Origin of the sequence: Oceanobacillus jordanicus, from assembly GCF_022095695.1 — a bacterium.
GTDB lineage: Bacteria > Bacillota > Bacilli > Bacillales > Amphibacillaceae > Oceanobacillus_B > Oceanobacillus_B jordanicus.
Genome location: NZ_JAIFZM010000003.1, coordinates 1 through 57,671 on the forward strand (window position 1 = coordinate 1; position 57,671 = coordinate 57,671).

Annotated in this window: 57 protein-coding genes, 1 pseudogene and 1 other annotated feature (1 of these 59 running past the window's edge); of the genes and pseudogenes, 13 read left to right on the plus strand and 45 right to left on the minus strand. The window is 38.0% G+C overall.

Annotated elements, in window-relative coordinates; all coding sequences use genetic code 11:
* Positions 1–19 precede the first annotated feature (19 nt).
* From K3T81_RS04000 to K3T81_RS04020, 5 genes are all read right to left on the minus strand, one after another.
* Complete coding sequence (locus tag K3T81_RS04000; RefSeq protein ID WP_238018411.1) at positions 20–1,369, minus strand: M20/M25/M40 family metallo-hydrolase; 1,350 nt, start codon at positions 1,367–1,369, stop codon at positions 20–22.
* Between the two features lie 111 nt (positions 1,370–1,480).
* Positions 1,481–2,200, minus strand: coding sequence for a GntR family transcriptional regulator (locus tag K3T81_RS04005; RefSeq protein ID WP_238018413.1), 720 nt, complete (start codon positions 2,198–2,200; stop codon positions 1,481–1,483).
* 472 nt (positions 2,201–2,672) lie between these two features.
* Positions 2,673–3,686, minus strand: a complete 1,014-nt coding sequence (locus K3T81_RS04010) for an NADP-dependent oxidoreductase (protein WP_238018415.1) — start codon at positions 3,684–3,686, stop codon at positions 2,673–2,675.
* Between the two features lie 165 nt (positions 3,687–3,851).
* Positions 3,852–4,448 carry a lysophospholipid acyltransferase family protein gene (locus K3T81_RS04015; RefSeq protein ID WP_106898500.1) on the minus strand — a complete coding sequence of 199 codons (597 nt, stop codon included), beginning with the start codon at positions 4,446–4,448 and terminating at the stop codon, positions 3,852–3,854.
* A gap of 180 nt (positions 4,449–4,628) precedes the next feature.
* Entirely contained in the window at positions 4,629–6,134 is a 1,506-nt protein-coding gene (locus tag K3T81_RS04020; protein WP_238018417.1) for a DHA2 family efflux MFS transporter permease subunit, read from the minus strand.
* 174 nt (positions 6,135–6,308) lie between these two features.
* Between K3T81_RS04020 and K3T81_RS04025 the strand changes: the two genes are divergently transcribed.
* The gene (locus K3T81_RS04025; RefSeq protein WP_238018419.1) at positions 6,309–7,199 is read left to right on the plus strand and encodes a TetR/AcrR family transcriptional regulator; all 891 of its coding nucleotides are present in this window, start codon (positions 6,309–6,311) and stop codon (positions 7,197–7,199) included.
* 587 nt (positions 7,200–7,786) lie between these two features.
* Here K3T81_RS04025 and ytvA read toward each other — a convergent pair.
* From ytvA to K3T81_RS04040, 3 genes are all read right to left on the minus strand, one after another.
* Positions 7,787–8,578, minus strand: a complete 792-nt coding sequence (gene ytvA / locus K3T81_RS04030; RefSeq protein ID WP_238018421.1) for a YtvA family blue-light photoreceptor — start codon at positions 8,576–8,578, stop codon at positions 7,787–7,789.
* Between the two features lie 99 nt (positions 8,579–8,677).
* Positions 8,678–9,115, minus strand: a complete 438-nt coding sequence (locus K3T81_RS04035; protein WP_238018423.1) for an antibiotic biosynthesis monooxygenase family protein — start codon at positions 9,113–9,115, stop codon at positions 8,678–8,680.
* 2 nt (positions 9,116–9,117) lie between these two features.
* Complete coding sequence (locus K3T81_RS04040) at positions 9,118–9,786, minus strand: sirohydrochlorin chelatase (protein ID WP_238018425.1); 669 nt, start codon at positions 9,784–9,786, stop codon at positions 9,118–9,120.
* Between the two features lie 113 nt (positions 9,787–9,899).
* Here K3T81_RS04040 and K3T81_RS04045 point away from each other — a divergent pair, with 113 nt between their 5' ends.
* Positions 9,900–10,526, plus strand: a complete 627-nt coding sequence (locus K3T81_RS04045) for a metal-dependent hydrolase (protein WP_238018427.1) — start codon at positions 9,900–9,902, stop codon at positions 10,524–10,526.
* A gap of 36 nt (positions 10,527–10,562) precedes the next feature.
* Here the strand turns inward: K3T81_RS04045 and K3T81_RS04050 are convergent, their stop codons facing one another.
* Both K3T81_RS04050 and K3T81_RS04055 read right to left on the minus strand, forming a co-directional pair.
* Positions 10,563–11,108 (minus strand): NADPH-dependent FMN reductase, encoded by a 546-nt coding sequence (locus tag K3T81_RS04050; RefSeq protein ID WP_238018429.1) that lies wholly within the window; start codon positions 11,106–11,108, stop codon positions 10,563–10,565.
* Positions 11,109–11,341: 233 nt separating this feature from the next.
* Positions 11,342–11,962 carry a superoxide dismutase gene (locus K3T81_RS04055; RefSeq protein ID WP_238018431.1) on the minus strand — a complete coding sequence of 207 codons (621 nt, stop codon included), beginning with the start codon at positions 11,960–11,962 and terminating at the stop codon, positions 11,342–11,344.
* 168 nt (positions 11,963–12,130) lie between these two features.
* Between K3T81_RS04055 and K3T81_RS04060 the strand changes: the two genes are divergently transcribed.
* On the plus strand, positions 12,131–12,751 hold the full coding sequence (locus K3T81_RS04060) for a helix-turn-helix transcriptional regulator (RefSeq protein ID WP_238018433.1): 621 nt from the start codon (positions 12,131–12,133) through the stop codon (positions 12,749–12,751).
* Between the two features lie 25 nt (positions 12,752–12,776).
* Here the strand turns inward: K3T81_RS04060 and K3T81_RS04065 are convergent, their stop codons facing one another.
* Both K3T81_RS04065 and K3T81_RS04070 read right to left on the minus strand, forming a co-directional pair.
* Positions 12,777–13,388, minus strand: a complete 612-nt coding sequence (locus tag K3T81_RS04065) for an HD domain-containing protein (protein WP_238018435.1) — start codon at positions 13,386–13,388, stop codon at positions 12,777–12,779.
* Between the two features lie 60 nt (positions 13,389–13,448).
* The gene (locus K3T81_RS04070) at positions 13,449–14,228 is read right to left on the minus strand and encodes a Cof-type HAD-IIB family hydrolase (RefSeq protein WP_238018437.1); all 780 of its coding nucleotides are present in this window, start codon (positions 14,226–14,228) and stop codon (positions 13,449–13,451) included.
* Positions 14,229–14,459: 231 nt separating this feature from the next.
* Between K3T81_RS04070 and K3T81_RS04075 the strand changes: the two genes are divergently transcribed.
* From K3T81_RS04075 to K3T81_RS19630, 3 genes and pseudogenes are all read left to right on the plus strand, one after another.
* Complete coding sequence (locus K3T81_RS04075; RefSeq protein ID WP_238018439.1) at positions 14,460–15,296, plus strand: aldo/keto reductase; 837 nt, start codon at positions 14,460–14,462, stop codon at positions 15,294–15,296.
* Between the two features lie 342 nt (positions 15,297–15,638).
* Positions 15,639–15,983 (plus strand): annotated as a pseudogene (locus K3T81_RS19625) (PAS domain-containing protein); the annotation flags it as partial.
* 42 nt (positions 15,984–16,025) lie between these two features.
* The gene (locus K3T81_RS19630; RefSeq protein WP_420830791.1) at positions 16,026–16,517 is read left to right on the plus strand and encodes a methyl-accepting chemotaxis protein; all 492 of its coding nucleotides are present in this window, start codon (positions 16,026–16,028) and stop codon (positions 16,515–16,517) included.
* Positions 16,518–16,638: 121 nt separating this feature from the next.
* Here the strand turns inward: K3T81_RS19630 and K3T81_RS04085 are convergent, their stop codons facing one another.
* The 6 genes from K3T81_RS04085 to K3T81_RS04110 form a co-directional block, all read right to left on the minus strand.
* A complete protein-coding gene (locus K3T81_RS04085; RefSeq protein ID WP_238018443.1) occupies positions 16,639–17,181 on the minus strand; it encodes a 3D domain-containing protein in 543 nt (180 codons plus the stop codon).
* A gap of 168 nt (positions 17,182–17,349) precedes the next feature.
* On the minus strand, positions 17,350–18,042 hold the full coding sequence (locus tag K3T81_RS04090) for an OmpA family protein (protein WP_238018445.1): 693 nt from the start codon (positions 18,040–18,042) through the stop codon (positions 17,350–17,352).
* Complete coding sequence (locus tag K3T81_RS04095) at positions 18,032–19,861, minus strand: MotA/TolQ/ExbB proton channel family protein (protein ID WP_238018447.1); 1,830 nt, start codon at positions 19,859–19,861, stop codon at positions 18,032–18,034. The genes K3T81_RS04090 and K3T81_RS04095 overlap by 11 nt, the downstream gene beginning before the upstream one ends.
* A gap of 271 nt (positions 19,862–20,132) precedes the next feature.
* On the minus strand, positions 20,133–20,702 hold the full coding sequence (locus tag K3T81_RS04100) for a nucleotidyltransferase family protein (protein ID WP_238018450.1): 570 nt from the start codon (positions 20,700–20,702) through the stop codon (positions 20,133–20,135).
* Between the two features lie 78 nt (positions 20,703–20,780).
* Positions 20,781–21,797: a C45 family autoproteolytic acyltransferase/hydrolase gene (locus tag K3T81_RS04105; RefSeq protein WP_338044603.1), complete on the minus strand. Its 1,017-nt coding sequence runs from the start codon at positions 21,795–21,797 to the stop codon at positions 20,781–20,783.
* 567 nt (positions 21,798–22,364) lie between these two features.
* Positions 22,365–22,901, minus strand: coding sequence for a hypothetical protein (locus K3T81_RS04110; RefSeq protein WP_238018452.1), 537 nt, complete (start codon positions 22,899–22,901; stop codon positions 22,365–22,367).
* Positions 22,902–23,112: 211 nt separating this feature from the next.
* Positions 23,113–23,373 (plus strand) — a binding site (T-box leader).
* Positions 23,374–23,438: 65 nt separating this feature from the next.
* Between K3T81_RS04110 and K3T81_RS04115 the strand changes: the two genes are divergently transcribed.
* The gene (locus K3T81_RS04115; protein ID WP_238018454.1) at positions 23,439–24,677 is read left to right on the plus strand and encodes an MFS transporter; all 1,239 of its coding nucleotides are present in this window, start codon (positions 23,439–23,441) and stop codon (positions 24,675–24,677) included.
* Between the two features lie 66 nt (positions 24,678–24,743).
* Here K3T81_RS04115 and K3T81_RS04120 read toward each other — a convergent pair whose 3' ends face one another.
* Entirely contained in the window at positions 24,744–25,712 is a 969-nt protein-coding gene (locus tag K3T81_RS04120) for an MsnO8 family LLM class oxidoreductase (RefSeq protein WP_106896372.1), read from the minus strand.
* Positions 25,713–25,890: 178 nt separating this feature from the next.
* Between K3T81_RS04120 and K3T81_RS04125 the strand changes: the two genes are divergently transcribed.
* Complete coding sequence (locus tag K3T81_RS04125) at positions 25,891–26,460, plus strand: cupin domain-containing protein (protein ID WP_106896371.1); 570 nt, start codon at positions 25,891–25,893, stop codon at positions 26,458–26,460.
* 48 nt (positions 26,461–26,508) lie between these two features.
* Here K3T81_RS04125 and K3T81_RS04130 read toward each other — a convergent pair whose 3' ends face one another.
* The 6 genes from K3T81_RS04130 to K3T81_RS04155 form a co-directional block, all read right to left on the minus strand.
* Complete coding sequence (locus K3T81_RS04130; RefSeq protein ID WP_238018456.1) at positions 26,509–27,603, minus strand: glycerol dehydrogenase; 1,095 nt, start codon at positions 27,601–27,603, stop codon at positions 26,509–26,511.
* Positions 27,604–27,715: 112 nt separating this feature from the next.
* Complete coding sequence (locus tag K3T81_RS04135; protein WP_238018458.1) at positions 27,716–28,582, minus strand: thermonuclease family protein; 867 nt, start codon at positions 28,580–28,582, stop codon at positions 27,716–27,718.
* A gap of 235 nt (positions 28,583–28,817) precedes the next feature.
* Positions 28,818–29,393 (minus strand): alpha/beta fold hydrolase, encoded by a 576-nt coding sequence (locus K3T81_RS04140; protein WP_338044612.1) that lies wholly within the window; start codon positions 29,391–29,393, stop codon positions 28,818–28,820.
* Positions 29,394–29,485: 92 nt separating this feature from the next.
* Entirely contained in the window at positions 29,486–29,653 is a 168-nt protein-coding gene (locus K3T81_RS04145; protein ID WP_238018461.1) for a hypothetical protein, read from the minus strand.
* Between the two features lie 64 nt (positions 29,654–29,717).
* Complete coding sequence (locus tag K3T81_RS04150; RefSeq protein ID WP_238018463.1) at positions 29,718–30,470, minus strand: CPBP family intramembrane glutamic endopeptidase; 753 nt, start codon at positions 30,468–30,470, stop codon at positions 29,718–29,720.
* Between the two features lie 254 nt (positions 30,471–30,724).
* Positions 30,725–32,326 (minus strand): BCCT family transporter, encoded by a 1,602-nt coding sequence (locus tag K3T81_RS04155; RefSeq protein ID WP_238018465.1) that lies wholly within the window; start codon positions 32,324–32,326, stop codon positions 30,725–30,727.
* A gap of 172 nt (positions 32,327–32,498) precedes the next feature.
* Between K3T81_RS04155 and K3T81_RS04160 the strand changes: the two genes are divergently transcribed.
* Complete coding sequence (locus K3T81_RS04160; protein WP_238018466.1) at positions 32,499–34,055, plus strand: ABC-F family ATP-binding cassette domain-containing protein; 1,557 nt, start codon at positions 32,499–32,501, stop codon at positions 34,053–34,055.
* 158 nt (positions 34,056–34,213) lie between these two features.
* Here K3T81_RS04160 and K3T81_RS04165 read toward each other — a convergent pair whose 3' ends face one another.
* From K3T81_RS04165 to K3T81_RS04220, 12 genes are all read right to left on the minus strand, one after another.
* Positions 34,214–34,822 carry a hypothetical protein gene (locus K3T81_RS04165; protein WP_238018467.1) on the minus strand — a complete coding sequence of 203 codons (609 nt, stop codon included), beginning with the start codon at positions 34,820–34,822 and terminating at the stop codon, positions 34,214–34,216.
* 13 nt (positions 34,823–34,835) lie between these two features.
* Positions 34,836–34,997, minus strand: a complete 162-nt coding sequence (locus K3T81_RS04170; protein WP_238018468.1) for a hypothetical protein — start codon at positions 34,995–34,997, stop codon at positions 34,836–34,838.
* 31 nt (positions 34,998–35,028) lie between these two features.
* Complete coding sequence (locus K3T81_RS04175; protein WP_106896364.1) at positions 35,029–35,292, minus strand: hypothetical protein; 264 nt, start codon at positions 35,290–35,292, stop codon at positions 35,029–35,031.
* Positions 35,293–35,313: 21 nt separating this feature from the next.
* Positions 35,314–35,637, minus strand: coding sequence for a hypothetical protein (locus tag K3T81_RS04180; RefSeq protein WP_238018469.1), 324 nt, complete (start codon positions 35,635–35,637; stop codon positions 35,314–35,316).
* A 183-nt stretch (positions 35,638–35,820) separates the two neighbouring features.
* Positions 35,821–37,509, minus strand: coding sequence for a DUF2207 domain-containing protein (locus K3T81_RS04185; RefSeq protein ID WP_238018470.1), 1,689 nt, complete (start codon positions 37,507–37,509; stop codon positions 35,821–35,823).
* 126 nt (positions 37,510–37,635) lie between these two features.
* Entirely contained in the window at positions 37,636–38,568 is a 933-nt protein-coding gene (locus K3T81_RS04190) for a M23 family metallopeptidase (RefSeq protein ID WP_238018471.1), read from the minus strand.
* Between the two features lie 167 nt (positions 38,569–38,735).
* On the minus strand, positions 38,736–38,933 hold the full coding sequence (locus K3T81_RS04195; RefSeq protein ID WP_238018472.1) for a hypothetical protein: 198 nt from the start codon (positions 38,931–38,933) through the stop codon (positions 38,736–38,738).
* Between the two features lie 48 nt (positions 38,934–38,981).
* On the minus strand, positions 38,982–39,317 hold the full coding sequence (locus K3T81_RS04200; RefSeq protein WP_238018473.1) for a hypothetical protein: 336 nt from the start codon (positions 39,315–39,317) through the stop codon (positions 38,982–38,984).
* A 229-nt stretch (positions 39,318–39,546) separates the two neighbouring features.
* Positions 39,547–45,615 carry a lamin tail domain-containing protein gene (locus K3T81_RS04205; protein ID WP_238018475.1) on the minus strand — a complete coding sequence of 2,023 codons (6,069 nt, stop codon included), beginning with the start codon at positions 45,613–45,615 and terminating at the stop codon, positions 39,547–39,549.
* 139 nt (positions 45,616–45,754) lie between these two features.
* Positions 45,755–46,219: a hypothetical protein gene (locus tag K3T81_RS04210; RefSeq protein ID WP_238018477.1), complete on the minus strand. Its 465-nt coding sequence runs from the start codon at positions 46,217–46,219 to the stop codon at positions 45,755–45,757.
* Between the two features lie 76 nt (positions 46,220–46,295).
* Positions 46,296–47,090, minus strand: coding sequence for a pyrroline-5-carboxylate reductase (gene proC / locus K3T81_RS04215; protein ID WP_238018479.1), 795 nt, complete (start codon positions 47,088–47,090; stop codon positions 46,296–46,298).
* A gap of 136 nt (positions 47,091–47,226) precedes the next feature.
* The gene (locus tag K3T81_RS04220; RefSeq protein WP_161465462.1) at positions 47,227–47,736 is read right to left on the minus strand and encodes a DUF3231 family protein; all 510 of its coding nucleotides are present in this window, start codon (positions 47,734–47,736) and stop codon (positions 47,227–47,229) included.
* 438 nt (positions 47,737–48,174) lie between these two features.
* Between K3T81_RS04220 and K3T81_RS04225 the strand changes: the two genes are divergently transcribed.
* A complete protein-coding gene (locus K3T81_RS04225; protein ID WP_238018481.1) occupies positions 48,175–49,302 on the plus strand; it encodes a CAP domain-containing protein in 1,128 nt (375 codons plus the stop codon).
* 151 nt (positions 49,303–49,453) lie between these two features.
* On the opposite strand, the gene K3T81_RS04230 is transcribed toward K3T81_RS04225, so the two are convergent.
* Positions 49,454–49,969 (minus strand): GNAT family N-acetyltransferase, encoded by a 516-nt coding sequence (locus tag K3T81_RS04230; protein WP_238018483.1) that lies wholly within the window; start codon positions 49,967–49,969, stop codon positions 49,454–49,456.
* A 100-nt stretch (positions 49,970–50,069) separates the two neighbouring features.
* Here K3T81_RS04230 and spoIIP point away from each other — a divergent pair, with 100 nt between their 5' ends.
* Entirely contained in the window at positions 50,070–50,819 is a 750-nt protein-coding gene (gene spoIIP, locus K3T81_RS04235; protein WP_238018484.1) for a stage II sporulation protein P, read from the plus strand.
* Between the two features lie 101 nt (positions 50,820–50,920).
* Here spoIIP and K3T81_RS04240 read toward each other — a convergent pair whose 3' ends face one another.
* Positions 50,921–51,358, minus strand: coding sequence for a VOC family protein (locus tag K3T81_RS04240; RefSeq protein WP_238018486.1), 438 nt, complete (start codon positions 51,356–51,358; stop codon positions 50,921–50,923).
* Positions 51,359–51,536: 178 nt separating this feature from the next.
* Here K3T81_RS04240 and tnpB point away from each other — a divergent pair, with 178 nt between their 5' ends.
* Complete coding sequence (gene tnpB / locus K3T81_RS04245; RefSeq protein WP_238018776.1) at positions 51,537–52,670, plus strand: IS200/IS605 family element RNA-guided endonuclease TnpB; 1,134 nt, start codon at positions 51,537–51,539, stop codon at positions 52,668–52,670.
* A 233-nt stretch (positions 52,671–52,903) separates the two neighbouring features.
* On the opposite strand, the gene K3T81_RS04250 is transcribed toward tnpB, so the two are convergent.
* The 6 genes from K3T81_RS04250 to K3T81_RS04275 form a co-directional block, all read right to left on the minus strand.
* Positions 52,904–53,365 (minus strand): GNAT family N-acetyltransferase, encoded by a 462-nt coding sequence (locus K3T81_RS04250; RefSeq protein ID WP_238018488.1) that lies wholly within the window; start codon positions 53,363–53,365, stop codon positions 52,904–52,906.
* Positions 53,356–54,330: a phosphotransferase enzyme family protein gene (locus K3T81_RS04255; RefSeq protein WP_238018490.1), complete on the minus strand. Its 975-nt coding sequence runs from the start codon at positions 54,328–54,330 to the stop codon at positions 53,356–53,358. Before K3T81_RS04255 ends, K3T81_RS04250 begins: the two co-directional genes overlap by 10 nt.
* 73 nt (positions 54,331–54,403) lie before the next feature.
* Positions 54,404–54,880 (minus strand): GNAT family N-acetyltransferase, encoded by a 477-nt coding sequence (locus tag K3T81_RS04260; RefSeq protein WP_238018492.1) that lies wholly within the window; start codon positions 54,878–54,880, stop codon positions 54,404–54,406.
* A gap of 138 nt (positions 54,881–55,018) precedes the next feature.
* Entirely contained in the window at positions 55,019–55,870 is an 852-nt protein-coding gene (locus tag K3T81_RS04265) for an LCP family glycopolymer transferase (RefSeq protein WP_238018493.1), read from the minus strand.
* A complete protein-coding gene (locus K3T81_RS04270; RefSeq protein WP_238018494.1) occupies positions 55,860–56,384 on the minus strand; it encodes a sigma-70 family RNA polymerase sigma factor in 525 nt (174 codons plus the stop codon). Before K3T81_RS04270 ends, K3T81_RS04265 begins: the two co-directional genes overlap by 11 nt.
* A gap of 239 nt (positions 56,385–56,623) precedes the next feature.
* A complete protein-coding gene (locus tag K3T81_RS04275; RefSeq protein WP_238018495.1) occupies positions 56,624–57,229 on the minus strand; it encodes a TetR/AcrR family transcriptional regulator in 606 nt (201 codons plus the stop codon).
* 161 nt (positions 57,230–57,390) lie between these two features.
* Between K3T81_RS04275 and K3T81_RS04280 the strand changes: the two genes are divergently transcribed.
* Positions 57,391–57,671, plus strand: the start of a protein-coding gene (locus K3T81_RS04280) for an SDR family NAD(P)-dependent oxidoreductase (protein WP_238018496.1). 457 nt of this gene lie beyond the right edge of the window; 281 of the gene's 738 nt are visible here — the first part of the coding sequence; it begins with the start codon at positions 57,391–57,393; its stop codon lies beyond the right edge, outside the window.

Here is a 57,671-nt window from a genome sequence, read left to right on the forward strand (position 1 = left end):
ATTATTCAGTCATTAATAGCTAAACATCTCCAAAATGCCGCATGACATTTGCCGTAGCCTTTATCCCCTTTATAAAATCATCTATATAAATATTCTCATTGGGCCCATGAAAGTTTGACCCTGTGTTTGCAACGCCAATCTGAGCAGCAGGTATCTCAGTATTAGCAAGTAATTTTTCCATTGGGCTAGATCCTGCCAGATTACGCATGATGATAGGTGGCTCTTCGTACACTTCTTTCATACTGTCAATAACCGTATCAACAAACGGATTCTCCGAGTCCGAATTAAATGGGAGTAGTCCAGCAAGCTGCTCAATTTCAATATCTCGAAAGCCGTGTTGATCCAAATGTTTGCGCAACAAATCTATCACCATTTTCGGAGTCTGCCCAGGTACTATTCGAAAGTCAATCTTCACTTTGGACCTGGATGGCAGTACTGTTTTGGCCCCTTGTCCAGTATCCCCTGCTTCCAACCCACAGATTGTGCAAGTCGGGGCGGCCGTCAAACGCTCCTTCAACTCTAATCCAGTTACACCAGTAAGAAAATTGTCTATTTGATAATGAGTTTTTGTATGCTCTTCATCATAATCCATCGTTTGAAAAAAAGCCTTTTCTTTTTCTGTTAGTTCTAAAATATTGTCATAGAACCCATCAATTAGTATTTTTTCATTCTCATTCTTTAATGTACTCAACGCCCATACTAGACGCCATGCAGGATTTTCAACTACAGCCCCTTCCGACGAATGAAGATCAAAAGCTGCGCCCCTAACTCGCAGCTCTACAAAGCATATCCCTTTCACTCCAAAGCTGATATGCGGACGTTTGTCATGAATATTACGCATGCCCCCTTCCCAAATCATGGCATCTGTTTTTAGCTTTTCCGGATTCTCTAATGCAAATTTTTTTAAGTTAGGACTACCAACCTCCTCTTCCCCTTCAATAATGAATTTCACATTAACCGGTAAATCGCCATGAACTTTCTGGTAGGCGTGTACTGCTGCTATTCGTGCTGCTATATTTCCTTTATTATCTGCTACCCCTCTTGCAAAGATCTGTCCATCTTCAACTCTCGCTTTAAACGGGTCAGACATCCATTCTGCTAATGGGTCTGGAGGCTGCACATCATAATGGTTGTAAAAAGTCAGAGTTCTTTTACTTCCATTATCGATCTGCCCATAAATGATTGGATATCCGGCAGTCACAACTTCTTCCACATCTGCTCCCAAATCCTCCAGAAGCTGTATCACCAACTCCTTCATCTCCTGCATCCCTATATTTTTTGCAGAAATACTTGGTTGATTACACATGGATAACAACCAATGTTGGTACAAGGATGCATGTTCTTCTATTTGTTGAAAAAGTTTTTCCACTCAATCCCTCCTTTTTCATTATATAAAATATAATATTATAACATTATAAAGTTATAATATTTTTGTATAGTTTCGTAAAATAATAATTTTTAGATATTTTTTTCAAAAAAATTACAAATCTATTTCTAAGTAAAAGTTTGATTGTTCTTGTTTTAGAATAAATCGTGAATACTCAATTATAGTTCCTTCTTCATCAACTGTATAACGCTCAAGTGAAAATAATTGTTCTCCGACTGGGAGTTGTAATAATTCTGCCTCATAGCTGTCAGCAAAAATAATCGAGAAATATACTTTTGCTTTTCCTAGCTTCTTATGATAAGTCTGGGTAAACAAATTGTAGAGTAGTTCTTTTTCCATATCATTTTCGAGTAGTCCGGGAAAGAGATGTACTGGTATATAGGAATATTCGATTGCTACCGGAATGTCTTCTCTTAACTTTATTCTATGAATTTTATACACTTCATCTTCCTGCATTTCAAGTTTTCTTTTAATATCAGAAGATGCTTTCTCAGCCTTAAGGTTCAATGTCCGGTGAGGATGATACTGGTTTTCCCAAGCTTCATTCCTTAAAGAAACAAGTCTTGTTAAATTAGTTTCATCCTTCGTTTTAACAAAAGTACCTTTACCACTTTGTCTGTAAAGCAATCCCTCATGGACTAGATCATGAATGGCTCGTTTGATCGTGATGTTACTAACATTAAATGTCTCTGCAAGCTTTTTTTCGGTCGGGAGTTGATACCCGACGCCCCATTCCTTACTTGTAATCTTAGCTTCCAATATATGTTTCACTTGATCATATAAAGGTGTAGATAAATCCTTGTCTACTTTCATGCTATACTCCCTATCAAAAGTTATAATATTATATTAAATATTTGTTTATTGTTGACAAGTATAATCTCATTTTTTTATGAAGTCAACTGTATATTTATAATTTATTTTAAAAATCTAATTATTATATAAAAATCAGAAAAGTAAAACCCTTACATTGTAAAATAATTGTAGTAGACTCCTGTTCTACCGATATTTACCAAAGATACAGAGGGTTGATTATACAGTTTTAAAACCACTAAGTTTGAAACAACAAATTGCTTTTTTGCTTGCGCTCTGTAACTACGTTATCTTCCCCTGCTTCCAAATTCTGACTAGAACACTTCCCATATTATTAAGTGAGAGTTGAAGAATTTTGTAATAGCTCCATAAAACAAAAACATCCCGAGAATTGCTTACCCGGGATGTCGTTTATATCCTTTTTTTAAAATCCAGGTCCTCCATTTGCAGCATACTTAGACCTGTTATAGGTCCTTTATTCAGGATCTGAAACTTTTACAAGCTGTTTGCCAATGTTTTTTCCTGAGAACAATCCAAGGAAAGCATCTGGAATCTTTTGAAAGCCTTCATAAATCGTTTCTTCATAGTACAGATTTCCCTTACTCACAGCATTTGCTAATTCTTCATATGCGTCAGCATAATGATCAGAGAAATCGCCAACAATAAAACCTTGCATGAGAACACGGGACTTAACAAGAAATTGCTGTACCCGTAAACCGATATCCTGTTCCCCTTCCTTTAAATTATAAGAGGAAATTGCGCCACAAACAGGTACACGCGCAAATGTATTTAGCATTGGCCAAATGTGATCAGAAATTTCACCTCCAACATTTTCGTAATATACATCAATGCCATCAGGACAGGCATCTTTTAACCGTTTTCCAAAATCTTCCTTTTTATATTCTACGGCTTTATCGTAGCCTAACTTGTCTTTTATATAGTTAGCTTTCTCTTCAGAACCGACAATACCAACAACCTTGGCTCCTGCCTGTTTAGCTAGCTGCCCTGCTACCTGTCCAACAGCTCCTGCTGCTCCAGATATCACAACTGTTTCTCCCCTTTTAGGCTTTCCAATGTGCATCAGACCAAAGTATGCTGTTAAACCGGGCATTCCAAGTACGCTGAGAGCAGCACTCGGATCTAATCCATTTGTTTGTACTTTACTAACCTGGTCTGATTTTTCTACAATGTACTCCTGAAATGGTAAATTCCCTCTAACAATATCACCTTTTTGCAGTTGATCGCTTTTTGTCTCTACCACTTGCGCAACCACTCCACCAGCTAATGGTTCCCCGACTTTAAATGGGTCAACATAAGAAGGCGCGTCTGACATCCTTCCCCTCATATATGGATCTACTGAGACATAAAGTGTTTTTAATAATACTTCTCCATCTTTTGGAGTGCCCTCCTCGACCTCTTTAAATTGAAAGGTACTATCATTAGGTAACCCATTAGGGCGTTCTTGAAGAATAAGTTGTTGTTGTGTCATTGAATTTACCTCCCCTAGTAATTTAAACTTTTAACCACTGTATTTGTTTTCCCCATTTATCAAAAGTTAAGCATGAGGATAGTGTCTCGTAATTTCTACCAGCTGCATTTTACATATACATCTAAAAAAAGAACAATACCTCAACTGGTACTGTTCTTCGCATTATTATCTTTCTTTTAATTGTTCCTGTAATTGGTTTAACGCTACGTTTAACTGCTCCATCATGACTTCCATGCCTTCTTTTTTAGACATGCCCTCTGGTAAATATATAGGTTCACCGTAAATAATATGGGGTTTTACCCGTTTAAACAAGTCAGTAAAATTATTTGGGCCTGCGTAAGCAACAGGAAGAATAGGAACTTTAGAATGCCCAGCAATAGTAACAGCTCCGCGTTTTAAAGGAACTTCTTCACTAGTTCTTGTCCCACTAGGAAAAATTCCAACCACTTTGCCCTCTGCAAGCAATCTTCGAGGTACCTTAATCGTACTCGGGCCTGGGTTTTCTCGGTCAACTGGAAATGCATTAAGGTGTTCCATAAGCCATTTCAGTCCTTTAGACTTAAATAACTCCTTCTTAGCCATATAATGTATTTTAGTTGGTAGCATGGAAACTCCTAGCCAGAGAATATCTACCCAACCAGTATGCGTACAAGCAATAACATATCCATCTTTCCCTTTTGGGATGTTTTCTTTTTGGTGGACCCTTAGTCTACCAAATAAAGTTAATATAAGTTTAACAAGATTAGCAGCAAATGTGTATATCATGCTCTCTCTCCTTACCTGCTTGTTTCTTTGTTTCATTTTAACACAAACTATTAGCACCTGGTACTATTTTCATAAAAAACGTTAAAGTTCCATAAGGATCCTATTAAATGCCCTTCTTATAATAATATGAAATCAAAATAAAAACCAGTACCTTTAATAAGATACTGGTTTTCATCATTAGGAAGCAGGCGTTTCAACTTGCTCATATTCTGTTTTAGGTGGTGTAACCCGTTTAATAAAGAAACCGAGAAGCAGTGCAACGACTGCAATCCATGTGGAAACGAAGAAGGTGAAATTAATTCCTTCTAGCATAGCCTCATTTGCAAGCTGCATTTTAAATGCTGCCATTCCGTCGGTGCTTTGCGGTACATTCCCAGATGCCATCGCTTGGTCTAGTAGATCATTTCCTGCTGTTTCACTTCGTTTGTTCATAACAGTAAGAAGTAAGGCAGAGCCAATTGCACCAGAAACCTGTTGGATAGTACTGTTCATTGCCGTACCGTGTGGGTTGTCTTTCATTGGTAACTGATTTAAACCGTTGGTCATAACCGGCATCATGACCATGGAAATACCAAACATCCGAATGGTATAGAGTAACATAATATAGTAATAACCCGATTCAAGATCTAAATTACTAAATAAATAAGTTGTAAGAACCGTAATAGATAAACCGATAATCGCAAGTATTCTTGCACCAAACTTGTCAAACAAGCGTCCCATAATAGGGGACATAATTCCCATAACAATTGCGCCTGGTAGCATAAGCAAACCGGAATGGAATGGCGAAATCCCGCGGATAGTCTGTACATACAATGGCGTTAATATCATTGCCGAGAACATTGACATAGAAAGGACAACCGAGATAGCTGATGATAATGCGAACATTGGATGCTTATATATTCTGAACTCCAGCATTGGTTCATCCATGTGTAATTGTCGCCAGATGAAACCGAAGAGTGCTATAGCTCCAACAGTAATAGTCCCATAGACTTCTAAAGCATCCCAGCCTTTATCACCAGCCATACTAAAGCCGTAAAGGATACCACCAAACCCTATACTAGATAAGATAAGAGAAGGTATATTTAAACGTACCTCACGATTTTCTGTTATATTACTTAATTTTATAAAAGCAAACACTAAAGTAAATAAGGCAAATGGTAAGACAATACCGAACAATACGCGCCAATCATAATGCTCGATTACCCAGCCGGACAGAGTAGGGCCAATGGCTGGAGCTGTAATCATCGCCAGACCGAAAATCCCCATGGCACTTCCTCTTTTTTCCACTGGGAAAGCTGTAAGCATTACGTTCATTAACAATGGCATCATCACAGCTGAACCTGATGCTTGTATCATCCGAGCTAGGACAAGTATTCCAAAGCTTGGCGCTAACATTGCCAACAATGTCCCTATAGAGAATAGCGTCATGGCAGTAAGAAACAGCCTTCTATTAGTGAATTTCTGAATAAAGAAAGCACTTGCTGGGATCAGAATTCCATTTACCAGCATATACCCTGTGGTAATCCATTGAACAATTGATGGTGATACATCAAATTCTGTCATAATGGTCGGTAGAGCTACATTCAATAATGTGTTATTTAATAAAGCTACGAAAGCCCCGATAAATAGAATGGCAATCATTCCATAAGGAGGTTTTTCATGCATTTGTTTTATATCCAACATTCATTCCCCCGTTCATACTCGTTGTATAAAATTTGTACTTGAAGTTCAACACTTGATTATTTTATACCCTTCGTTCATTTTTGGCAAGAGGAAATTTCCTTTTTAACATGGGAATTGATTAGATAGTTTTTTTAAGTTAAAATTAAATTATACTAACAGTCTAAAGGTGATTATATGAATGAGCGTAAGCGACAAGTTTTATTAACAGCACAACGTCTGTTTATTGAAAAAGGATTTAGCACAACATCCGTACAAGATATTTTGGAAGGGTCTAAAATCTCTAAAGGAACTTTCTATAATTATTTCACGTCAAAAAATGAATGCCTTGTGGCCATTTTGGAATATGTAAATGAAGAAACCTTTGTAAGAAGAAGAGAATTATTAATTGGTGAAAAGAAGTCCGACAAACACGTTCTTGCTAAGCAGATTGCAGTCCGGATGCAAATCAACCGTGAAGAAAATCTATTTATGTTGTTTGAAGCCATTTTTCATTCTGGTGATCAGGAGTTACGTGATTTTGTGAAAAAGAACCATTTAAAAGAGTTGTTTTGGCTTTCTGAAAGATTAATTGATATTTATGGAGAAAAAGCATCCCCTTATGCACTTGATGGAGCCGCATTATTACTCGGAATGATGCAGCAAATCTTTCATATTTGGGCTGCAGCAAGTAATAACTTGGGAGAAGTAGACACACTGGTCTTATATGTTTTACGTCGGATGGATGCTATCATACCAGGACTTGTTTCTAACCAGGACACCCTTCTAAATGAAGAAGTCGTAGTTTCACTAAAACGAAGTCTTAATAGCAAGAAATATTCGAGGGACCAAGTGGTGGAGCAGCTTACTGGTTTTACAGAAAAGCTATCTGATGAAGCAAATGTGGACGGAAAACAATGTATCCACTTTCTAATGGAAGAATTAACTGCAGACAGCCCTCGCATCTATCTTATTGAAACAGTAACTCGCGCCTTCACCAATGCATTCACAGGAACTACTGATGAATTAGAGGCAAGAGAAATTGCATCTAGACTTTGGAGCTATGTTGATACAGTGAATAATAGTTAAAAGAAGGAGAAGAATTTTCTCATCCGTTACCATCTAAAAGTCGTCTAAATACAGGCGGCTCTTTCTCACGAGTTATTTATCTGAAAATTAAACTATTGATTTATAAGCCTAAGAAAGAATGAATATCTTCTATCTTTGCCATTCTCATTGGTAACTTGGTGTAAGACAACGTTTTTCACCATTATGTTGAATCCCAACAGCACGCGGTCCCTTTTAAATGAATCGACCGCAATGACAACCTTCATTATTTGTCACCCTTCCTCCTACCTTAACGTGACCATTATTTCCGGGGAAATCATGAGGTCCTATGCTTTTTAAGAGACACCAATTGTTCCTATCGCAATACTCCCTTTTATCTCGAAGTCAAGATACTGTTTCCTTTATTGAAGGTAAACACTTCGACATATAAGTGTAACGAACTGTATAGAGAATGTTTTTGAATTAATACCATCAATCAGTACCACTAAGACAATATCTTATTAACAATAATGGGGCAAACTACAGTTACTCCAAGTCACATTAGCAACAAAACATCTCTTATTTATTAAGAAACCCCTATTCCTTTACGAATAGGGGTTCAAGTTAGATTATTTATCTTCTGCAACCCGGACGATATATTCCATGGCTGTTTGCACACTCTTGAATGTCTTCATATTTCTAAATTTATCTTGTATAGTGGCCGTCTGTACTGCCATGTCAGGCCGGATTCCCGCTACAAGTAGCTGTTTACCCATAAGGGAGATAAATTGGTGAATCTTTAAAAATCTAGCTACCGTATTTCTATCAACTTCATATAAGCCTGAAAGATCTATAATTAAATAATCTTGGTCAGAAAGCTCGAGGTAGTTTGATACGGATTTCATAATAGTATCCAACCGTTCTTCTCCCATCGTACCTATTAGGGGAAGCACCGAAGCATTATCATGGACTGGAACAATTGGGGTCGAGATTCGCTCGATTTCTAACAAATGCTGGGCAAGCAGTCTTTCATTCTCTTTATCTTGCGTGACGTCCTTTTGCACCCCAACAAAATAAGTCTTCTGATCTTCCTCTACCCACATAGGATCGATTGATAACTCATTCCAGAAGCCAGTTCCATCTTTTCTGTAATTGTAAAGTTGTACGGTAATTTGCTGTTCTTCCAAAATGGCATCTCGTAATGCCTGCAAGCTTGTCTCATCTGTTTCTTCTCCCTGTAAAAAACGACAATTGCTACCAATTACTTCACTTTCTGTATATCCGGTCAGTTTGTAAAAGCCTTGATTGGCATAAACAATCGGATTATCCTCGATCGTCGGGTCTGTAATAATTAAGCCAACTCCTGTATAATTAAGTGCTTGTTCTATAAGATATTGTCTACTTTGAATATTTTTAGTCACGCTTGGCTCCACCTCTATAATTATAGTACCCTCTTATCTATCATATTATCGAACAATTATTAAATTGTCTATGATTCTGTAGACTTATACGTAAGGGAACTATCTCTTCGTCTTGTAAAGATGATGATAGGGCTTTCCACTCAATACACCCTTTTCTTTGTCAAGCCCTTCTTTTGTCCCTCTCTTTTTATGTGCATGCTGATAAGCTTTTGAGCTTTGCCAATCTCGAAATGCTTCCACGGTTTCCCACTGGGTAAGAATTAGATACGTACTGTCTGTAATTGGTCGCAGGACGCGTATCGATATAAAACCAGCCTCTTTTTCGATTAGCTTAGGGCGACTAAGGAAACGCATTTCAAACCTTTCCTTTGCTTCATGATTAACAGGTACATAATTTAATACATGAACAGCGTTTTCTTTCAGCTCACCAGATTGGTCAATTATCTCGTATTCTTTTTCTCCTACCTCTATGCCCGTTGCCAATACCGATAGTGCAAGAGAATCTTCGTTTTCTATATGCTGTAGGCTTAGGTTCATTCTTAACTTCCTTCCAAAATCACTATTTTGTTTAGTATATATCTTTCTATGCTCTGATTAAACGATAGAGGATCCATTATATGAAAATTAGTGTTAGAACTTGCTAGAGATTTTAGTTCATAATAAACCTTTCCCTTACCGAAAGTGAGAGGCAACATTGTTACACTTCCATACTCCTCCTGAAAATTAACTAGCTTTTCTTTCGCACCATCTTCTGCCAACATGACCACCAGCCAAGGCATCCCACTTTTATCAGCAAGCCTTTTAGCCATTGCACAGAGAGCTTGTTTAGCCTCAAAGTGAGCCGATCCATGTGCTGCGAGGATGAACGGTTCTTTTATATCATAGCTTTGTTGTATAAATCTTATGAAGTGGTCTTCTTCTACTAAAGGTGGCAGGATGTTCACTGGTGAGTCAGCTTGGCTCGCTACATCTTTTAAGTCTCCTTCATAATGCTTACCTTTCAGAAAGAATAATGGAATGACTGTAACTTCGTAATCTTGAGGATATCCGGCCATCACATTCTCCAACAATGGAGAACCGAATTCCAAAAAGCATCCTAACACTGGATCTTGAGCCTTTGCCTGTAGCCGATTGACCATTTCAAGGAAGGATTTATTTTTTGTTTCATCACGCGAGCCATGATAGACAAGTAGCTTTATTTTTTTCAATAAGCTCTTCCTCTCTATTATCTGTATTCCTTAATTAATGTTTCACTAAACAGAACATACATTTTGTTGTACACTATAAGGTGGAATAATTTACATAAGAAGGGAAACACAACATGAATGGTACTGCACACGCTGCTGTTGGCGCAGCAACAGGATTTATCGTAGCAAACACTTATACGGCTCCACCAACCGAAACTGCTCTCCTTGTGGGTATAGGAGTAGTAGCAGGATTACTCCCGGACCTAGATATTGATGGAAAGCTACGTGGGAGAATTACGCTTTCTCATAAACTGTTTCAATCCGTGGGCCAGCTAATTGGTATTTTAATGATTTTTTACAGTATGTATGAAGGCAATGGTACAAACCAATACATTGGGTTGGGCATTGGTCTTTTACTTTTCGTATTTACCTCATTTATTAAACAAAGGCATATGTTGACATTGACTGGGATTGCTGTGATTGCGGTTGGCCTATCTTTACAGGAGACATGGTTATTTTTACTTGGTATCTTTATACTTATCGCTTCAGTCGTCTCGCACCGCAGCTATACGCATTCGTTGCTTGGAGTAGTTTTCGTTGGATACATTGCCTACCGATTAGAGATGTCAATAGGATTAATTGGGGTTCAAAACACTTGTCTGGCAGGGTATATAAGCCATCTAGTAACAGACAGTAAATTCCTCCCTTTTAATAAAAGAGGAGTCAAACTATTTTTACCACTTTCTTCAAAAGAATTTTAAAATTAACTTAAGAAAAAAAGGCTGGTCCATGGCGGATCAGCCCTTTTTATGCTGTAAGGCACTATGAAGCTGAAGTATTTCCTCAGAAAGTTTTGATATTCGTTCATTTACAATTGGGTTTATAATTTCATTGTCATCATTAAAATCATCATTATGAACGAAAACACTGTATGTCGGCACCATCCCTTTTAAGTAAGAAAGTATGGGTTTTAATTGATATTCGGATACAAGAAAGTGTTTTTCAACCCCTCCAGTCGTAACCATTGCCGTAACCTTTGCTTTAAATGCATCGACAGGTAAGTGATCAAATAAATTTTTGAGAACCCCAGAAATCGATGCTTGGTAAATTGGCGAACCGATCACAAGCGCGTCCGCTGTCATGATTTTGTTTACAACGTCCCAAGTATCTTGATTATATCCTGCTAATGGAAAACCTCGTACCATTTCTACATCGTATTCCTTTAAATCAATTAATTCCGTTTCAAGCGATGGGTCAAGCATCTTAGCCGTCATTAACACATCATGTACGGCCTGTGACGTTTTTTCTCCTACCACTGAACCGGATATTCCTGTAAGCTTCAACGTGTACCCCTCCTGTCGTCGTTTCTTGTAAAGCATATGTACAGAATAAGGTGCATGTTAACACCTTATTCTATTGTATGTTTATCCCGGTGCAACTGTTCGTAAGACTCTCACATCAAAATTTTGAAGTGAAACCGTTAATTTTTAGTGGGAGTACACGGACGCTAACACCCCAATTCGTTCAACTAACAATAAGTGAGGAAGAACGAAATTCCCCTGATTGAAGTTTCACTTTATTTTGTAGCTGCTTCAAACTTTGTAGCTACTGTTTGCCAGTCAATAATATTAAAGAAGTTCTCAATGTATTCAGGCCTTCTGTTTTGATATGTTAGATAATAAGCATGTTCCCATACATCAAGACCAAGAATTGGTGTTTTCCCTTCCATAACAGGGCTATCCTGGTTTGGTGTGCTCGTAATTTCCAGTTTATTATTTGAGTTTACAACAAGCCAAGCCCATCCTGAACCAAATCGTGTTGTTGCTGCATCTGCAAATTTTTGCTCGAAGCTGCTGATACTTCCGAAAGCATCGTTCATTGCCTCTGCAAGCTTTCCTTCTGGTGCGGACGCTTCTTTAGATGGTGCAATGACCTCCCAGAATAAAGAGTGGTTTAAATGACCTCCACCATTATTTCTAACCGCTGTGCGTATTTCTGCAGGCAGAGCATCAAGATCAGAAAGCAATGCTTCCAATGATTTTCCCTGAAGGTCTGGATGCCCTTCCAAGGCACCGTTTAGTTTGGTTACATATGTTTGATGATGTTTCCCGTGATGTATCTCCATTGTTTTTGCATCAATATAAGGTTCTAGTGCATCGTGTGCGTAAGGTAGTGCAGGTAATTCAAATTTAGCCATGTTACTTTCCTCCCTAATCGAAATAGTTTATACTTTTTATACTATAAAGTATAATAAGTTTAAATAAAGCGTACCCTAATAAAATTGGCATCGCAACTAAAATGCTTGATGAGAATATGAAGCCATAACAGAAATAAGTGTTACACAAGAGATTTAAGGAGGTGCACTATGCAACTAAAAACAACCAAAGATAGAATTCTTGATCTTTTAAAAAGAGAAGTTCGTATGACGGTCGGGGCCTTGTCGGAACGCCTTGAAATTACCGACATGGCTGTAAGGAAACATCTATTGGCCATGGAAAAAGATGGCCTTATTGTTACGGAAGAAATCAGGCAGCCAATGGGGAGACCTGTTCAGAGCTATACGTTGTCAGCGAAAGGAGAACTACTTTTTCCTAAAAGCTATGAAGGATTAAGTGTAGAATTTCTGCAAGACATACAAGCACTTTATGGTAGCAAATCTGTTGAACAGCTTTTTCAAAACAGAGAAAAACGTTTGACGAAGGAATATACTTTACGTATGCAGAAAAAATCACATCAAGAGAGAATGCAAGAACTTCAGACTATCCAAAATGAAAAAGGATACATGGCTGACATTACCAAGATAGATGATAATAGCTACGAGCTGATCGAGTACAATTGTCCGATAATGGCTGTCGCAAAAGAATACAAAGTAGCATGTAAATGTGAAACTTCCATGTTTAAAAATGTCTTACAAACAGAAAACGTCAATCGGACAAGCTGTAAAACGGAAGGGAATGACCATTGCAGGTTTCAAATCAGCTTTTAAGCTCCCCATCGGACATTCCCTTGTTTTATGCTTTTAATGTATCTGTTTCGATCCCTGCTTCTCTCAGCTTTTCATCTGCTTCCTCTTCAATTAGCTCCTTTAATTCCTTTAGAACTGGGTGAAAATCTGCATGTTTGCCAAGCATAAAGCTCATTTTATGTTCCACCGGAAGCCATGTGTCGATAGAGGCTTCGTTATGCTGTATTTGCGCTTCAAGCTTATCAAGTGCATTAGCAGTTTTAGCTTCAAGGGTCTTCTTATCTTCAAACTCCATCCACAATTGGTGTACTTCTAATCCTAATTCATGAGGAAGTATGTCTCGGAGATGATCAATTGCCTGTAACTCTCGAGCTTGCTTCAATGCTTTGACTTCCTCATTATCCAGTGTATCAAATGCCGGCACATCGGTTGCTTCTGCCTCAACGAGATCATGAATAATAACCATTTTTAATAACTTTGCTGTATCTAGCTTTTCTTCCATTAATGGCTCAATCAGCATTGCCATTAAGGATAGTCGCCATGTATGTTCCGCAACGCTCTCTCGTCTACCATTGCTAAGCCAACTGTGGCGGAGTTCATATTTAAGCTTCTCTGCAAGCTTAATTACTTGCATAACATCCCTTAATGTATCCTTCATCCTATTTCTCCCCTATTATTCATCTCTTGGCTAGGCAAGACCCTCTGGTTCTTTAATAATTTACAAAAGCCCTAACATTTGTAATCCTTTTAAAATCCCGTCCTCATCCACAGCTGCTGTTTCATATCTTGCTGCTTGTTTTGCACGAGAATGGCCGTTCCCCATTGCGACACTTTTCGGAATCTCAGTCAGCATCTCCAAATCATTTAATGAATCTCCAAACGCGACGTGATTTTCTGGTTTTATATCAAGCAGATCGGTAACTTTTCTTATCCCGACCGCTTTTGATCCTTCAGCAGGGACAACGTCCACTGATCTCGGGTGCCAACGTACAAAGTTAAAAGCACTATACTTTTCTTCGTAAAATTTCTCTTCGCCCTCTTCACAGAACAATAAGGATTGGTAGATATCTCTTCCTTTGTTGTATGTTGGATCATGTTCTAAGTTCATATCTACTTTTAAGGTGGCCAAGCCTTCGTTTATGGCCTCGTGATCTGGAACGTTGGCCTTCATTTCTTCTTCACCCATGAAAACAATCGGATTCTCTTTTGCCAGTGATACTTTTGCTAAGTCCTCTAATAATTCGCTATTCAAAGGATTTCGGTGAATCACCTCACCTTTATAAACTACATACTGACCGTTAAAACATACATATGTATCAATTTCTAACTCTTCACGCAAGTTTTGGAAAAAAAACGGCGCCCTTCCTGTAGCAATTGCAACCTCATGTCCTGCTTTCTTCAAAGCAGCGATGGCTTCTTTCGTACTTTTGGGAAGTTCTTTTTCTTCGTTAAGAAGTGTACCATCTATATCAAAAAATACGATGTGCTTATCTAGCATGCTAACCTCTCCACCTTTTCTATATACTATTTTTTATCACACTTAGCATAGACTATGGAAGGGTTTTCAAGTCAAGTAATTGCACCCAAATCGTAGTTATTTTCAATCTATTTAGTTGAATCGTTTTAATAGATAGTGATAGTCTAATAATAACAAATATGACCTTATTAAATCGGTTATGAGATTGGTCAACATTTTTGTAACATCTAATAATGAAAGGGAGCGAAGAATATGCACATACCTGAAATCACGCTTAATGATGGTTTAACTGTCCCCGAAATTGGATTTGGAACGTACAAACTAAATGGCAACGAAGGAGTAAACGCAATTACTAGTGCTATTAGTACTGGATACAGGCTAATTGATACAGCTTATAACTATGAAAACGAAGGCACAGTCGGGGAAGCTATTCGCCGTAGCTCTGTACCAAGAGAAGAATTACTTGTTACGTCAAAATTGCCAGGCCGCTACCAACCCTACGATAAAGCTGTTACAACGATTCAAGAGTCGCTTTACCGAGCTAAACTTGATTATTACGACCTTTATTTAATCCATTGGCCAAACCCTCAGCAAGGGTACTATGTTGAAGCTTGGCAAGCTCTGATTGATGCGAAGAAATGGGGACTTATTCGTTCCATCGGTGTATGTAATTTCCTACCAGAGCACCTTGAACGACTGAATAAAGAAACTGGTGTGCTACCAAGCATGAATCAGATTGAACTACATCCGTTTTTTAATCAAGAGGAGCAACGTAAATGGCATGAAGATAATAATGTGAAAACAGAGTCTTGGAGTCCTCTGGGAAGAGCGAGCGCCGTGCTGGAAAATGAGACAATTGGCAAGATAGCCGATAAGCATCAAAAGACTATTTCTCAGGTAATTTTACGGTGGCACCACCAACTTGGATCCATTCCAATTCCTAAGTCTGCTTCACCAAGCCGACAACTCGAAAATATTTCCATTTTTGATTTCACTCTAAGTGAATCGGAAATGACTACTATCTCACAGTTAACTCGCCCTGATGGTAGGTTAAAAGATCAAGATCCAGCAGTCTATGAAGAATTCTAATAGAAAAATAGTTGAGCGTCATTCATTAATGAATGACGCTTTTTTATGTATAGAATTCGTATATGAGTCGTCCCATATAATAGTTCTAGCCGAAATTTAAAAATTATTTTTAATTCAGGTTTATTCAATTCATAATTAGGGAAATGATACTAGGTCATAAGAATGAGATTAAAATATCAGGCTCGATGAAAATAGAATACGCTAAAAAATAAGGAGACTCCCCCTTTTGGACTGCTTTAAATTTAATTACCTTATTTTAAATGTATACAAATTTTTACAGTAGCCCGAATTAGGAGGATGTTTTCTATGATACATACTAAAGAAACGGAGCAAGTAACAGATATGCACGTAGTCAAAGCAATTGAGGAAAATTTAGCCATTATCCGGTTTGGGCTTGATTATCGTGTTGCTTATGTAAATGATGTATTTGCAAGGACGGTGGGATATACGACAGATGAAATGCTAGGAATGCATCACAAAGAACTTTGCTTTCCTGAATTCGCCAATAGTCCCGACTATAACCAATTCTGGAGTAACATCCTGAAAGGGAGAAGCTTTCAAGACAAAATTGAACGAAAAGGGAAAGATAATAAACGGATATGGCTTGAAGCAACGTATATGCCAATCTTTGACGAGACACAGACAAAAGTTATTGGCGTATCAAAAGTAGCTACTGATATTACAGACAGACACAAAGCCATCATGGGCGTTGGAGACCAACTAAATCTCATGTCTACTAATCTAAATTCTAAAGCTTCAGCCGGTATCGAGCGCTCCGAAGATCTCTTAGCATTAATAGGTAGTATTACAAAAGTATCTGGAAAAAATACGGAGAATTTAGCACAACTAGAGAAAGAGACACAATCGATTCAAGAAATTGTTAAAACTGTAAAAGCTATTGCTTCTCAAACGAATCTACTTGCTTTGAATGCTGCAATTGAAGCAGCAAGGGCTGGAGAACATGGTAGAGGGTTTAATGTAGTAGCACAGGAAGTCCGCAAGCTATCTAATAATGTAGAAAAATCCATTACTCAAATTCGTGGTAACATCGAACGAATCACATCCGAAATTAACACCATAAGTGCTGGAACAAAGGATGTTCAAGAACATATTATGGAAGGACAAGTAAAAGTCCAAACAACAGTAGAGGATTTTAAAGACCTAACCGAATCCTCCAAACAATTAGATGGACAAGCTCAACAATTTACTGAACTATTATAGCAACCTGCCTCCAAACTAAGGGGGCTTTTTTTATGCCTTCCTGCGCTTCAATTAATTAAAGAGTGATTTTAAAAAAAGAACTCCCTGATATGGCACTCACCATTCAGGGAAGTTCTCCTTTTTAACCATCAAACACAAACTGTCGATCTTTCTTATCCTCTATAATCTGAACATCAAGCTTCTGTACTCCAAAATGAATCGCTTCTTCCAAATCTTCTATATACACATCTAGACGACCTTCCTTAATTGCACTACCACGATCCTCACATGTGTATGTTTCATCCAGTTCTGGTATATACAACTTTGTCCCAAAATCGAGTGAAGCAGGGCAAGCTAATGTTTCATTTTCTTTTACTAGGTTGCCAGATGCCGTAATCCCATAAGCTGGGTGATTAGGTGACTTACCTGTTGACTCTTCCCCAGCAGTATAGGCAGTTATGATGAATGTTTCTGTATTCAGCTCTTTTTCCTTCTCCTCCTTATTATTTGTTGAATTCTTCAATGGGGTAAATACTGCACTTTCAATAAATGATTGGGACGCGACTAATGGCGACATCACCTCAGCATTTTCATTCTCCCCCATTAAATTTTCCACAAGAGGAAATGTGATGATATGTTGTTCATCGGCTTGTACTTGCTCTGAAAGCGCGAATGTTATTACCAATATAAGTGCGGCGCTTAATAATACCTTTCGAATGTGAAACCCTCCTACCTTTTTCCTGTTGATAAGGTAATTTGTCCTATACGACGAAAAACTGCCATACAAGTCATTGCTTACCCGGAATAGGTTTAAAATAAACTTTTAGGAGGTCTGTCAGCTAAAAAAGGAAGGCTATTCTCCTAAAATCTCCCTCGTTTTATCTAGAATCTCCTCATCCTTTAGTCGGAATTTGAACTCCACTCTACGGGAATCCTCTGCACTATAATCGCCATTTTCATCCGTTCTAGGATCAGAATAAGATTTGCTGTTTACTGTTAATTTCCCCCCGACATGTTGCTGAATGTTCTCATATGGAAAGTCTTCACTCATAATATAGTCAGCAACACTATAGGCACGCTCCTGGGAAAGCTGCAGATTGTATAAATAACTGCCATCCCGATCTGTATGTCCTTCTATAATAATTTCGGCAATGTACTCCTCATACCCACTCTGTAGCAAAACATCTAAATACTTTGGAACAAATTCATCCAAGAACTTAAAAGACTGAGGTTTTAATTCATCTTCTCCATAATCGAATAAAATTTCTGTATTAAATATAATTGCCCCCGTTTTTTCATCTACCTCAACACCCATTGCAGCGTCACTGAATTCTTCTTTTAGTTCACTTACAAGCTTGGCTCTAACACCCATAATCTGATCAAGGGTTTCCTTCATTTCTTCAATTTGCAGTGATTTAATAACCATCATGCAAATAAAAATCAGCATAAAACAGAGCAGAATGGTTGTTAGCAAATCAGTAAACGATGGCCAGAAGTGCCCTTCTTCTTGTTCATTTTTAAATAATCGTTGATATTTAGAAGTCATTTTGGTTCATTCCTATCCCATTGCTCCAGTTACCAGACTGCTGCTGCGGAGGAATGGTTCGATGTTGATTTATCGATTGAAGCTCCCTGCTAATCTCTTGAAGTGTTTGTTGAATAAATCTGCCATTACTTTGGTGTGTCGCTTCGGTAATACGTTGGACTTCTTTAAACTCGCTACGAATCGAGTCATTTGTCTGCTCAACGTACCGACCAAAACTTTGCAACAAACTATCCAATTTATTTCCAAGCGAGCCTTCGAGATTCCCGACATAGTTAGATAGCGTATCTTTCAATATCCCAACACTTGCCTCCATCTGATTCTCCCTTTGACGGAATCCATTGTTCATCTGGCTGACTGTAGCATTGATATCTTGAATGAGTTGATTGTTTTTCATCCCGATTTGTTCAAAAGTATTCGCCGCATCCTGCATGTGCTTTTCATATGTCATTGATTCACTCGAATGGTTTTTCAAGTGTTGACTAAAGGTCCGATTAAATTCCTTCAGTTCGGTAAAGCGATCTGAGAGAAGATGCTTATATTCTGCCTGCGTCTGGTTAATAACTTCCAATGCATCAGGAAGTTTCACAATCGATGAGCCCATCTTGTCAAATTCTCGAGATAGCTCTCCAAGATAGGTCATAACACCCGATAGTTTCGTAGATAGATCCTCTCCAAAAATTCTTTGGAAATTTTTATTTTGATGATCCATCACATTAACTAATTCACCACTTTTTTCCTGAATTCTTTCAAATGAAGTATGCATTGTTTCCTGTTCTCCCAGAAGTTTGGACGTAAATTGCTTGATCTCTCCCACAGACATTTCGAATTGTTGTAATGTCTTCATTTGTGAATCTGAAACTTCCTTCATTTTTTCAAACGTGTTTTCAAACACTTTTACCATTCGTTCGTTTTTGGTGTCCATCTTTTTAAAATAAGAAAACAGTGAATCGAAGTTTTTATTTAGGTTGGTTGTCCCTTCGGAAAAGCCATCTGTTACGTCTTTCATTTGTTGGAATAGTCCTTGAAATTCCTCAAGATTATCCGATAATCCATCATTAAAGGCAGCCAAATCCTTGGCAGATTGTTGTAATCCAGCAGTATATTCCTTAAATCCAGTGAATGAAGCTTCAATACCTTGTAAGGATTGTTGATTTGTCTTCTGCAGGCTGAGGATCGATTGATTGATTGCTTCTGAAACACCAATTAGTCGCCCCATGTTATTCTGCTCTGTCCCTTCCAGATTGGACTCTGTCATGAGCATGATATCCGTTAAGATAAATTCTGTGTTCATTATTTTAATGAGTAGCGTCATTATTAATGAGAAGCCCATCCCTGCAATACTCGTGTAAAAGGCCACATCAATGCCCGCCAATACTCCAGCAACTCCCTCGACCAGATCACTATCATTGATATTAATGCTACCAAGAGATGAGGTAAGCCCGATAAACGTCCCCAATACTCCAAGTAAGATAAAGACCGACACGGTCATTTGAATCATCTTAATTAAACTTACAACAGGCACTTGAAAAAAGCGCCACCCTGAAAACTTTTCCTGCACGAAGGTTTCCGCCTTCACACCTTCTCCCTGCTTGTTGTTAAATTGTTCCTGGAAACCTTGTAGTGGTTCAATATCTAATCGATTTGTGTCTTTCACGTAATTCCGTACTTTTTTCAGTTTCCCAAACAATGTAATATGAAGTAGCACCGCGATGATAAAAAGACCAAACAAAAGAACAAAAATGGCTTCTATCATTGAGTTAGCTAATATTGCTTCCGCCTTTTGCTCACTTGTAAACATCTCAAGAATGGCTTGCACCATTTTATTTTCCTCCTTGTAGCTCGCATTTTTTCTAGGTCATTCTCTTAGAATTCTCTTCTTCTATTGCTATTCAAGAGAAAGGCGAAACATGTGTACAAGTTAGATGAAAGAAAGAATTTCAACACTATTAATCAAGGTTTTTAAGAAACAAAAAAAGTCAGGATACCAATGTCATCCTGACGAAAAATACTACTATGATATTATAGAGACCTAAAACAAATAAGATACTAAACTACCTGACTTCCATTGCATATGTACTAAATTAACCTACTTAATCTTCATGAGAATACACTTCTATCTTATGCCAAATAGACTGCCAGTTTTTCTTTTTAATTCTCTCTTTATAAATGACCGTCCGATCGCTACTTTCGGCAAAATACGGGGTTGGCTTCACCTTTAAATCTACTACATCTTTAATTCCACAAGGAGCGGTCAAAATAATTTGTTCTTCATGGTTTAGCTTCACCCCAAGTGCTGTAGCTGTTTCTGGAAATTTAGATATAGCGTCTTCTGAAGATGTGTATGGCCTAAAGTGATTTACCATATGCATCCTTGCTTCGTTTTTTACCGACCAGGGAACTTCAGGGAACATTTCATGCAGCTTCGCTTCAAGTCTCTTTTCTTCTAATTCATCTATGTTGGTTTTATCAAAAAAGATAACATCTACGTCTGGGAGGGTCGTCTTCTTAAAACCGTGTAATGTGTCCCAGATTTTGGAACGTACAAAACCGGCACAGATCCACCAATCCGGCAAATCTAGCTTTTTAGCTATTTTCAGTATTCGCATCATTTCTTTGTCATCTTGTATAAGCTTTATAATATCTTGTTCGGTTTTCACCATGTGGAGACCCCCTATACGGATCGTTTGTTCTATTTCCATTTTAACATAGGAGGAGGTGTTTGTTTCTCAAATTTCGTCCTACCCAATAAATCCATTCATTTTCTGTACATCTAAATTCACTCCCTTGACCCAGTCTTTCAAATCTATCTCTAAGACCCCTTCGCTTTTAGCAATAGTCGTAAGGATTTTCGCTTTTTTATAAGAATATGAGAAGGTATGTAGGGTTCCAAACAAGTTTTTATAATTAGTGAAATACAGCGGTGAAGTTGGATCCTTAAAAAGGTTAAACATTGTCTCATAGGTCATTAGGTCCACTTCTAATCCATGTAAAAAAGCATCTCGTTGAACCGAACCCGTAATGATATCCCTGTTTTTCTTTCGCATTGTCTGCTCCTGAAAATGATTTACACAGGAGAGCATTTTCTCTCCACGTCTTACCATCACGCTGTCAGGGCTAATCTCCACTTCTGCAAAATCACCAAATCGATCACCGATGGAAATATTGTAGCAAGCAGCATGAGGTATCTCTTTTAATAATTGAGTAGCCTCATCAACTGTACTACAAGTATCCAAAACCATACGGACCCCTATCCAGGCTGAAATCCCTGTGGTATATAATTGATTGCTAACAAAATGTAGCCCTGCCACTAATCCTACTTGGTTGACACCATCGTGTCTCCCCAGTAGGAGAAGATTATATCCCGCTGTAGCAAACGCATCTTTTGGCTGACTAAGTGTGAACAGCCTATCATAGAATTCCGGTGAAAAATCATAATTTCTCACATAATATTCTTTTGTAAGAATTGCAGAGCATCCCATCGCCTTGGTTTTCGGAACATCATAACCACTGAACATAGCTGCAGCCTTCCTGAAGGATATATTCAAACCATCTGCTATTCCCGTCAACTCTTCCAGTAAGTGTGGTGCCAATGAGAAGTATAAAGACTTCATACTTTCCTCATCAATAGCTGATTTTGTTATTGAGTCATATGTATTCAATATTGGTCTGTCACGATAAAATCCCCCTAAATCCCTCCCTATTTGATAAGAACTATTCCTTAGCTGCAGAATATCCACAGTAAATGACCCCATCATTTTTCATCTCCTTGCTTCGATATTTAATTCCATTATACGAATAACAAGGCAAGAGTTCCTGTCTTTTTATGCTCCTTAAAGATAGGTATACTTTCAACTAATAACTACGTAGAAAAAAAACACAAGCATTAGTTAGCAGACCGCCATTATCTTGACCAAAAGCGGTCCCGTTTATGATATAGTTAGAAGACAATAGACTGGCTTCACATGAGGGAGTTGGTGCACTTCTCTTTTTAGGAAGATTCCTAAAAAGGAGGTGATGCCAATGGGGATTGAATCGGTGTTAACGTTAATGATATCCTTCGGGATGCTTATTGCGTTTATCATGTCTGACAAGAACCAAAAAAAATAACCCCTCATGTGCTTTAGCCAGGCGCTGAGGGATTACTTCTCTGAGTGTACCGCCCCCTTATGGGGTTGGTCTATTGGAACCGTTCCATGTGTCCAGCATGGAGCGGTTTTTTATACATTATGCTTATTCGTAAATAGTATACCACGAAATGGGAGTAAATACACTCTTTTACTGGCGATAGGAATAGCTTCGGAATGTCAGGATATATGTGCACATTAATGAATTATTTGCATAGCTGTCAAAAGGTTGAAAATATTCACTGCTGCTAAGACCCATTTTAAAGCACGTTGTCCTCTAAATGCATAATAAATACCAACTACAGGAAAAATTAATGTTCCCAAGATATATATCATCCCAATGACGCCGCTAATGTATTCACTTAGTAACATGCCACCAAACCAGACAGCAAAAAAGCCTAAAACACAAATGAACGATGCTTTCAGATTTCTGCTGCCAAGATCCTTAACCCAAGCTCTACCTACCTCTATGTAGAAATCTTCGTCCTCTCTCTTTTCGCGGACCGCAATAAATGCTGCTATTAACTCCTTGGAGCTCTTATTCTGAACAGGCTCTGGCCCTTCGGTAAAATCCTCATTCAACTGCTCATTATCTAAAAGAGTTTTATGCAAGGATTTCAAAACCTTGTTTACCTCTTTATAGTCCTTTTCCTTCCTGCCTCTTTTCTTCAAAACAGAATGGACAAAGAAACGAATTGCTTTAAGATAAATCATTGATATTAATCTGCCAAACATACTAATGTTCCCTTCTCGTTATAATTGTCCTGCAAATAGATCCTTTAACTATTATCAGTTTACCATAATATCACAAGAAGAATGAGGATGGTTGGTTATGGACTACAATGCTTCAATGCAATATGGTGTGGTGTGATTGTTAGATAAATAATTAAGGTGAAATTTAGGATTGCGCTTCATTCCGTCCCATGCTAAACTATTTAAAATCATTTAAAAAACGATGACGAGAAAAGTAAATGAAGTAAATATACAACAGAGAACTCCGGTCGCTGAAAAGGAGTGTGTATTTATTCATTGAAACAAGACTCTGAGTAGCACGCTGGATTGATACATGATAGCGTGACAGGCGCTCCTGTTACAGAGCTAAAGTATAAGCAAAGTAATCTTTGCCGTACTTGAAGAGGTTAATATGGTGACATATTAGCAAACTGGGGTGGCACCACGATTTAGAATTTTAAATCTCGTCCCTAAGACATTACGTCTTGGGGGTGAGATTTTTTTGTTTTGCATTTTTTAATTGAAAGGAGTAGAGGAAGAATGAAGGAAAAGTCTAATAGGAAGTATCCCACTCTATTTTTGTTCAAGGTTGGCATATCAAACATTGGAGAATGGGTTTATTTCATTTCACTGAATCTTATTGTCTTAAATATAACAGGCTCTGCTCTAGCCGTAACTGGACTCTACTTAATAAAACCATTAGCCGTCTTGCTCACGAATTTCTGGGCTGGCAGCCTTATCGATCGAATGAACAAACGGAGATTATTGATGGGACTAGATCTATTTAGAGGAATGGTCATTGGCTTTCTTCCTTTATTTGCAACATCTCTTCCGCTTATCTATGTGACAGTATTAATCGTAAATATGGCGGCCTCGATGTTTGAACCAGCTTCTATGGCCTACATGACAAAATTAATTCCACCTAAAAAACGTAAACAATTCAATTCTATTCACAGCTTTGTTACATCAGGAGCTTTTTTAGTTGGTCCTGCTGTTGCCGGCATTCTGTTTTTTATAGGATCGCCAATATTGGCTATCTACATCAATGGTTTTGCTTTAATTATCGCAGGATTAACCACATGGCTACTTCCTGATCTTGAAAAAGGGAAGATCGTTTCAGAGCAAGAGAAAGCCAATACTATAGGGGTTATAAGAAAAGATTGGCAAGCAGTCTTAACCTTCAGCCTTACGAATCGATATGTTTTTGTCATTTACTTTCTATTCAGCTCAGTTATGTTGGTTTTGGCAAGTGCAGTGGATTCATTGGAGGCTGCCTTTGCTAAACAAGTCCTCTTCTTATCAGATAGTGAATACGGATTTCTGGTTACGATTGCTGGGACTGGCATTATAATAGGAGCTAGTATTAATACACTAATTGTACAAAAACTAAAAACCTCCCTTTTAATAGGAGGTGGGGCTGTATTTGTTACAATTGGATATATTGTGTATGCCTTCTCCACTAACTTCCTAATAGCCGGGATAGGCTTCTTTATTCTTGCCTTTTTCATCTCTTTTGCTAACACTGGTTTCCTTACTTTCTACCAGCATCACATCCCATCTGATATGATGGGACGGATTGGAAGCTTCTATAATTTGCTGGAAGCAATCTTGATTATTGTTGCAACTGGCTTCATGGGTATAGCCACATTATTCATATCAATTCGGTTGACTGTCAGCCTGGGCGTTTTCCTTATGTTCGTGTTGTCGGTTGTCTTACTTGGTGCAAGTGTATTACCCTCCAGAAGGAGATTTTTCCAGTCTCCTATTGCAGACCAATGATGGCAATTCGAAGCTTTTGTAAAAAGGAACATGGCTGTACCCCCATGTTCCTTCCTGTTTTAATCCTTAAGAGAACAATTTCTTAATCCTTTGATACGAACGCTCTTTTTCTTTAAAATCATAGAGGTTGGTTAAAATTAACCAGTCCTCACACTTATAAATTTTTGATAACCTAAGGAGCTCTGATTTAACTTTTTCTGGACCACCAATTATCATTCGGCGTCTATTAAACTGTATTTTCTCTTCCTCTGACACACTTAATTGTTTTTCATTAGCTTCCTGCACACTAGGAACACGACTATCCAACCCCTTTTCTACCTGCAGGAGCCAGAGATCCTGGCTCCGCGCTAACTCCTCAGCATGTGCATCGTTTTCCCCACATACTACAAAGACCGCTGTTCTGCTTACAGAGGATTGGAAGAGACCAGGTTTAAACCTTTCACGGTATCGTTGATGACTCGCTTCTCCCCTTTCCGGTTTTATAAAGTGACCGAAAACATAGCCTATCCCTAATTCAGCTGCAAATTCTGCACTATTTTCTCCTAATCCGAGACTAAATAAGCTAGGAGCCACTTCCGTGCGTGGAGCCGCTCTAACTTTTCCTTCTCCCTGTATAAAACGCAGGAGATTTTGTAGTTTTTCTGGGTATTCAGCCATTTGGCTCGGCTTCCCGTCAGCCAATAACGACCGAATGGTTTCGTTGCCCCCAGGTGAACGCCCTACGCCAGCTTCAATTCTTCCAGGGTAAAGAGCTTGGAGCTGTAGTAGCTGAGCTGCAACCTTGTATGAACTGTATTGTGGCAACAAAATACCACCACTTCCCACAGCTATTTTCTTCGTTTGTCCTGCAAGGGCAGCCATCATGATTTCTGGAGAACTAGAAACAAGACCTTTTGTTCCGTGATGTTCTGCAAACCAATATCGCTCATAGCCCAAATCTTCTACATATCTAGCCAAATCTATTGTACAAACAGCCATTTCTTCTGCACTCATACCCTTTGGCTGTGCCATCTGATCTAAAACACCTAAACGCATCCGTAAAACCCCTTTTTCGTTCCATTTTCCCTTATTACGTAGCAGAAGGAAAGATTAACGCTCATACTACTATAATGCTTTATAACCTATCCAACTATTGGCATTCTACTCAATTTCTAATGACATTTACCCAATCCCTTACATACTATAAGAACAAAATGTGAAAGGATTGAAGTCTATGTATTATTATCCGTATCCCCATCCACATGTAATGGCTACACACTATAATGTTTTTCCACCTGAATACACTTATTATCCTGCCGTTCGTCATTATCCTGATTACTATGGAAATAACTGGCCACAAAGTGAACTTCCGAGAATTACACTAAAAGATTATGGCCACCAACCTTTTGTTACCAATATCGAAAGAGCAACCAAGCAGAACAATACCTTCCGTACTGCCTTATGGAGCGGAGACCATCTGCAAGTTACGTTAATGAGTATTCCAGTTGGAGAGGACATTGGACTAGAGCTACATCGAGATGTAGATCAATTTCTGCGCATTGAACAGGGTCGTGGCTTAACCGAAATGGGTAAAAAGAAAGATAACCTGTCGTTCAAACGCCGTGTATCTGATGATGATGCTATCTTTATTCCAGCAGGCTTTTGGCATAACATTACAAACACTGGTAACAAACCACTGAAATTGTATTCCATCTATGCTCCTCCAGAGCACCCATTTGGCACCGTTCATGAAACGAAAGCTCAAGCAATGGCATCCGAACCAGAGGGTTATCATCATTCCTAACCAAATAAAAACAGATCAAGGAACTCATCCCTGATCTGTTTTATTCACTTATGACTTACTTAATTGATCTACTGCCAGAAGAGCATCTGCTACATCTTCTGCAGTAATTGCAGGAGAAAGATTACCCATTGTATCTGCTTCACTTGTTGCTGCTTCGCCAACTTTAACTAGATCTTCATAGGATGCATTATCCAGATGCAAATCTTTTAACGATGTCGGAAGCCCAAGTGATTGATAAAAATCAATATACTTTCGAATCTCTACTTCAGGGTGTAATTCTAGGACAAGATGCGCAAGGGTTCCATATGCAACTTTCTCGCCATGTGTTAGATGATGAATATCTCCCTCTAATACTGTAAAACCGTTGTGAATGGAATGTGCTCCAGCTAATCCACCACTTTCAAATCCTAGACCAGACAGTAATGTATTTGCCTCCACAATAGCTTCCACATGCTGGGTTACAAGACCTTCTTTTACTGCTTTGTAAGCTGCTTGTCCATATGCAAAAAGTGTTTCTTCACATTTTTCTGCAATAGCTTTGGCAGCAATGCTTGTTTTGCCACCAGCCATGGTATCACTGTTACTTTTAATGGCGGCTCTTGCTTCCACCCAGGTTGCCATCGCATCCGCAATACCTGAAGCAAATAATCTTGGCGGCGCACCAGCAACTACTTTTGTATCTACTAGCACAAGATCTGGATTTTTCTTATAAAAATTATAGGATTCAAATACCCCTTTGTCCGAATAAATTACCGACAAAGCACTTGTTGGTGCATCGGTAGAAGCTGTTGTCGGAACAATAATAACGCCTGTATCCAATTGATCAGCAATCGCTTTTGCAGTATCAAGTGTTTTACCACCACCGACTCCGATTACTGCGTCTACTGATTCACTCTTTCCTTCATCTGTAATTCTGTTTATTTCATTCCAAGATGCTTCTCCATTAAATTCTACATAATGATAGGCCAAATCTTCTTCTTTAAAACTTCTTTCAATAGCTTCTCCTGTAATTCCCCATACCGTTTCATCAGAGAGGATTAAAGGTTTTCGTGTTGCAGTTTCCTTAACATGCTTTCCAATCTTCTCTAAAGCGTTTTTCCCTTGGATATACTTACTAGGTGAAACAAATACAATCTCAGACATCTAATCACTCCTTCATGTTATTTATGCTTATAGTATACCACTATTTACCACTGTTTGTTCATAACTTCACAAACTCTACATATTTTAAGTGTACACCAATATTTATGTTACCCTATGGCAGACTTTCGCAAACCAATCCGTCGTCATCATTTCCATCTAAGCGATGTGAATCTTTTTCTGGTCCGCCAGCTGCCTCAAAAAAATTTTGTGCTTCCTGCTGGGTATCAAAATCTCCACAATCCCTGTCAGGGCCATTCGGGTCGTAAGTTACTTTATTTGAAGCCTCGGGCTCTTTATCTCTATTGTTTGCAGATTTCTCTTCCTCGTCTTGATAATAAAACCCATTATCTGTCACATATCCGTCTGTGCTCCATATACCAAGCTCGTTTTTCTTTGCCCTATTCTGTGCTTTCATGTACGCCTCAAAATGTGTATAAGGCGGATCATATACATATGCAAGACGGGCCAGCCCATGTTCTAGCAGGGTTTGATTAAACATCTCACCATCTACCCAAATATAAGCAAGGAGTCGGTCATATTTATCCCTAGCAGGCCCGTCAAACTCAAGCTCTATATGTTTCCCTTCCAGCCTCTCTTTCGCAAAACTGCTCGCTTCAGGTCCTAAAGGCTGAACTGGCTTGGATGGGTGCTTTGTCTCTGGTGTATCTACTAACAGCAAGCGTACCGTTTCTTCCTTTCCATCATAGATCACTTTGACCGTGTCGCCATCTACCACTCTGCTCACTTTCGCCCCTTCCAAAGTCTCTTCTTGAGTGTCCGTCTCTTTATTATGGTTTTCGCTCTCAACCTCTTTTTCCTGTTGCACGGCTTCCTTTTCGTTCCTTTCTTCCACCATAGGCTTTTCAGTTTCTTCTAATGTTCCGTTTGCCCCCATGTTCTCGATTGTTCCACAACCCACTACAAAGATTAATAGAAATGTAGCAATCAGAACTTTTTTTATGTACATATGTAATTTCATGCTGTTCCTCCCTGTATGCTTTAGTTAATTCCAGATAATGTCTACAAAACTCTGCACACAAAATTAAGGTTGGTTTCTTTGAATACCTCTTGATTTTCTATATACGGATGATGGCTGCCTTTTATTAAACTGACTTGCTTATTTTTAAACTGAAATAATTGATGATGAGTTGGACCCACTGCGTGATCGTTTTCCCCAGCTATAATTAGTACTGGTTTAATAATAGCACTCGTTATCAACGAAAATCTCGAAAATAATCTTTTGATGAAAACACAAATTGCTGGAAATTCGGATCACTTTTCAATCCATCTTGGTCAATTAAGTCTACTTCCTTCTTCATTTCTAAATCGGAATATTGGAACGAAAAATAAACCTCATTTTCTAACAAACTAGTGAGTATTTCATAATAGGTTTTTATAAATGATTCTAAACTCAATGTATCTATTTCTGGTACATCCCTTTTTAATAATGAAGTTCCTCTTATAATCTGATGCTGAAAAGAAGCTAACATATGTAGGGTTACATTTGATAAAATCATCCCTTTCATCCTGTTGGGAAATTTGCTAGCATAATTTACTGCAAGAATGCCACCAAAGGAGTGACCTATGATCCACCATTCTTCTATCCCCAAATGAATGCGTAACGCTTCTATATCCTCAACTACTCTTTCTAAGGAATAGTCTTGTATAGGACTGTGCTCAGATCTACCACATCCCCGCTGGTCCAAGTAGATCATCTGCAAATTTTCTTCTAACAAATCCCTTGCAAAGTGCTGAAACGATTTACTCCAGTATCCCGGTCCCCCATGCAGAAATAGACAAGGAGCACCCTTTCAAACTAATAGCGAGCGTGCCGAATTGCTCAATATTCCCCCACGGGAAAAGTTCTTTTTCACCGTTTACTTTAATAGGAATCTTGTTCTGGCTCTTGCTCACTCTGTACTTGATTATCTTGTTGATTTGCGACATCAGGCTGTCTTTCTACTACTTCCTCAGAATTTTGCTGGTTTAAGGTTACAACAATCATCACTAGCAACATAAGACCAGACACAGTTAGGATGAAACATTTCACTGTAAAGACTCCATTTTCCTATAATAAGTTGCTTCTATTCCGAAATTGCTGCTCCAGACATTGTCTAATAGATATTAAATACGAGAAATATAATAGGGAATACGCTGAATGCTATGTTAACAATGAAATGGCAAACAATAAGGGGAAACAATCTCTTTTGTTTATAATAAATAAATCCACTACCGGCACCCCACACGAAAAAGGCAACAGCATAGATAAAAGCTCCTTGTACACTTGCAGCTAACATAATATGTTGCAATGCAAAACCGCTGGCTGGAATTAAAATAGCTACCCAAAGTTTACTATAATATTTTTTAAACATCGTTTGTGCATAACCACGGTACATTAACTCTTCAATTGGGGCATTAAGAAAAGGAAAGATCAGCGAGACAACAGCTGCAGACCACATCAACCACCTTGGTCGTGAAAACGCAGCTCCCTCTATATCACCTGCAAATACAGTTTGAAAATGGTTAACAAAGTCCACCCCATATAACAAAAACATGGTTGCTATAACTGCAATCACGAATGGTATGTATAAAACAAACAGCCATAAGAAACCGAACAAAATATCCTTTCCTAATAGCTCTCTACGAAAACCAATTAATTCATTAAACGAGCGTCCCTCTTTTTTTAACACTCGCTTCAAAAAGAAGTAACATAGCACATTTACAACAGTAAAATAAATGGTTGAAAGGTCAGGAAGAAATGGAAAAGGAAGTTCTAGTCCAAATAGCTTAAACAAGACAAAGAGAAGCAACAACACGCTAATAAGCAAGGGAATACGGATAAAAGAAACAATCCATGCATTCTTCAATAAATTGCACTTTCCTTCCATCATAAATTTGAATATATTGAATATTATATTCCTTGTTTCATATTTTCACTGTGTTCCAGAATTTTTAATCTTAAAAGTATCCTATTCTCTTCTTTATATTGCAGAACAAAAACACACTACAGTACATTTTAACACTTCCCTAAATTTGTGATATAAGAAAATATTATTTCTAACTTAGAAAAAATGCATTCGCGCAAAAAATGGGCTGGGACGTGATGTCCCAGCCCTTTCTCTTAATTATCTACTTTACTATATCTCTTCTTATCTTGTGGTTCGTCCTTCTTCCGCACATTGTGTATAAATGCTTTATCTTCATCAATCATTTTCTTCGCTGCAAAGATGGTCAGTAACTGAAGGACGATGATTGGAAGCCCCATCAGCCCCGAGACCACTTCTAGCGGAGGAAGACCTCCTACACGCATAAGAACAAGCGCTAACGCTGTAATAATTGCTGCAACAATAATGCGTAAGGTTCTTGGCGGTTCTGACTTACTCATATTTTGTGTGCCAGTATAAGCGGCAATCGTATACGTAGTTGAATCTAACGTTGTCGTTAAGAATATGGTTGCAATTACGATAAAGATAACCAATGCTACGTTTTCTAGTGGCAGTGAAGATAGAATTTCCGGTATAACTGCCATTTCACCTTTATCACTTACGATATTGAGTACATCTACATCGCCTGTTAGAAAACGTTGAATTCCTAGTCCACCTAATATACCTGTCGCTATCCAGGAAATTAAAGTTGGTGCCAACAAGTATGTTAAGATCATTTCTTTAATCGTACGCCCGCGTGAGATTTTTGCGGCAAACACACTGTGTAGCATCGCCCATGTTAAATTGTAAGCAAACCAGAAAACTGTATTACTCTCCACCCGAGTAGTACTTTCCATATTCAACGAGTTTGTATAAGTTGATAAGTCAACGTAATTGGATATAAGGGAACCCATTGTTTCTGTGAAGAAGTTTAGAATAAATATTCCAGGACCGAGAATCATAACAAATAACGCAAATCCCCCGGCCAAATACATGTTCAACGTACTTAGACGTTTAATACCACGCTCTATTCCTAAGTAGGCACTAAGAGAAAACAACAATACCCATATAACCGTAACAATTAAAGTAAGTGTAAAGGTAACCTCTATGTTAAGTAATTCAGACAGATTATTCGTAATAATTGGTGCGCCTAGTCCTAATGTCACAGCTGCGCCGGAAAGGATGCTGATTAGAAAAATAACATCAAGCACTTTTCCCCCGAAACCATCTGTAAATTTGTCGCCGAAAATAACACGACATGCCTCGGAAATCCGGAAGAGCGGCTTTCTCCTAACGTGCAAAATATACGCCATTGCTGGGGCTGCCATTACAAAGACAGCGAACGTTTGGAAGCTCCAAAGAAACATAGCGTATGTGTTTCCCCATAGTAGCGCTTCTGTAGATCCTGCCTCCACTCCGAATGGTGGGTCTATTGCAACGTTTGCCCACTCTACCATACCTGTGCGCATAATCGTTGAACCAAGGCCCATCGCTATCAAAATGGATGCATATTCAAATAAGGTGAACCTAGGTTTTTCCATCGGGTCGCCGAGAACGACCTTTCCATATTTAGAAAATGAAAAGAATAACCCCGCTGCTACTAAGATAATAGCATACCAAAGATAGCCCCAACGGAAATTATTTACTATACTATTAAAAATGCTATTCAGCACTTCTAGTGATCTCTGTTCATAAATGACTAACGGAATACAAATCGCAATAACAATTAATAAGGCTGGTGCAAATATCCGATAGTCTATTAAATGTGTTTTTTTCTTTTTCCCACTATTGTTCTCCATGTTATGCTACCTCCATTATTTCGATCACATTACTGCATACTACTTTTTTACCACACAGGTTGCTTGCTTAAACCAATAAGAATCTGTTTATTTTTTCCTTGCTCCCTATCCTTTTTCCATTAGGACCGCTATAATGGGAAATGGAATCTTTAGAAAGAAAAGGTGTTTTTACATGAGTTTACTATCAGTGAATAACTTAAGCCACGGGTTTGGTGACCGTGCGATATTTGAAGACGTTTCTTTTCGTTTGTTGCAAGGAGAGCATATTGGACTTCTAGGTGCAAATGGAGAAGGAAAGTCTACTTTTATGAATATTATCACAGGAAAATTAGAGCCCGACGCTGGAAAGGTAAGCTGGGCAAAACACGTACGCGTTGGTTATCTAGACCAGCATGCTGTGCTTAAAAAAGGCATGACCATACGTGATGCACTGCGGACGGCATTTCAATATCTATACGATATGGAGACAGAAATGAATGATCTTTATGCCAAAATGGGAGAAGTAGAGCCGGAAGAACTCGAGGAAATTCTTGAGGAAACTGGTCGTATACAAGACGCTTTAACCAACAACGATTTTTATATTATTGATGCAAAAGTCGACGAGGTAGCAAACGGACTAGGACTCGATGACTTCGGTTTGGAGCGAGATGTTCATGATCTAAGCGGCGGACAACGTACGAAGGTGCTACTTGCTAAATTGCTTCTTGAAAAACCCGATATTTTGCTTTTGGATGAACCGACAAACTATCTAGACGTAGAGCATATTGTCTGGTTAAAGGAATACCTATTGACATATGAACATGCTTTTATCCTTGTGTCACATGATATTCCTTTCATGAACAGTGTCGTCAATCTTATATATCACATGGAAAATCAACAGCTCACCCGATATCCTGGTGACTATGATGAATTCTTACGTGTATATGAAATGAAGAAGCAACAACAGACTGCTGCTTATAAAAAACAGCAAAAAGAAATTGCCAATCTGAAAGACTTTGTTGCACGAAATAAAGCGAACGCGGCAACAAGTAAAATGGCAATGTCCCGTCAGAAAAAGCTTGATAAGATGGAAGTAATTGAGCTAGATGCCGAGAAGCCAAAACCTCAATTCGAGTTTAAAATGGCACGTACACCAGGAAGATATTTGTTCGAAACAAGTGATCTCGTGATTGGCTATGAAGAGCCTCTGTCCCGTCCACTTAATTTAACAATGGAACGCGGACAAAAGCTTGCCCTATCAGGAGCGAATGGAATTGGAAAAACAACCTTGCTGCGAAGTATCCTTGGTGAAATCCCTGCTCTTTCTGGTAGTGTGGAGCTAGGTGAGCATCTGCACATTGGTTACTTTGAACAGGAAATGAAAGAGGTTAGTAAAAAGACGTGCATCGAGGAGATTTGGGATGAATTCCCTCACATGAATCAATACGAAGTGCGGGCCGCTCTAGCTCGTTGTGGCCTTACTACCAAACACATTGAAAGTAAGGTCCAAGTATTAAGCGGGGGAGAAAAAGCGAAGGTGCGCCTTTGCAAACTGTTAAATCAGGAATCCAATTTGCTTGTACTCGATGAGCCAACCAACCACCTTGATAAAGATGCTAAAGCAGAGTTAAAGCGTGCGCTTAAAGACTTTAAGGGAAGTGTTTTACTTATCTCCCACGAGCCAGATTTTTATGAAGACATTGTTACAGAGGTCTGGAATTGCGAAGACTGGACAACAAAAGCATTTTAGTGAAAACGCGAAGAGCGCCTGATTCAATACAGGCGCTCTTTTTATACGTTTGGAAAGCATAAAATTTTAACTAGGAAGCAATAACGACGTAGTTAAAATTTTGAAGTCCAAAGTATAAGAAAAACATATACATTTGCTAAAAGACAAGCGAATGCGAGTTATTCTAATAATTGCATTGTAATATAGATCATAAGCGTTAAGAAAAATAGCAATGCCTCTATGTTGTAAATGAACGGATTTGGCTTCAACTTTTCCAAGAATTTGATTCGCTTTATTGTGCTTTGGTTGACCAGGTTATTCACGTAATAAATGATCATAAGACTAAACAAACTCATTAATATGGCCATCCATGTTTCTCCATTTAACCAAAAAGATATAGCGAGAAATATAGACCAAATACTCTTGAAGACATTTGCTAACCCCTCAAAGGAACTTGAGAATGTGTCAAGCATCCACGCTGCACGCTCTTCCCATATTTCACTTTGTTCCTGTTTTACAATATGTACGATATGGCCCGCTTGAAAGCCCATTGTGATAACAAGCATAAGTAAATAAACGAACCCAAAAATACTTCCAGTTAAAAGAAGTTCTTGCTCTTGCTCAAAATATAGCGCGAATGGCAGTGGTAGCCACATAGCATACATAAATCCCATTACCACGTGGAGCAATCCTTGTTCCTTGTTTTTCATTAGCTTCATGAATGTAAGAAGGATTGTCACAAATACACCAATCCCTATCCATCCTAGAATAACCGTAGATAATAGCATTGTGTTGCTCCCCCTAACTACCTAAAAACATTACTAGGACAATGGATAAAAATGTACTCAAAAGAAAGGAAATTAGCCAATCCTTTTTCTTCGTAGTTTTAAGCATGATGTTTAAAAACGAACTAATTGCCATCATAACCAAAAAAGCAAACAAAATCATTATGAAAACTTCCATCGTAACCTCTCCTTTTAATAGTTGAACTGGATTACTCTTTAGCCATTTTCTTAGCCATAATGAAAATAAGGATAAATAAATCGATGATTGAGGCAATTAAAGCAGATGTACCTATATATCCCATCCCCATTCCCCCAAAGCCACCTTCAATGAAGCCACAAACTATTAGGATTATACTTAGTAAACTCGTAACAATAGGAATAAGTATACCCTTTTCTTTAAACAATGTACTTAATAAAAATATTGCAACGCCAATTATTAGTGTTACAACAATAAACTCAAGTAATCCACTCATTGCATAACCTCCTGCAGGTGCTTATGTTCTCGCTATATTATAGTAGTATAAAAAGAGGCCAATAAAGACTAATAGCACAAGTGCGAAATATTTTACCTTGTCCACCTCTTTTTGATAGTGGATGCAGACGCTTAACACAATTAAGTAAACTGGCAGGACAATTAAAGAGGGAATAAGCATCATTTTTAGTGACCATTTTATAGACTCCATTACATTTAAAATTGGACTCCCCCAGTCTAATAAAGTAATGATAAATACAGTACAGAGATAGATAGGAACAGTACATAGCAGTGTCGCAACAATGAAGTATACTAATGTAGTAAACAGAGACTTACTTATTCTCATTAATTACTCCTTTTAGTACTTTTATAATTCTGGCTTACAAATCCACAAACTGGTAACTAAATGATTGGCTATGATAACCTCTTCCTCTATTAATTCGATAATATCTGAAAATAATTTAAGTTACAAAAAGTATCGGTCGGCGGTTTGCTACTTTTTAAAAAACAGGTCACAAATTATGACCTGTTAGAACGCGCCGGATCCCCCGCCGCCACCGCCAACTCCTGCTCCTCCACCTGGTGTTCCACCACTAGAGGAATATGCAGCTGCTGCTGTTGTATGTGCCTCTTTAAAATCGTGATTAATTGCTGCGGCGATTACCATAATCATGACAAAATCAGTTTGAGTGCCACTGTTGAATTGGGGTGTCGTCTTCATCATCTTGTCACTTGCTTTATTAACATGTTTATTATTTGTACCGAGGCTATAGATAAAGGCACGCTTTTGTTCATCATCTTGTAATTCTTCCCATTCTTGCTCTTGTAAAGAAGGGTACTTTGCCGGGAAGCTTTTCCATTGTTTATAGACTCGCGCCCCTTTCACCGTGCGTGGTGAGTAAAGGCAAGCAAAACTGAGGAAAGTTCCGAAAAAGACAATCATAATAGCCAAGCTAAGGAATAATCCATATATACCAAATAAAATAATTAACGGTAACAATAAAAGCGAAGAGATACCAACTACAATACGTAATTTCCCCTTAATAGATTTTAAATTATTTCCTTTTATCTCTTCCAAAACAGCTTGCTTCCACTTATGGAAATCTTCACGATATGCTTTATGGTTTTTCTTGTCTTTCGTATATGTCTTTAAATGTTTAAGAGTGAATTCTCCATTTCTTCCTATCTTATCAAACAACCAACTCAATAATAGGGATTCATGTTTGTGATCGGTATTGCGTTCCATAACAGTAAAGTGTTCCTCGTTATCATGTTTCACAAAGCCTTTACGAACAAGATCTAGTAATGCAGCTGTCAGTGTCTTTTCGTTTACCAAGCGTGCATTCATGTACGCAATAGTAGCTGGGAGGCTCATTTCTTCTTTTGGCACAAAATAAGCGTTACCAAAACGACGTTCAACCTCTTGCCGGACGGCATTTCTTTTTCGAACTGTATAAATGATTAGTATTAACAAATAGATGGAAAAAGCACCAATAATAAAAGGAGAAATGGTAGTGAAGAAGTCTTTTCTTGCTTCATAAGCAGCCTGCTCCTCATCTAGTTCTTCTTTTTTAGCAAGAATTTCTCCTCGTATTGCTTTATCCTCTGTTAAAGTCGCGTTTGGAAAAAGGGAAGCATCAAAGGCTGTTCGAATGTCGCCATTTTCACCACTATCAACATGTCCCATGTTAAAGTGGACGACACCTTCCTCCTCTACGCTCTCTGAGCCTGCAGCTTCATCCTCACCATATGCGATGACTCCCTCTGTCGGTTTAGGTGGATTAACATATACATCCATCTGAGCGTAATCGGATTCGTTACTTTGATCGAAAAACGGCCAGTCAAATCGTGCAACGTCCGTATATTTTTCAATTCCATTTTCAATTGTATAGGATAGATCAACCGTGATTCTCTCATCCGATCCACTGCGATAAACACGATATTCATTGTCTTGCTGCTCCACATCTAACGCTTGATCTCCCTCTTTAGCAGAGACATCGACAATGGCAGTTTCCTTCTTTGGAATGAGTGACCGTGTAATGCCATTAAATTCTCCTTCGAACGCATAGGTATGCGTCTCAGTGACATGAACTTCTCCATTCTCCTGTAAATACGCATCAATTCGTGTTTTTTCTATGGAGTATTCAACGGCCAGTGCCTCGATAGGAAAAATGAATAAGACCGCTAATATGGTGAGGAATATAGTTATTTTTTTCACGTTCTCCCCCCCTCTAGTTATTATGTAATACGAATTAGCTAGAAAAAAGTTTCATAATGTTTCACAGCGGAGACCGTTAAGCACAAAAAAACCTCCCGAATGGAAGGTTATAATAAAGCTATTAACTTAAAATCCTTCAACCACTTCCCCACGAATAGGCTCCTCAACATTCAACTTAATGCGGAGCGAGGTAGCATTTTCCCATTCAGCACTGTCAACAACATGGAAATGAATATGTGGCTCACTTGAATTTCCAGAGTTCCCGGCTAAGCCAAGCAATTCTCCGGCCTTTACTTCCTGTCCTTCTTTGACTACAACACTATCTTTCTTGAAATGCGCTAGCACACTAAATTCATTATTCTCATGTTTGATGATTACATTATTCCCGGCGGGCTGATCAGTATTTGTATCTACACCAGGAGTGTTCTCTGAAATCCCATTTTCAACTGAAACTACCACACCTTCTAAAGGTGCTACTACATCCTTTCCGAATGCAAAGTAGCTTTCATTTGTCGTAGAATCACCTTCAAAGGTACTATCCCCCTCTTTCATCAGGAGGTCATAGGCATAGCGCTGAGGCTCATGTGCATAATGGTAGTTAACGAGCTCGTTTGTCCCACCCCAAAAGGTAAACCATGGTTCGTTAATTGGCATGTGGTAGGTGTTCTTTGTATATACTTCATCACTTTCTAAGTTTGCTGTAATGTTTAATACTTGTAAACCCTCAATTGTTAGGTCTTCACTGAAATAAGCCCTAATTCCCTTTTTGTCTTTCTCGCTAACCCATTGATATTCCACCACTTCTGGTAGACTCATTTCAGAAACTAAAGCATAGCTTTCCACTCCATCATTAAACTGCTCTCCGATTCCTATAAACTCCTCCAATGATACTTCATTTTTGAAAGACTCACTAAACTGGTTATAGATCCGCTCATAATTACCTGAAAGAAATTGCTTTGGGAAATCTCCTGCAGGTATGGCTTCTGTCATTGTCTCTTCCTTCTCCTCCACTTTATCCGAATCACCTTCCTTATTACTACAAGCTGCCAATCCAATCATAAATAACACTCCTATACTTATTTTTACAAATGCCCTCATATTCTCGCTCCCGCTCCTTTCAACCGTGCTTTACCAATAATACGAATAAGTGGGATGAAAGTTTCGCCCATGAACCGAACCCTAATAAATAAGGAAGACCCGGTATATAGATTTCCGGGTCTTCCTTTTTATTTCCAAGACTGTATGAGCTCTTTAAAAAACTCTGTGTTTAACGTCCATGTGAAATGGTCGAAATAACCTAGCCAGTCTGTTCCAGTAAAATGGCCACCAATAACGAAGGAACTAAAAAATAGTGTCATATATATTGCAATGGAGAGAAAGCAATCAACTGTCTCTCTCCAATATGGTTTGTCTGTTTGCTTCATCTATCGTTTCCTCTTCTCTTCTTATTTTCTGACAAGAAATAAGAAGAACTAGGAGAGGTAATTAGAATGGTATTTTTTAATATGGATATGCCACGTGTATCTTGGTCTATCAGGGAAAAGCAATTCTGTTGGTAAGAGCTTTACCCTAGGAACTGCTTTTGTTAAAAATAGTGGCAATGAAGGTGGTTGATCTGCTTTATCTACATCTGAAGAGACAACTCCATTTGTGATGTGGGCAATTTCTATCTGCTGCACATCTTTAAATGCTGTAACAGTCTCCTCTGAGGAAGCAGATTGCTGTAAATGTTGCACCAATATTGTCGCCTGGCTAATACCAAAGAAAACCAGTACTCCGATGAATAAGTAAACGCATTGCTTCCTCATCATGTCCCCCCTCTATTTTTATCATACCAAGATTATTGATAATTGGATAGATACACTATAAGAATCAACTCCATTATGATCGAAAAACACTCCTGTTAATGTTGTACTAGTGCAATCCTGCAAAGATAATAAAACTTTTGTTAAACAAAAAACAATAATAGGAGCCTTTTAAAAGAAAAAACCGCAACCCTCACAGGGTTACGGTTATAAAAGACAAGCCTAAACTTTGTTAATTCACATCTCCGGGTAAGTACTTTTTGCGGTAATAAGAAACCATCCAAATGCCGACTCCGCTTAAAAGAATGAGAGCCCCTAAAAGAAGATAATGGTACATTGTCGTAGCTGTTTTCGGCAGTGCAGATCCTCTACTTTCACCACCATGTTGCGTTGTATTCTCTATGATCGGATTATCATCTTGATCTTTTGGTTTATCTTTATCATCTTTCTTATCATCCTGATCGTTACCTGCAGAAGGATTTTCTACAATGGGATTTTCCTGATTACCAGGGTTCACTATTTCTCCAGGCTTCTCTTCGTCTTTTCCATTATCTCCCTCACTCGGTTCTTGTGGGTTTTGTGGAATATCCGGATCCTCTGGATTATTTGGTTCTACAATCTCACCATCTACTGTAAGGAAACGCCAAATATCCGAACGTTGCTTACCACCATATTGATCTGTTGCTTCGACATACCAGAAATATTCACTGTTTGGATTTAATTCATTCCATGTAACCGAAGCCGTTTCCCCACTCGGTACACCTGTTACTTCACCAATCAGTTCATCTGTATAAACATTTACTTCTACATAATCGGTAGCAACTTTTTTTGTTTGTGCTGTCATATCAAAATCTATTGAAAATGCATCTTTTCCTGGAAAATCTTTGGGGTCGTAATAATTATAATCGTCAAGGTGTGGAGAATAGGTTTCTACATCAATTTTATTTTCATCCATGTTAAAGTTTAATATCCTTAAATAACCTTGACCACCTTCAGGTCCACCCTGATAATCGGCTAACATCTGATACACCGAACGGTCTGGAGTTCCGTCGCCGTTATCATCAATTTCATCAATTAACGTTTGGGCATTGTGATAATGTCCGCATAAAACCGCGAATACATTTTCATTTGGTACGACAACCTTTTCAAACAATACATCACCTGTGGGACTTCTGTTGCCTGTAGCGAGTAAATATTCGTGTACATTTAGAATTGCTTTATGGTTTGGATGTGCCTCTAACACTTCATTTAACCATTCAATTCCTTCTTCCTCAATGCCCCAGCCAAGGTGCACCATAATGAAGTCTATTCCATTTACGGAGATTAAATCGTAATGTCCACGATTATCTTCAAAGGATCCACCGTAATATGAATTTCCTGCGAACCGCTCTTCTCCAAAGAACTGGGAGTAGTTCCTGTAGTCACGACTTTTATTATAGACGTCATGATTACCCGCTACAACACCATATGGAATACCAGCCTCGTCTAGTACACCCATGGATCGATCTGCTACTTCCCATTGGTCAAAATCATCATAGACATTAACTAAGTCACCTGAATGAAATACGTACTCTATGTTACGTTCCTGCTGGTTTTCTGCAATCCAATTGACTTGTTTTTCATAAATATAAGGGTAGCTCTCAGAGTAATACTGAGTATCTGCCATCCAGATAAAGCTAAAATCTTCCCCAATGTCTGCTATTTGGTCCTGTACTATCACACTTACTTTGTGATCTTGTAAGTACTTAGATCCGCTTACCGTGCCAATAAGTTCAAATGCTTCCTCACCAGCAATTGTCGAAGTTAATGCATCCCAACTATCCGCACCATAATTCCATGCATACATGGTTACTTTTCTACCAGGAAGAGAAGAGCCATCCCACACTATTTCTATCTCATCATTTTCATCAACCTTCTCATCAACTGTTACATCGAAACGATGATAAGGAAATTGTAAATCAGACTCTGTTGACAGTTCATTTCCATCCAATCTTTCTAATGCTTCACGCTGCTTATCGGTCAGACGTTCCTCTCCATCTGGCAGGTATCCATTTGGAGGCTCAGTGTCCACAGCGTTTTCTGAAATGACAAGATTAGCATCCTCAGCTGTATATTGATAAGACTCGTAGAAAGCGACATCCATCACATCGTTTGTAGGATCCGTTACTGTTACAGATAAATCAGCACTGGTCCCCTCAGTATCGTTGGATAGCCAGTCTGGTAAAAGCGGATTCTCTTCTACAACGTAAAAGCTAACCTTTTCTTCCGATGTATTTCCAGCCAAATCGGTGGCTCGGAAAATCGCCGTATGTTCGCCGGCTGACAACAGAGCAGATGATGTTTCATATGGAAGGGAAATATATTCTCCATTCAATTGAGCCGTAACATCTTCTACACCACTCTCCGCATCCGTTGCTTCAGCGTCGATGTTGAGAGGCCCTTTATAAGTCTCCCCTTCTACTATAGTAGGCTTCAGCACTGGTGCCGTATTGTCCGTTACTACTGTTGCTTCAACTTCTTCCTCGTCATAAACAGCTCTAACTTTATGTTCACCATCTGCTACAGAGCTTGTATCAAATAGATATGCTGTGGAGGTGAACTGCTCTTCCTCTAGCATAAAAGTAAAGTCATAGACCGGATCCTTCCCTGGACTATCTCCAATTGGATAGTTTCTGTTTGGATCAGCGTAATTTGGATCATAAATGGTTGTACCATCTGAAAGTACGAGCCTGATGTTTTTAATTGTGAAGTCGTCCCTGTTCTCTTGGGATGTTTCATCAAATGGCCCTACCTTGTTGCCCGCACGAATCGTAATGGTATTGTCCCCAACCTGCAGCCTTTCCGCAGAAACTGGAATTGTTAACGTTGTAAAACTATTATACGTGTCATCAAAGACTTCAAGTATTTCGTCACCCATCGTCACGCCATTTTTGAAGTAGATGTTTGTTTCTGTTACATCAAAAGCAAAATAGGCTTCCGTTTCCATGGCCATAAATGTATCAGTTACCTGCTTGCCATCAATATAAAGCTCTGTTGCGGTACTGTATTGATCTGTTGTTGCCTTCATAACTTTTTCTCCAGACAATAAGTCCGCGTCATGTACATTCAGACGTAATCCTTCTTGTAAGTGTTTATTTTCAACCGAAAGCTTTATCCGTTCGGATGTTGTTTGGTTTCTACCATCACTGGCAACAAAGTAATATTCCAGGTCATTTTTCCCAATCAATTCTGGCTCATAGACGATATGAGCGTACTTATCATCTCTCTGTCTTTCCAAACTAACCTTTCGAAAGTTATCTGCTTCATTTGTTCGATAGTATAGAAAGACTGATTTAACTCCAAGTTGATCAGACACTGTTGCAGATAAAGTAACAGGTTCTTGCACTGTAATAGGTTCTTCAATTGATGCAACCTCAATTACTGGCTTTATCGTATCTTCTGGGAACTGGACCTTCTCGGGTGGTACCTGTTCTGACACTATCTTTCCTGGTGTCGCGTCCCACTCTCCAGCACTAATTTTTCTAGAATGAAGACCGCCATCTGCTGGGTAACGATAAAAGATTCCTTTATCCGGTACAGTATCTTTCACACCAGCCTCTTCGTTATATGTTGCATAAGAAAGTTCTTCACCTGATTTCGTTGCAAGTATGAGAGTTCGCTCACTACCATTCGCCATTCCAGCGCTATATATCTTAAACAAGTTCTTTCCTTCGATTAAACTACTTTTAAAGTTAGCATTAAAATCATCTTGACTTTTATCAGTATTCCCTTGGTTCATGACCCAAAAAACTACTGTCTCACCTGATGGGATGATGACTTCTTGATCCTCTTCTGGTCCCCAGGTTAAATCTCCTTCAGCTCCTCTATTTGGGTACCGATAGCGTAATGTGTAATCACTAAAATCAATTGCTTCAGTTGAGTTATTATAAACTTCAATAAACTCATAAGCATCTGCACCATTTGCATTCACTGTATCAGGGACAAGTTCTGTGATAAGCAATGCAGGGACTTTCTGATAATCAACCGATTGAGTTGGTAATTTTATTTCTTTTTGCTCTGTTTTTGTCGCACCAGATTGGTTGGAAGCAGTAATAAAATACGTTACCTGGTCACTCCAAATTTGTTTACGTGGAATGGTAACCGTATAAACTGAAGCGTCTGCCTCAGAAGGAATCATCTGAAACGTTTGGAAGTCTATATCCTTACTTTGCTGAACGGAGAGAATTGCTCCAAGTATATCCTGATCAGACTTTATCTCCACTTCAACTGTAATGTTTTCCTCCGTTATAGAAAATTTCGGTTTCTCAATAACTGGCTTTTCAGGGGTTTCATCAATTGCAACTGGCTGTTGTGGCACTTGACCATCAACTACAGTTAGTGGCGTAACCGACTCGCCTATGCCTACTTTCATCATGGTATTTCCTTGTCTTGGATAGCTATATACGATTCCTTTATCAGGATAGACATCCTTACCATCATTATTATAAGTTGCAGAAACGATCTCGTTTGAAAATTTATCCGCAACAATTAACGTGCGTTCACTACCATTCGCCATTCCAGCGCTTTGAATTTCCGTAACATGACTTTCTGGAAGGTTGAATCCATAGTGATTGTTAAACTCCGCCAACTCTAGTTCCTGATTTCCACCATTTTTAATCCAGACGATGAAACTTTCTTGTGGCTGAATAACCTTATCGTCGGTAAGGTCCCAAACTTGGTCAGCTGTACTGGTTGGATAGCGGTACATAATCTGGTAATCTTGCATGTTAATAGGTTGGGTGGAATTATTATAGATTTCAACAAATTCATAGGCATCTGCACCATTAACATTTACCGTGCCCGGCGTTAACTCTGTAATAAGAATGCGTGGTACTTGTTGGAAGTCTGTCTCTCCTTCCATAACAACTGCCTCCACTTGACCTGCTTCCGGCAAACTAAATGTCTCCCCATCACCCATTATTGCTATAATCCGATAGCTAAAATGTGGTGACCATAATTCTTCCTTAGGGATAGTTACGGAATATAGATCAGAACTCTCCTTCTTTGTAAGGACAAGTTCCTTTTTTCCCATTCCTTTTCCTGTCTGGTACTCTAGAGTAACCTTTGAGGCTTCTTTAACAGTTGCCTCTATAGATAAGTCTGCATTCCCATCTATTTCCGTTATTTCTTTGTGATCAATTATCTGGTCCATTTTCGCTTCTGCTGTCTGAGATTCTATCGTATCCTGCTCTGGTTTTTCTTCCTTCGATGCAGGCTTATCTTCCTCTTCCAAAGCATCATTTTCTGTTTCCTTTGTTTTATCTGCATCTTCACTTGTCTCTGGGTCAAGAGTAAGGGCTTGTTCAGGGACTTGACCTGCTACCAATACTCCAGGAATAGCAATTTCTGTTGCTCCCCCATCCTTCATTTCCGCGTTGCTATAATAAAAAAGCTGACTTGTTGCATCATTACTAGTAGAATAATTCACTTGGCTCATAGTTTCAGTTGACTGATTATCCATAAGTTTTAACTGGACATCACCTGAAGTAATAGGTGTGTTAACAATAAATATATCCTTCTTCTCCAGGTTTGTTTCGTAATAGTTATTAAAAGTATTAATTTCAGCATCACTGTCGGAAAACCAGACAACTACTGTTTTCTGTGGAGATATGTTGGCTTCTTTAGGAAAAAGGACTTCCTCATTCCCTAAGAAAAGCTGGAAATCTTTAAGTGATAATGACTGGTCTGTATTATTGTAGATTTCTATAAATGGTTCCTCATCCAGATTAGCTTCTGTAATGAAAAGCTTTGACGCAAGGTTACCCTCTCTATTCACCTGCTTGTCTACTTTGGCAGTATAGACATCCGATTCGGCTTCGGTCTCAACGTTGGACGCTGTAAACCAATAAGCAACATCTTCAGACCAAAAAGCGTCTGCTGAAATGGAGGCTGTGAAAGTATCTCCCTCCGCCTTATTCATCTCTACTCGCACTGGCTGAGAATATTCAGTTGATTTGTAATATAATTGGGCATTTTCTGCGTTGGGAATACTGACTGTTATGTCATGATTTTTAGCTTCTGTAATACTAGGAGGTTGTTCATGTTGAAAAGTTATAGAGGTTGTATCTAGTGATGGTATGGTGGTATCTTCATTCTCAGCAGACTTTTCCGTGCTAGCTGCCTCTTCACTTTGTTCTAATTTCTTTCCATCTGGTTGTTCTACTGCCGCAAGTGCAATGGTGCTGGGTTGTAACAAGGTTGAACCGAATAAGAATGTAGCTGTAACTGCTGCAAAAAAACTATGTACCCTTTTTTTCTTCATTCTCTTCCCTCCATTTATAGTTGTCTACATAATTATAAATTTCAGATATTAAAGAAGAATGTATTTAATGTGAAATTATTGTAAAGGAAAAAACAGTAATAAAGAGCCCAGTATAGTCACATAGGCTCTCGCAATACTTTTATTCAGATTCTTGTTTCTTTCTATCCCACCCCAATTTTTCGAGTAGTTGATAATCCTTGGACTTTATAGAAGGAATATCATGCTTATCAAAAAGAACATCTAACTCTTCATATAGCTTTATAGGTTTAAAATCGATGAGCCGGATGTTAAAACCTTTATGCGTGTAGACAACAGCGCCCTTAGTTACCCAGCCATATCGTTTAAATTTTATATGGCTTATTTGATTCGGTGGCACTCGTTTTTTATAGAGGAGAAGCCCCATCCACATGATGTGATAGGTAATGGATTCCTCATTAATGTCGCAAGAATAACGAATAAAAGCAGTTGCAAATATAAAGGCTGTAAAAAGGATGATAGAATAAGAGAACCATCCAAAACTTTCCATATCTCTAACTGTGCTTACAAAGAAAATAATTGACAAGCAGACTAAAACTTCACGTCTTCCAACATACGAATACTGCATCCCCACACCACCTCTCCAGTATGTAAAAGCCTCTTACTAAAGCATACCATATATTGGATGAATGAAATGGGGAGTTTTAGTGTCCCATTTTTTCCATGTTAGACCGGACTGCCTGAATTATGGCATCCCGAAACCCGCTTCTTTCCAAGCTTGCTACAGATTGGATGGTGGTGCCATTAGGAGAACAAACCTCATCCTTCAATTTAGCTGGATGCTCGCCCGTTTCCAATACCATTTTTGCTGCGCCTAAGGCAGCTTGTGCTACAATATTGTACGCCTTCTCTCTTGGCATCCCATATAATACTCCGGCATCTGCTAACGCCTCTATGTACATATACATAAATGCAGGAGATGAGCCACCAACTGCACTAGCTGTATCCATTAACTTCTCCTCAATCACTTCGGCTTTTCCAATGCTGTTAAATAATTCTACAACGTTCTGCTTCTCTTCTTCACTTATAAAAGAATTAAAGCTAAGACTGGTCAGACCTTCTCCAACAAGCACTGGAGTATTTGGCATTGCTTTTACTAACTTCACTTTTCTTCCAAATCGCGCTTCATTCTCTGCAATGCCCTGTCTTCCAGCAATAAGAATGACCATTGTTTCATCCTGAATACTATCTCTAATCTCTTCTATCACGGCAGGATATTTATCTGGTGTAACAGAAAGAAAGACAATTTCACATAGAGTTGCAATATCTTGATTGCTTTCCACTGTTTGAATCCCGTACGTTTCTTCAAGTAGCTGCAGTTTATCCCAGCTCCGGTTTGAAGCAACAATTTGTTCAGGTAGATGACCTGCCTTCACCATTCCTCCAATAATCGCTTCCGCCATATTTCCACTGCCAATAAATCCGATCTTTTTCTTCATCTAAAAACCCTTTCCCTTTTCTCTACATACTTATATATTTTAGTATAGGGTCCGCTTTTGGGCAAATGGCTATTTAAGTTTTAGCTGAATGACAAAAAAGCCCTCACATTGATGTGAAGGCCTTGAAACTTAAGAATTAGTCACTTTTCGATGCATGGTGGAGCGGTGGTGGAACGAGCCATCCTTTTTCCTTTGTTAGCTTTAAAAACTTCCCACCTAATGCTGCTTTATTCATGTGAAATTGTCCAAACATCATCACGATGTCTTCACGAATCGAAGTACCCATTATCTGACTGCAGGCTACAAGTCCCGCTGCCACCTTTGCAGAAGCTGCTGCTGCCACATCAGGATCCTGAAAGCGTGCTCCAACTGGAATGTCTTCCAAATCTACACTTGGCGGCTCTGGAGCAGCTGGAGGAAGCCCCACACCGTTCTGCGTAAGTACTTCAGAAACTTGCTTTGCCTCTTGCTGAGCTTGTTCGACTGCGTCCTTTAGAAGCTTCTTTAAGTCTCCGTCTCCGACATGATTCATTAACATCTGATGATCTGCTATTGTCTTGTTCGAAACCATTAGATATTCCCATGCACTGAACACTTCACCATAATGCATCGGTTCTTCTTGTGGATTACCACTTAAAATACCCATCTTAACCCTCCTTACAAAGTTCGTTTAAGTGCACCCTTCTTTCTTGCACACCTATATTGTGGTATTATGTGGAACATATTATCCATTCATACAATAAAATGCGGATAATATCGTTTAGGTTTTTTCTGCTTTTAACAATTAAGTGTAGATATACCTTGTTTTAATGCTTAAACCATAATTCGTAATTAACATATTTAATAAGTCTCTTTACAAACTCTTCCAGTTATCGTCATCCTTTTAACTTCCTTAAAAAACTCTTCCTAACTTTTCATAACCATTGAAGAATTGCTTTAAATTGTAGAAAAAAGGGAATCATCAATTACAATGTACTTGCTTTTTAAAATATCAAATGACTTCTATTATGTTGCTCTTTTGTTCATACTGATGATACTTGATACATTTATTAAATTAGAATTTTTGCTCAGGATGTGAATATATATGCCTAAATTACGAAATATTATAGCCTTATTGCTCATAGCATGGGGATTTTGGCATTTTTACGGGGAAGATTTTCAGCATTCTGGCTTTACCGGTGTATATGAAGAAATCTCCACCGATATAAATAATATAAGACAAGATCCCACTGTCATTGCCACTATAGAATCGATTAATCAGGGTTTTCAAGATTTAGTTGGGAATATTAAGGGAGAACAAGAGTCGCCACAATCTGCTGATCCTGGAGCTGATAAACCCCATTTAGAAGCTCCAGAGGACCAATCATTTTCCATACACAATGTAGAAATAGGAGATGATCGATCCAAAGTTGAAGAGATTACCGAAGAACCACAGCGATCTACTGTGAATGAATATGGTGTCGAGTGGGTGACATATCATGAGAATTACCATAACTTTTTTATGGCGGCCTTCGATGAAGAGGGAAAAGTTGCCGGATTATATACGAATCAGGACTTACTTACCTCTGAAGACGGCATTGCTTTTGACAGTAACCGAGACGCTGTATTATCCGCACTTGGAGATCCACTTACCGCAATAAGAAAAGGTGCTGTTCGATATCAAATTCAAAGCGACGAGGAATATGACACTTTTCTAATTGACGAAAATTACGTAACCATCTTTTATGATAAGCATGAGAACAATACCGTCACTGCTGTACAAATTATTAGTGAAGAGCTGGAACAACAAAAGAACGCATATTATACAGCTCCAGATGGTGAATTAAAAGAAGGTCTCGAGTATCAACTATTTGATCTGACAAATGCCGTTAGAGTTGTTCACGGGCTCCCTGTATTGGAGTGGAACGAACCTTTACAAAAAACTGCAGAGCAACACAGCTCAGATATGGCAGAAAACAATTATTTTAGTCATACAAACCTAGATGGACAATCCCCGTTTGACCGAATGGCTGAGGATGACATTGCTTTTCGAACTGCAGGAGAGAATCTTGCTACCGGCCAACCTAGCAGCATCTTTGCCCATGAAGGCTTAATGAATTCAATGGGACATAGGGAAAATATATTACAGGCAAACTACGAAACCCTCGCTGTAGGCGTATCCTTTGGTGAGAATAATAGACCGTACTATACAGAGAACTTTGTTACAGAATAGGCAGGCTGTACAAATCCCCTAGTGACCAGCTTATACAATAAACTGGAGTCTCTACTCAATAATTCATAAAGGAAGGACCAAGTTAAAAGCCTTGATCCTTCCTTTTTTCATGGGCCTAATGTTTAATTTTCCAATCCTACTCTTAACCCCATTATTGCTGATTCACATACTCTTCACGTAATACACTCATCGTATATGCATCTTGGTAACTCCCATTAACAAAATAATGATTTTTTTGTTCCCCTTCAACCCAGAAACCTACTTTTTTGTAAATATGTATGGCTTTTTCATTAACCTTAATGACCTGTAAAGATAGTTTATGTAGATTTAATTGGTTAAAGCAATAGTCCGCCATTAATTTTGTGGCATCTGTTGCATACCCTTTACCTTGATGATCTGGATCGATCATAATAGCGAATTGCGCGAAACGATGACGGAAATTAATACCGTAGAGACCAAGATAACCGATTCTTTCGTTAGAATGGTAAAGAATAAACTGTCTAAATGCCTCATTATCTTGCTGCTGCTCATAGTTTTTCTTTAACTTTTCCAGTGTCGTATAAGGCTCCGAAAACCAGTAATCCATTACATCAGGATTAATTCTCATTTTATGGATGAATTCTAAGTCTTCTTTCTCTACTGGCCGAATATGTAGGTTGTCTCTCATTCCATGACCCCTCTCTTAATGTATTAATTAGGTTAAGGCAGAGAAAATTAATCAAAGGAGGCGTATTAGGAGAAACGCAAAATTTGGTATTATTTTTTCTATGTCCTTAGCTATTGTACTATGGTTTTCTTTTTTTAACGGTTCCCAATCTGTCCTCTCAACTTATAACTCTATTCTATCTTCACTCGGCCAAAATGAAAAATTAACTACCACAACTAATACAGATCCATCAGTTCTCATTTATCATACACACAACCAAGAATCTTTTACTCCATATATAAAAACAGACACATCCATAGAACCTTTTCACACAGAAATAAACATTACACTTGTTGGCGAAAAACTTGCAAACTTTTTAAATCAAAAGGGGGTTAATTCAATTCATGACAAAACTGATATAACTAAAGAGTTGGAAATTGAAGGCGCAGGCTATGGCGATGCTTACGATCCCTCTAGAAAAGTAGTAACAGATGCTTTAAACCAAAATAAAGATATCAAGTTAATACTGGATCTCCACAGGGATAATTTAGAAAGAAGAAATACGACAGTCGAACTAAATAGTATTGAAATACCCAGAATATCTTTTGTTGTTTCAGAAAATAGTTACTACTATGAAAAAAATTTAAAGGTAGCTACCTTATTACACGAAAAGCTAGAAAGCAAGTATCCAGGTGTTTCTAGAGGAATAATTACAAAAGGAGGAGATACTCCAGAATCCTACAATCAAGATTTACATGAACATTCACTTTTACTAAATATCGGTGGAGTTGAAAACACCTTAGAAGAGGAATATAAAAGCGCAGAAATTATTGCTGAAGTAATCGTTGAGGTTTTAGATGATTTAGAATAAAACCCTTTCCTAATATAACTATAAAACTACACAAAAAAGTCGGTTTCTAGAGTATTTAGAACCGACCCTTCATTTTTTAAAAAAACATTTCCAGTAAATCCTTAATCTATAACCAACATATTAGATTCATCAAATTCCCAGTCTTCTCCGTATGCTACTTCCCAGTAGTAACCATCCAGATCAGTAAAGTAACCACTATAACCGCCCCAATCTGTTTCTTTAGGTTCTTTAATAATTTTAGCACCAGCTAGCTCTGCCCTCTTAAAAACTTTATCGACTTCCCCCAGTGATTTGGCGTTATATGCCAGTGTTATACCTGGGAAACCCTCTGACAAAGCTGGCGGGTTTTCATTATTTATATCCTTAGCAAGTTCTTCAAGCGGATATAATGCAATCCTAGATCCTTCATTTCTAAAAAAGATGATAGCTGGATCAGATTCAGGACCCATAATTGAAGTCTCAAATCCTATTTCCTTGAAGAAATTATGGGATTTTACAATATCTCTCGTACCAAGCGTTACTAAATTTAATCTATTCATATTTTGACCCCCATCTAAGTTATCTTAATCTTTTTCCGACAGAAGACTCCCTCTTCAATCGTGTGCAAGGCGTAGCCCAACGATAAGGGGGAGATGAATGTCGGTTGCGTTAGCCAAAAACAGTTCATACTATGATATAATAAGAACGTACATTCCCGTTAAAAGAGAGGTGAAAATAATGTCAGTCAACAAAGCATACAAATTCCGTATCTATCCTACCAAACAACAGGAAATCTTAATTGCTAAAACAGTAGGATGTAGTCGTTTTGTATTTAATCGCTTTTTAGGGCAATGGAACGATACATACAAAGAAACTGGCAAAGGATTAACTTACAATTCTTGTTCTGCTGAATTAACACAACTAAAAAAGGAATTCGTATGGCTAAAAGAAGTTGATAGCACTGCCCTTCAATCCTCACTGAAAAACCTTTCTAATTCATACACACGGTTCTTTAAGAAACAAAATCAAGCGCCCCGCTTCAAGTCTAAAAAGAACCCTGTTCAGTCTTATACAACAAAGCATACGAATGGAAATATTGAGGTCGTTAACAACAAAATCAAGTTGCCTAAACTTGGTTTTGTTCGCTTTGCCAAAAGTCGTGAAGTAGAAGGTCGTATCCTTCATGCTACGATTAGACGAAATCCTACGGGTAAATACTTTGTATCCATTCTTGCAGAAACAGAAGTACAACCATTGGAGAAAACGGAATCCTCTATTGGCATAGACTTAGGCATCACTGCCTTTGCCATTCTTTCTGATGGTCAAATGATTGACAATAATAAATTCACACCAAAAATGGAAAAGAAACTAACACGTGAACAGCGGAAACTTTCAAAACGTGCGTTAAACGCTAAAAACAAGGGTATTAACCTTTTGGATGCAAAAAACTATCAAAAACAAAAATGTAAAGTTGCTAGAATACACGAAAAAGTAACAAACCAACGTGACGATTTTCTTAACAAGTTAAGTACAGAAATAATCAAAAACCACGATATTATCTGTATTGAAGACTTGAATACCAAAGGAATGTTACGCAATCATAAGCTGGCAAAATCAATATCTGATGTATCATGGTCTGCCTTTGTCACTAAATTAGAATACAAAGCGAAATGGTACAGTAAAACAATCGTAAAAATAAGCAGATGGTTTCCATCTAGTCAGATATGTTCCGACTGTGGACATCAAGATGGCAAGAAATCTCTTGAAATAAGGGATTGGACTTGTTCTGTTTGCCACGAACATCACGATAGAGATATAAATGCCAGCAAAAATATCCTAGCCGAAGGCTTAAAATCTTTAGTTTTGGCTTAAACAAAAATAGAGAACCGTAGGAACTACGGGGATAGCTTGGTCAATAAGAGAAACCTCTGTTGGTGAAGAAATACGCCAACAAGTACGCTTTGTTCCCAAGAATCTCCCACTTCAAACAACCAGCAAGGGTGTTAAGTGGTGAGTAGTTCAATTATTTCTACAATGCGGATCGATAACCTTTATTAAAAGAATAATTTAGAAATAAATAGATTATCCTCTTTGTACGTTGAAGATTATATTTGCTTATATACAACTTCCCGATACTTAACAAAGCCCTGCTTCTCATAAAAATCCTTTGCAGTTTTGTTATCCAACCAGTAGTCTAACTCGACTCTATCTATACCTTGTTCTCTTGCTAATTTATATATGTAGTTCATTAAGTTGGTGCCATACCCCTTTTTTCGTTGTGTGGAGAGTATACTGATTTGGTGTACATAAACAACTTTATAACTTTTTTTAAAGGCACTTTCCGGATATTCTTTCATTTCTATCCAAGCATAACCAACTGCTTGTTGATTATCTTCTACTAGCAAGAAAACAAATTGCTTCTTTTCTATTAGTTTCTTAAATTCTTCTTTTATTGCTTTATAGTTATATTCCTTAAAGTAACTCGGATAGAGTGAATAATGTAAATCATGGACGGGCTTGTTTAATTTGGCAACTAAGTTAGAATCCTTCGTTTGAGTTATTTCCATATAAGCCCTCCGTTAGAATTTGTTTTATTACTTAGAAGGGACTGTTTTCGTTCAATTCTCATCCTAAAATGATTCATTATTCTTATCTTATCTTCAGTTAGGTTTTCTAAATCCCAGTACATATGCATTAAGCTGTACTCAAACACTTCTTTTAATTTAATAAATAGGGGAAGATGTTCTAACATTCCTTGAGCTAACTCATTTTCTTCATGATAGCCATCTAATATTGCCTTTGTTATATTCTCTTCATAGTCAACTATGTTACCTCCACCGATAAACGAATACTCTAAGGCACTATATATTGGAACTGCTAAGTCATATAGATAGAAATGTTTTTCGCAATCTTGAAAGTCGATCATAGTCATTTTCAATCCATCATCAACCAGTATGTTTTCAAGCCACAAGTCCCCATGTAGTAAACCAAAATTCGAATCATTTTTTGGCAGCTCTTTTATAGTAGTTAAGACCTCTTCCGCAATCGCTCTGATCGAGTATTCTTCTTTAGGAATATATTTAAGAAAGGCGTACTCCTCATTTTCATGCCAAACTTTAATATATTTTGGTGAATATATTTCTTCAAATTGTTTCGAAAGACGATGTAATTTCCCTATTTGCCGACCTAATTCTTTTAAAACTTTCGCATTCCATTGTTTCCTTGGTAAATGTATTCCTGGAGCTGCTTTATAAAGGGCGACTAATACTTCCTTGTTTTGAAGTGTTACTTTTTCTACGAACTTATTATTTGAAGAAAGTATCCCAGGAGAAACCCCTAATCCTTCTTTAAACAGGAAGTTTGTATAATTAATTTCCTCTAACTGTTCCTCATAACTTTTATAATTGGTTACCCTTGCGAAGTAATCCCCATCATCTGTAGTACACCTAAACATTTCGTTTGTTACTGATTTAATATTCTTGAAATTTTCCTGATACGTTTCATTGAGAAAACGAAGTATCTTTTGCTCCATATTCTTAGTTTCCTTTCTCTTACTAAACTTTTGCTCTGATAAAAATAAGTGCTCTTGCTTTAAAAGAGTTTAACTATTGTCGTATTGTATTAAACTCTTGAGTAAACTTCCCGTCTTTCAAAAACTCCATAAAACTACCATTAGTAAATTCCTTAACCACTTTATGCCAAAATGCATGTGCAGACTTGTTATTTTCTATTTGAGTAATTTTCCAAAACCCGGGAAACATGTTGAATAGTTTTTTGGCAATTTCTTTCCCATAGCCTTTCCCACTATGTTTCGCCATTATAAAAAACTCTTTTATTGTATTCGGACTTGACACTTTTGAACCTTCTATCAGTACGAACCCTATCAGCTCATCCTCTAACTTTACAAAAAAAGCATGAAAATTATCATTATCCCAGTATTTTTTTAAGTTAAACGGATCGTATTGCCCATTTTCCCCCAAACTAATAGTAGGAATGTATTTACTAAATTCGTAAATATAAAACTGCATAATACTTTGTAGTACATCTTCTTCTACTGGTTGTACCTTTTGTAAGTTTAGCAATCTGGCAACCTCCTTCTACATGTTAATTTCTTTGCTGATCACAAAATAAAAGCGTCATTATTTATGGTATAGTTTAACACAAAAAATAAACTGTGTAGGAAGAGTTTTCCACCCTTCCTAACACAGTCTATATCTTCCCTATTCACCCAAATGCTGCTTTAACTTTTGAGAAGTTTCCTCAAGGACACTGTTATTTATCTTTTTGTAGTATATTCCGTTAATTATCTTCTCCTCTATCCCCTCTTCCATATCAATCACTTGAATGGATTCCAAATTATTATCAAATTGATTAAATATTTCAGTTGGGAAATTGGATTGACTTCCGTTAATTAGGTCTTTAAATTGTGAGATTGATAACTGTTCTTTAATTAGTTTTCCAACACGTTCCTCTTTCACAACTTCTTCTCTTTCCACACCCTCCCTAATCCCTAAAGTTTTCTTAATTTCTTCTGTTTGGATAACCGAATAATAATCAATAGTAAAATCGAATAGGTGCGATACAGTTGCCAAGACTGTTTCAGGTGATCGACTAAAAGCATAGGCATGCGTTAACTTATCTTTCTCTAGGCTATCTCCTTCTGCGTTAAGAATTTCAACATATGCATCACGAGGTATTGGAACTAGATTCACACTCTTGTCGCTATTGTTGTACGTCATTAAAATGTTAAATTCACTTCTATGACTTGCTGGATTCTCCCCAATTAGTAAAGCAGAAAATGACAAGTCATTTTGTTGGGATGCTTGTTGTTGATCTGCTCTTTCTTGACTATAGAGAGTTGGTATAAGTAAACCAATTGCTAAAATTATTACCACTACACTCCCCAATATAGGACCTATACGGTTTATTCTCCTAGATTGGCTGGTGTTATTTTGTTTTTCACGCTCTTTTTTATGAATTTTGTTTAACGTTTTGACCCGGTCTTCTTTAGTAAAGGTAAGATCTTCATCATCCAAATAGGAAAATAGCTGCTTTTTATCTTTATCCTTCATAGATAGTTGCCTCCTCCATTAAGTTTTTTAATTTTTGTCTCCCTCTACTGAGCCTCGTTTTAATAGTATTGATTTTAAGGTCCGTTATTTTTGATATTTCACCAAGTGAAAAAGACTTATAATAAAATAGAAAGATAACTTCCCGATATTTAGGTGGCAAAGAAAAAATTAATTTCTTCATTTCTTCTTGCTCTGACTCTTTGATTACTTCATCTTCTGTGGAAGGTAACAAGGAGGTAAAAGCACTTCCCACAAGACTTCTTGCATGTACCTTTCTATAATGCCAGCTTCTTAAATAGTCTTTGCACTGGTTAATCGTAATTCTATACAGCCACGTTTTCATTGCAGAATCTGAACGAAAATTATCTAGGTTTTCATAACACTTGATAAAGGTATTTTGCACCATGTCTTTGGCAGTTTCGTTCTCTTTCACATAGTTAAATGCCAATCGTACCAATTCACCCCCATGTTCTCTCATCACTTCTTCTAAAATCTCCTCTTTTGAACTTTCCATAGCTGCCCTCTTTTCCAACCTCTTTCTATAATTTGGCCTTTAGACGAGAACCATTGAGCAATGGTTTCATATTTTGTATATAGATTTGATTTTTTTAGTTATACAAAAAACTCCTTTCCACTGTAATTACTTGGAAAGGAATTTTAGTTCACCACATAAGTAAGTTTATTAATTAAAGATGCGTCATGGGTGTTAGGAATATAACAAGAACTCTTATTACTAATTTATTGCTTTTTAATTTAGTCATTTCCTACGTACTTAATGGTTTCCATATGTGTTCTTGCTAAGTTAATTACTTCATATATAAATTCTTCTTTTGTCTCTTGGAACCCTTGTTGGATCCAATTAATTAGAAGTCCATAAAAACCATAGGCTGTATAGCGTGTGAAATAATCCATGTTTACAGGAATATGATTGACTGTCTCAAAGGTGAATTTTTCCTGATAAATTTTTAAAATGGTCTGTGGGAATCTGGTATGTAATCCTGGTATCGTATCGTCAAATTTAATTAACTCAAAAAAATCCCTGTTTTCGTATATATAAGAAACAATGCTAAAAGACTCGGTATCAAGTTTCTTTGTCGATACCGTGCGACCCGTCACAAAAGGTTTGCCCACTGATTCTTCTAGCCCATCAAGCATGGTATCCATTAAGTCAGCTGTTAGCTCAAACTTATCTTGATAATGGACATAAAAAGTACTTCGGTTATAAGATGCATGATCCACGATGTCTTTTACGGACACTGCATGAAATCCTTTTTCTTTAATCAGTTCAATAAGGGACTGCTTAAGATGTTCCTTTGTTCGATTTTTCCGCTGAGATTTTATTTCAAGTTTTTCATCCATTTAAAAACCTCCAAAACAAAGACACTTTTATAAAAAATGTCTATTAATTCAACACTTATCAAAAAAATAATGATTGGTTAAGGAATAATAAGAGACTAGAATTAATTTGTAAACAATAAATTAATACGTTCTATAATTCTATTATACTGGAGGAATCTGTTATGGGTAAACTACAAGATAGAGTAGCAATAATTACTGGGGGTGCATCCGGGATAGGTGCATCAACAGCAAAATTATTTGTTTCAGAAGGTGCAAAGGTTGTACTTGTGGATTTAAATGAAGAAAAAGGAAAAGCATTCCAGGAAGAATTACAAGCGCAGGGTTCAGAAGCTCTTTTTGTGAAAGCTAATATTACAAGTGAGGAAGAAGTAGCAAACGTTTTTAAAGAAACTACTAACAAGTTCGGTAAAGTAGACATCGTATTCAACAATGCGGGAATTGA

Coding starts and splice junctions, on each gene's coding strand:
- K3T81_RS04005 (WP_238018413.1), bottom strand. CDS start 2,200: ATGAAAGTAGACAAGGATTTATCTACACCTTTATATGATCAAGTGAAA.
- K3T81_RS04010 (WP_238018415.1), bottom strand. CDS start 3,686: ATGACACAACAACAACTTATTCTTCAAGAACGCCCTAATGGGTTACCT.
- K3T81_RS04020 (WP_238018417.1), bottom strand. CDS start 6,134: ATGTTGGATATAAAACAAATGCATGAAAAACCTCCTTATGGAATGATT.
- K3T81_RS04025 (WP_238018419.1), top strand. CDS start 6,309: ATGAATGAGCGTAAGCGACAAGTTTTATTAACAGCACAACGTCTGTTT.
- K3T81_RS04035 (WP_238018423.1), bottom strand. CDS start 9,115: ATGAACCTAAGCCTACAGCATATAGAAAACGAAGATTCTCTTGCACTA.
- K3T81_RS04045 (WP_238018427.1), top strand. CDS start 9,900: ATGAATGGTACTGCACACGCTGCTGTTGGCGCAGCAACAGGATTTATC.
- K3T81_RS04055 (WP_238018431.1), bottom strand. CDS start 11,962: ATGGCTAAATTTGAATTACCTGCACTACCTTACGCACACGATGCACTA.
- K3T81_RS04060 (WP_238018433.1), top strand. CDS start 12,131: ATGCAACTAAAAACAACCAAAGATAGAATTCTTGATCTTTTAAAAAGA.
- K3T81_RS04065 (WP_238018435.1), bottom strand. CDS start 13,388: ATGAAGGATACATTAAGGGATGTTATGCAAGTAATTAAGCTTGCAGAG.
- K3T81_RS04070 (WP_238018437.1), bottom strand. CDS start 14,228: ATGCTAGATAAGCACATCGTATTTTTTGATATAGATGGTACACTTCTT.
- K3T81_RS04075 (WP_238018439.1), top strand. CDS start 14,460: ATGCACATACCTGAAATCACGCTTAATGATGGTTTAACTGTCCCCGAA.
- K3T81_RS19630 (WP_420830791.1), top strand. CDS start 16,026: ATGTCTACTAATCTAAATTCTAAAGCTTCAGCCGGTATCGAGCGCTCC.
- K3T81_RS04090 (WP_238018445.1), bottom strand. CDS start 18,042: ATGACTTCTAAATATCAACGATTATTTAAAAATGAACAAGAAGAAGGG.
- K3T81_RS04095 (WP_238018447.1), bottom strand. CDS start 19,861: ATGGTGCAAGCCATTCTTGAGATGTTTACAAGTGAGCAAAAGGCGGAA.
- K3T81_RS04100 (WP_238018450.1), bottom strand. CDS start 20,702: ATGGTGAAAACCGAACAAGATATTATAAAGCTTATACAAGATGACAAA.
- K3T81_RS04105 (WP_338044603.1), bottom strand. CDS start 21,797: ATGATGGGGTCATTTACTGTGGATATTCTGCAGCTAAGGAATAGTTCT.
- K3T81_RS04110 (WP_238018452.1), bottom strand. CDS start 22,901: ATGTTTGGCAGATTAATATCAATGATTTATCTTAAAGCAATTCGTTTC.
- K3T81_RS04115 (WP_238018454.1), top strand. CDS start 23,439: ATGAAGGAAAAGTCTAATAGGAAGTATCCCACTCTATTTTTGTTCAAG.
- K3T81_RS04120 (WP_106896372.1), bottom strand. CDS start 25,712: ATGCGTTTAGGTGTTTTAGATCAGATGGCACAGCCAAAGGGTATGAGT.
- K3T81_RS04125 (WP_106896371.1), top strand. CDS start 25,891: ATGTATTATTATCCGTATCCCCATCCACATGTAATGGCTACACACTAT.
- K3T81_RS04130 (WP_238018456.1), bottom strand. CDS start 27,603: ATGTCTGAGATTGTATTTGTTTCACCTAGTAAGTATATCCAAGGGAAA.
- K3T81_RS04135 (WP_238018458.1), bottom strand. CDS start 28,582: ATGAAATTACATATGTACATAAAAAAAGTTCTGATTGCTACATTTCTA.
- K3T81_RS04155 (WP_238018465.1), bottom strand. CDS start 32,326: ATGGAGAACAATAGTGGGAAAAAGAAAAAAACACATTTAATAGACTAT.
- K3T81_RS04160 (WP_238018466.1), top strand. CDS start 32,499: ATGAGTTTACTATCAGTGAATAACTTAAGCCACGGGTTTGGTGACCGT.
- K3T81_RS04165 (WP_238018467.1), bottom strand. CDS start 34,822: ATGCTATTATCTACGGTTATTCTAGGATGGATAGGGATTGGTGTATTT.
- K3T81_RS04170 (WP_238018468.1), bottom strand. CDS start 34,997: ATGGAAGTTTTCATAATGATTTTGTTTGCTTTTTTGGTTATGATGGCA.
- K3T81_RS04175 (WP_106896364.1), bottom strand. CDS start 35,292: ATGAGTGGATTACTTGAGTTTATTGTTGTAACACTAATAATTGGCGTT.
- K3T81_RS04180 (WP_238018469.1), bottom strand. CDS start 35,637: ATGAGAATAAGTAAGTCTCTGTTTACTACATTAGTATACTTCATTGTT.
- K3T81_RS04190 (WP_238018471.1), bottom strand. CDS start 38,568: ATGATTGGATTGGCAGCTTGTAGTAATAAGGAAGGTGATTCGGATAAA.
- K3T81_RS04195 (WP_238018472.1), bottom strand. CDS start 38,933: ATGAAGCAAACAGACAAACCATATTGGAGAGAGACAGTTGATTGCTTT.
- K3T81_RS04200 (WP_238018473.1), bottom strand. CDS start 39,317: ATGAGGAAGCAATGCGTTTACTTATTCATCGGAGTACTGGTTTTCTTT.
- K3T81_RS04205 (WP_238018475.1), bottom strand. CDS start 45,615: ATGAAGAAAAAAAGGGTACATAGTTTTTTTGCAGCAGTTACAGCTACA.
- K3T81_RS04210 (WP_238018477.1), bottom strand. CDS start 46,219: ATGCAGTATTCGTATGTTGGAAGACGTGAAGTTTTAGTCTGCTTGTCA.
- proC (WP_238018479.1), bottom strand. CDS start 47,090: ATGAAGAAAAAGATCGGATTTATTGGCAGTGGAAATATGGCGGAAGCG.
- K3T81_RS04220 (WP_161465462.1), bottom strand. CDS start 47,736: ATGGGTATTTTAAGTGGTAATCCACAAGAAGAACCGATGCATTATGGT.
- K3T81_RS04225 (WP_238018481.1), top strand. CDS start 48,175: ATGCCTAAATTACGAAATATTATAGCCTTATTGCTCATAGCATGGGGA.
- K3T81_RS04230 (WP_238018483.1), bottom strand. CDS start 49,969: ATGAGAGACAACCTACATATTCGGCCAGTAGAGAAAGAAGACTTAGAA.
- spoIIP (WP_238018484.1), top strand. CDS start 50,070: ATGTCCTTAGCTATTGTACTATGGTTTTCTTTTTTTAACGGTTCCCAA.
- K3T81_RS04240 (WP_238018486.1), bottom strand. CDS start 51,358: ATGAATAGATTAAATTTAGTAACGCTTGGTACGAGAGATATTGTAAAA.
- tnpB (WP_238018776.1), top strand. CDS start 51,537: ATGTCAGTCAACAAAGCATACAAATTCCGTATCTATCCTACCAAACAA.
- K3T81_RS04250 (WP_238018488.1), bottom strand. CDS start 53,365: ATGGAAATAACTCAAACGAAGGATTCTAACTTAGTTGCCAAATTAAAC.
- K3T81_RS04255 (WP_238018490.1), bottom strand. CDS start 54,330: ATGGAGCAAAAGATACTTCGTTTTCTCAATGAAACGTATCAGGAAAAT.
- K3T81_RS04265 (WP_238018493.1), bottom strand. CDS start 55,870: ATGAAGGATAAAGATAAAAAGCAGCTATTTTCCTATTTGGATGATGAA.
- K3T81_RS04270 (WP_238018494.1), bottom strand. CDS start 56,384: ATGGAAAGTTCAAAAGAGGAGATTTTAGAAGAAGTGATGAGAGAACAT.
- K3T81_RS04275 (WP_238018495.1), bottom strand. CDS start 57,229: ATGGATGAAAAACTTGAAATAAAATCTCAGCGGAAAAATCGAACAAAG.